The organism is Streptomyces sp. AF1A, from assembly GCF_047340315.1.
Classification (GTDB): domain Bacteria; phylum Actinomycetota; class Actinomycetes; order Streptomycetales; family Streptomycetaceae; genus Streptomyces.
Window position 1 is genome coordinate 1 of sequence record NZ_JBLEBI010000031.1, and the last position, 53,533, is coordinate 53,533.

General features: G+C 70.2%; 47 protein-coding genes and 1 pseudogene. 29 read left to right on the forward strand and 19 right to left on the reverse strand.

The features are described 5' to 3' along the window. A partial coding sequence (locus tag ACLU3S_RS12520) for an aminotransferase class I/II-fold pyridoxal phosphate-dependent enzyme (RefSeq protein WP_413951855.1) occupies nucleotides 1-896 on the forward strand: 896 nt, incomplete at its 5' end. Here ACLU3S_RS12520 and ACLU3S_RS12525 read toward each other — a convergent pair. Further along, a complete protein-coding gene (locus tag ACLU3S_RS12525) occupies nucleotides 784-1,722 on the reverse strand; it encodes a hypothetical protein (protein ID WP_413951856.1) in 939 nt (312 codons plus the stop codon). The two genes, ACLU3S_RS12520 and ACLU3S_RS12525, sit on opposite strands and share 113 nt — an antisense overlap. A 298-nt stretch (nucleotides 1,723-2,020) precedes the next feature. Then, on the reverse strand, nucleotides 2,021-2,503 hold the full coding sequence (locus tag ACLU3S_RS12530) for a hypothetical protein (RefSeq protein ID WP_413951857.1): 483 nt from the start codon (nucleotides 2,501-2,503) through the stop codon (nucleotides 2,021-2,023). Between the two features lie 143 nt (nucleotides 2,504-2,646). On the opposite strand from ACLU3S_RS12530, the gene ACLU3S_RS12535 reads away from it, so the two are divergent. After that, on the forward strand, nucleotides 2,647-3,828 hold the full coding sequence (locus ACLU3S_RS12535; protein ID WP_413951858.1) for a PP2C family protein-serine/threonine phosphatase: 1,182 nt from the start codon (nucleotides 2,647-2,649) through the stop codon (nucleotides 3,826-3,828). An 85-nt stretch (nucleotides 3,829-3,913) separates the two neighbouring features. After that, a complete protein-coding gene (locus ACLU3S_RS12540) occupies nucleotides 3,914-5,149 on the forward strand; it encodes a hypothetical protein (protein ID WP_413951859.1) in 1,236 nt (411 codons plus the stop codon). 15 nt (nucleotides 5,150-5,164) lie between these two features. Here ACLU3S_RS12540 and ACLU3S_RS12545 read toward each other — a convergent pair whose 3' ends face one another. After that, a complete protein-coding gene (locus ACLU3S_RS12545) occupies nucleotides 5,165-6,406 on the reverse strand; it encodes an amidohydrolase (protein WP_413951860.1) in 1,242 nt (413 codons plus the stop codon). A 74-nt stretch (nucleotides 6,407-6,480) separates the two neighbouring features. On the opposite strand from ACLU3S_RS12545, the gene ACLU3S_RS12550 reads away from it, so the two are divergent. Together ACLU3S_RS12550 and ACLU3S_RS12555 are read left to right on the forward strand one after the other, a co-directional pair. Further along, nucleotides 6,481-7,359 (forward strand): helix-turn-helix domain-containing protein, encoded by an 879-nt coding sequence (locus ACLU3S_RS12550; protein WP_413951861.1) that lies wholly within the window; start codon nucleotides 6,481-6,483, stop codon nucleotides 7,357-7,359. A 10-nt stretch (nucleotides 7,360-7,369) separates the two neighbouring features. Then, complete coding sequence (locus ACLU3S_RS12555; RefSeq protein ID WP_413951862.1) at nucleotides 7,370-7,486, forward strand: DUF397 domain-containing protein; 117 nt, start codon at nucleotides 7,370-7,372, stop codon at nucleotides 7,484-7,486. A 64-nt stretch (nucleotides 7,487-7,550) separates the two neighbouring features. Here ACLU3S_RS12555 and ACLU3S_RS12560 read toward each other — a convergent pair whose 3' ends face one another. Beyond that, a complete protein-coding gene (locus ACLU3S_RS12560; protein ID WP_413951863.1) occupies nucleotides 7,551-11,600 on the reverse strand; it encodes a hypothetical protein in 4,050 nt (1,349 codons plus the stop codon). 512 nt (nucleotides 11,601-12,112) lie between these two features. On the opposite strand from ACLU3S_RS12560, the gene ACLU3S_RS12565 reads away from it, so the two are divergent. Then, nucleotides 12,113-19,093, forward strand: coding sequence for an HYD1 signature containing ADP-ribosyltransferase family protein (locus tag ACLU3S_RS12565; protein WP_413951864.1), 6,981 nt, complete (start codon nucleotides 12,113-12,115; stop codon nucleotides 19,091-19,093). A gap of 2 nt (nucleotides 19,094-19,095) precedes the next feature. Continuing rightward, nucleotides 19,096-19,377, forward strand: coding sequence for a DUF6881 domain-containing protein (locus ACLU3S_RS12570; RefSeq protein ID WP_413951865.1), 282 nt, complete (start codon nucleotides 19,096-19,098; stop codon nucleotides 19,375-19,377). Nucleotides 19,378-19,509: 132 nt separating this feature from the next. Here ACLU3S_RS12570 and ACLU3S_RS12575 read toward each other — a convergent pair whose 3' ends face one another. The 7 genes from ACLU3S_RS12575 to ACLU3S_RS12605 all read right to left on the reverse strand — a co-directional run bounded on the left by ACLU3S_RS12575 (nucleotide 19,510) and on the right by ACLU3S_RS12605 (nucleotide 25,384). Next, nucleotides 19,510-20,793: a tyrosine-type recombinase/integrase gene (locus ACLU3S_RS12575; RefSeq protein WP_413951866.1), complete on the reverse strand. Its 1,284-nt coding sequence runs from the start codon at nucleotides 20,791-20,793 to the stop codon at nucleotides 19,510-19,512. Continuing rightward, a complete protein-coding gene (locus tag ACLU3S_RS12580; RefSeq protein ID WP_413951867.1) occupies nucleotides 20,793-21,020 on the reverse strand; it encodes a helix-turn-helix domain-containing protein in 228 nt (75 codons plus the stop codon). The genes ACLU3S_RS12575 and ACLU3S_RS12580 overlap by 1 nt, the downstream gene beginning before the upstream one ends. Beyond that, nucleotides 21,020-22,465, reverse strand: coding sequence for a replication initiator (locus ACLU3S_RS12585; protein WP_413951868.1), 1,446 nt, complete (start codon nucleotides 22,463-22,465; stop codon nucleotides 21,020-21,022). Before ACLU3S_RS12585 ends, ACLU3S_RS12580 begins: the two co-directional genes overlap by 1 nt. A gap of 148 nt (nucleotides 22,466-22,613) precedes the next feature. After that, the gene (locus tag ACLU3S_RS12590; RefSeq protein WP_413951869.1) at nucleotides 22,614-23,381 is read right to left on the reverse strand and encodes a DUF2637 domain-containing protein; all 768 of its coding nucleotides are present in this window, start codon (nucleotides 23,379-23,381) and stop codon (nucleotides 22,614-22,616) included. 41 nt (nucleotides 23,382-23,422) lie between these two features. Next, nucleotides 23,423-24,841, reverse strand: coding sequence for an FtsK/SpoIIIE domain-containing protein (locus tag ACLU3S_RS12595; protein ID WP_413951870.1), 1,419 nt, complete (start codon nucleotides 24,839-24,841; stop codon nucleotides 23,423-23,425). A 1-nt stretch (nucleotide 24,842) separates the two neighbouring features. Further along, nucleotides 24,843-25,034 (reverse strand): hypothetical protein, encoded by a 192-nt coding sequence (locus ACLU3S_RS12600; RefSeq protein WP_413951871.1) that lies wholly within the window; start codon nucleotides 25,032-25,034, stop codon nucleotides 24,843-24,845. Next, nucleotides 25,031-25,384, reverse strand: a complete 354-nt coding sequence (locus ACLU3S_RS12605) for a hypothetical protein (RefSeq protein ID WP_004000841.1) — start codon at nucleotides 25,382-25,384, stop codon at nucleotides 25,031-25,033. Before ACLU3S_RS12605 ends, ACLU3S_RS12600 begins: the two co-directional genes overlap by 4 nt. Nucleotides 25,385-25,554: 170 nt before the next feature. Between ACLU3S_RS12605 and ACLU3S_RS12610 the strand changes: the two genes are divergently transcribed. The 7 genes from ACLU3S_RS12610 (at nucleotide 25,555) to ACLU3S_RS12640 (ending at nucleotide 31,192) form a co-directional block, all read left to right on the forward strand. After that, the gene (locus ACLU3S_RS12610) at nucleotides 25,555-26,421 is read left to right on the forward strand and encodes a GntR family transcriptional regulator (protein WP_413951872.1); all 867 of its coding nucleotides are present in this window, start codon (nucleotides 25,555-25,557) and stop codon (nucleotides 26,419-26,421) included. Nucleotides 26,422-27,007: 586 nt separating this feature from the next. Further along, nucleotides 27,008-28,255 (forward strand): helix-turn-helix domain-containing protein, encoded by a 1,248-nt coding sequence (locus tag ACLU3S_RS12615; protein ID WP_413951873.1) that lies wholly within the window; start codon nucleotides 27,008-27,010, stop codon nucleotides 28,253-28,255. A gap of 127 nt (nucleotides 28,256-28,382) precedes the next feature. Continuing rightward, nucleotides 28,383-28,754 (forward strand): hypothetical protein, encoded by a 372-nt coding sequence (locus tag ACLU3S_RS12620; RefSeq protein WP_413951874.1) that lies wholly within the window; start codon nucleotides 28,383-28,385, stop codon nucleotides 28,752-28,754. Then, a complete protein-coding gene (locus ACLU3S_RS12625) occupies nucleotides 28,747-29,013 on the forward strand; it encodes a hypothetical protein (RefSeq protein ID WP_413951875.1) in 267 nt (88 codons plus the stop codon). Before ACLU3S_RS12620 ends, ACLU3S_RS12625 begins: the two co-directional genes overlap by 8 nt. A 247-nt stretch (nucleotides 29,014-29,260) precedes the next feature. Next, nucleotides 29,261-29,524 carry a hypothetical protein gene (locus tag ACLU3S_RS12630; RefSeq protein WP_413951876.1) on the forward strand — a complete coding sequence of 88 codons (264 nt, stop codon included), beginning with the start codon at nucleotides 29,261-29,263 and terminating at the stop codon, nucleotides 29,522-29,524. Then, on the forward strand, nucleotides 29,514-29,852 hold the full coding sequence (locus ACLU3S_RS12635) for a hypothetical protein (RefSeq protein WP_413951877.1): 339 nt from the start codon (nucleotides 29,514-29,516) through the stop codon (nucleotides 29,850-29,852). The genes ACLU3S_RS12630 and ACLU3S_RS12635 overlap by 11 nt, the downstream gene beginning before the upstream one ends. Before the next feature lie 56 nt (nucleotides 29,853-29,908). Then, entirely contained in the window at nucleotides 29,909-31,192 is a 1,284-nt protein-coding gene (locus tag ACLU3S_RS12640; RefSeq protein ID WP_413951878.1) for an IS701 family transposase, read from the forward strand. Nucleotides 31,193-31,512: 320 nt separating this feature from the next. On the opposite strand, the gene ACLU3S_RS12645 is transcribed toward ACLU3S_RS12640, so the two are convergent. Continuing rightward, complete coding sequence (locus ACLU3S_RS12645) at nucleotides 31,513-32,574, reverse strand: tyrosine-type recombinase/integrase (RefSeq protein WP_413951879.1); 1,062 nt, start codon at nucleotides 32,572-32,574, stop codon at nucleotides 31,513-31,515. Nucleotides 32,575-32,931: 357 nt separating this feature from the next. Next, nucleotides 32,932-34,272 (reverse strand): tetratricopeptide repeat protein, encoded by a 1,341-nt coding sequence (locus ACLU3S_RS12650; RefSeq protein ID WP_413951880.1) that lies wholly within the window; start codon nucleotides 34,270-34,272, stop codon nucleotides 32,932-32,934. Nucleotides 34,273-34,421: 149 nt separating this feature from the next. Here ACLU3S_RS12650 and ACLU3S_RS12655 point away from each other — a divergent pair, with 149 nt between their 5' ends. The 5 genes from ACLU3S_RS12655 to ACLU3S_RS12675 all read left to right on the forward strand — a co-directional run bounded on the left by ACLU3S_RS12655 (nucleotide 34,422) and on the right by ACLU3S_RS12675 (nucleotide 38,172). Further along, nucleotides 34,422-34,649: a hypothetical protein gene (locus ACLU3S_RS12655; RefSeq protein WP_413951881.1), complete on the forward strand. Its 228-nt coding sequence runs from the start codon at nucleotides 34,422-34,424 to the stop codon at nucleotides 34,647-34,649. A 481-nt stretch (nucleotides 34,650-35,130) separates the two neighbouring features. Next, the gene (locus ACLU3S_RS12660) at nucleotides 35,131-36,594 is read left to right on the forward strand and encodes an asparagine synthase-related protein (protein ID WP_413951882.1); all 1,464 of its coding nucleotides are present in this window, start codon (nucleotides 35,131-35,133) and stop codon (nucleotides 36,592-36,594) included. Then, nucleotides 36,591-37,337, forward strand: coding sequence for a class I SAM-dependent methyltransferase (locus ACLU3S_RS12665; RefSeq protein ID WP_413951883.1), 747 nt, complete (start codon nucleotides 36,591-36,593; stop codon nucleotides 37,335-37,337). The genes ACLU3S_RS12660 and ACLU3S_RS12665 overlap by 4 nt, the downstream gene beginning before the upstream one ends. A gap of 167 nt (nucleotides 37,338-37,504) precedes the next feature. Then, nucleotides 37,505-37,912: a hypothetical protein gene (locus ACLU3S_RS12670; RefSeq protein ID WP_413951884.1), complete on the forward strand. Its 408-nt coding sequence runs from the start codon at nucleotides 37,505-37,507 to the stop codon at nucleotides 37,910-37,912. Next, nucleotides 37,912-38,172, forward strand: a complete 261-nt coding sequence (locus ACLU3S_RS12675; protein ID WP_413951885.1) for a hypothetical protein — start codon at nucleotides 37,912-37,914, stop codon at nucleotides 38,170-38,172. The genes ACLU3S_RS12670 and ACLU3S_RS12675 overlap by 1 nt, the downstream gene beginning before the upstream one ends. Before the next feature lie 21 nt (nucleotides 38,173-38,193). Here ACLU3S_RS12675 and ACLU3S_RS12680 read toward each other — a convergent pair whose 3' ends face one another. Next, on the reverse strand, nucleotides 38,194-38,583 hold the full coding sequence (locus ACLU3S_RS12680; RefSeq protein ID WP_413951886.1) for a tyrosine-type recombinase/integrase: 390 nt from the start codon (nucleotides 38,581-38,583) through the stop codon (nucleotides 38,194-38,196). Here ACLU3S_RS12680 and ACLU3S_RS12685 point away from each other — a divergent pair. The 3 genes and pseudogenes from ACLU3S_RS12685 to ACLU3S_RS12695 all read left to right on the forward strand — a co-directional run. Further along, nucleotides 38,519-39,048: pseudogene (locus ACLU3S_RS12685) on the forward strand (site-specific integrase); the annotation flags it as partial. The gene ACLU3S_RS12680 and the pseudogene ACLU3S_RS12685 overlap by 65 nt on opposite strands. 28 nt (nucleotides 39,049-39,076) lie before the next feature. Continuing rightward, the gene (locus tag ACLU3S_RS12690; protein WP_413951898.1) at nucleotides 39,077-39,676 is read left to right on the forward strand and encodes a polymorphic toxin-type HINT domain-containing protein; all 600 of its coding nucleotides are present in this window, start codon (nucleotides 39,077-39,079) and stop codon (nucleotides 39,674-39,676) included. Between the two features lie 53 nt (nucleotides 39,677-39,729). Then, nucleotides 39,730-40,494 (forward strand): barstar family protein, encoded by a 765-nt coding sequence (locus ACLU3S_RS12695; RefSeq protein WP_413951887.1) that lies wholly within the window; start codon nucleotides 39,730-39,732, stop codon nucleotides 40,492-40,494. Nucleotides 40,495-40,594: 100 nt separating this feature from the next. On the opposite strand, the gene ACLU3S_RS12700 is transcribed toward ACLU3S_RS12695, so the two are convergent. Together ACLU3S_RS12700 and ACLU3S_RS12705 are read right to left on the reverse strand one after the other, a co-directional pair. Continuing rightward, complete coding sequence (locus ACLU3S_RS12700; protein WP_413951888.1) at nucleotides 40,595-40,813, reverse strand: hypothetical protein; 219 nt, start codon at nucleotides 40,811-40,813, stop codon at nucleotides 40,595-40,597. Nucleotides 40,814-40,977: 164 nt separating this feature from the next. Continuing rightward, a complete protein-coding gene (locus ACLU3S_RS12705; protein WP_413951889.1) occupies nucleotides 40,978-41,151 on the reverse strand; it encodes a hypothetical protein in 174 nt (57 codons plus the stop codon). Nucleotides 41,152-41,264: 113 nt separating this feature from the next. Here ACLU3S_RS12705 and ACLU3S_RS12710 point away from each other — a divergent pair, with 113 nt between their 5' ends. Further along, nucleotides 41,265-42,608, forward strand: coding sequence for a tetratricopeptide repeat protein (locus tag ACLU3S_RS12710; protein ID WP_413951890.1), 1,344 nt, complete (start codon nucleotides 41,265-41,267; stop codon nucleotides 42,606-42,608). Nucleotides 42,609-42,912: 304 nt separating this feature from the next. Here ACLU3S_RS12710 and ACLU3S_RS12715 read toward each other — a convergent pair whose 3' ends face one another. Continuing rightward, on the reverse strand, nucleotides 42,913-43,698 hold the full coding sequence (locus ACLU3S_RS12715; RefSeq protein ID WP_413951891.1) for a hypothetical protein: 786 nt from the start codon (nucleotides 43,696-43,698) through the stop codon (nucleotides 42,913-42,915). Between the two features lie 356 nt (nucleotides 43,699-44,054). On the opposite strand from ACLU3S_RS12715, the gene thrS reads away from it, so the two are divergent. Both thrS and ACLU3S_RS12725 read left to right on the forward strand, forming a co-directional pair. Next, nucleotides 44,055-45,293, forward strand: a complete 1,239-nt coding sequence (gene thrS / locus ACLU3S_RS12720; protein WP_413951899.1) for a threonine--tRNA ligase — start codon at nucleotides 44,055-44,057, stop codon at nucleotides 45,291-45,293. Between the two features lie 52 nt (nucleotides 45,294-45,345). Continuing rightward, nucleotides 45,346-46,314 carry a nucleoside hydrolase gene (locus ACLU3S_RS12725; RefSeq protein ID WP_413951892.1) on the forward strand — a complete coding sequence of 323 codons (969 nt, stop codon included), beginning with the start codon at nucleotides 45,346-45,348 and terminating at the stop codon, nucleotides 46,312-46,314. Between the two features lie 64 nt (nucleotides 46,315-46,378). On the opposite strand, the gene ACLU3S_RS12730 is transcribed toward ACLU3S_RS12725, so the two are convergent. Next, a complete protein-coding gene (locus ACLU3S_RS12730; RefSeq protein WP_413951900.1) occupies nucleotides 46,379-47,098 on the reverse strand; it encodes a DUF4142 domain-containing protein in 720 nt (239 codons plus the stop codon). 383 nt (nucleotides 47,099-47,481) lie between these two features. Between ACLU3S_RS12730 and ACLU3S_RS12735 the strand changes: the two genes are divergently transcribed. The 3 genes from ACLU3S_RS12735 (at nucleotide 47,482) to ACLU3S_RS12745 (ending at nucleotide 50,012) form a co-directional block, all read left to right on the forward strand. Further along, on the forward strand, nucleotides 47,482-48,189 hold the full coding sequence (locus ACLU3S_RS12735; protein ID WP_413951893.1) for a DUF4328 domain-containing protein: 708 nt from the start codon (nucleotides 47,482-47,484) through the stop codon (nucleotides 48,187-48,189). Between the two features lie 55 nt (nucleotides 48,190-48,244). Beyond that, nucleotides 48,245-48,922, forward strand: coding sequence for an SDR family NAD(P)-dependent oxidoreductase (locus ACLU3S_RS12740; protein WP_413951894.1), 678 nt, complete (start codon nucleotides 48,245-48,247; stop codon nucleotides 48,920-48,922). Nucleotides 48,923-49,058: 136 nt separating this feature from the next. Further along, entirely contained in the window at nucleotides 49,059-50,012 is a 954-nt protein-coding gene (locus ACLU3S_RS12745) for an MIP/aquaporin family protein (RefSeq protein WP_413951895.1), read from the forward strand. A 176-nt stretch (nucleotides 50,013-50,188) separates the two neighbouring features. Here the strand turns inward: ACLU3S_RS12745 and ACLU3S_RS12750 are convergent, their stop codons facing one another. Continuing rightward, nucleotides 50,189-51,256, reverse strand: coding sequence for a PucR family transcriptional regulator (locus ACLU3S_RS12750; RefSeq protein ID WP_413951896.1), 1,068 nt, complete (start codon nucleotides 51,254-51,256; stop codon nucleotides 50,189-50,191). A gap of 232 nt (nucleotides 51,257-51,488) precedes the next feature. On the opposite strand from ACLU3S_RS12750, the gene ACLU3S_RS12755 reads away from it, so the two are divergent. Then, nucleotides 51,489-53,533: flotillin family protein (locus ACLU3S_RS12755; RefSeq protein WP_413951897.1), on the forward strand; the 2,045-nt coding region annotated here is incomplete at its 3' end.

Consider the following 53,533-nt stretch of genomic DNA (forward strand, 5'->3'; position numbering starts at 1 on the left):
CCGGCAACGCCCGTCAGGCGATCGCCGCCACGCTGGCCTCCCTGGTGCGGCCCGGCGGCCGGGTCGGCGTGGAGCCGCTGACGTATCCGCTGGTCAAGCAGATCGCGGCCCGTCTCGGGCTGGTCCTCGTGCCGCTCGCCACGGACGAGGAGGGGCCCCGGCCCGAGTCCGTCGCCGCCGCCCACCGCACCGCGCCCCTGTCCGCCCTCTACCTCCAGCCGACCCTGCACAACCCGACCGCGCGGACGGCGTCCGCCGCCCGGCGGGCCGAGCTGGCGGACGTCGTCCACAGGTTGGGGACACCGGTCGTCGAGGACCGGATCTGGGCCTTCCTGCACCCGAGCGGCGCCCCTCCGCTCGCGGCGCTCGCACCAGGTCTGGTCCATGCGGTGGACGGGCTGTCCAAGAGGGTCGCGCCCGGCCTCACCGTCGGCTTCGTGGCCGTTCCGGAGGGGCGCACCGAGGCGGTGGCGCGGGCGATCCGCTCCGGCGGGTGGAGCGCGGGCGGCTTCGCGCTGGAGGCGGCCGTGCGGTGGCTCGCCGACGGCACCGTGGACCGGCTGGTGGCCGCCAAGCGGCGGGACGCGGCGCGCCGCCAGCGGCTGGTCGCCGAGAAGCTGGCCGGCTTCGCCGTACGGTCCGACCCGGCCGCCTACTTCGCCTGGTGGGAGCTGCCCGCGCCGTGGCGCGCGGACACCTTCACGGCCGCGGCGCGGGCGCACGGAATCGCGGTCACGCCGGGCACGGCGTTCTCGGTCGGACCCGGCCGCACCCCGGACGCGGTCAGACTCGGGCTCGCGTCGGCGCCTGAGCCGGAGCTGGCGCGGGCCCTGGCGACCCTCGCCGCCGTCGCGCGGGGCGGCCCAGCCGCAGGCGGCGGGTCAGCCAGACGGTGAGGGCCACCGTGAGGCCCAGGCCGAGCAGCAGCCAGGAGACGGTGCGCAGGGGGCCGGTGAGGGCGTCGTAGACGGCGCCTGCGGCCGGGTGGGGAACGTCGGCGGGCAGGTCGGCGAGGGTCAGGCTGCGTCCGGCCGCCACCGCCAGCCCGAGCAGCGCGCCGCCCAGGGCGGCGCCCAGCGCGGTCGCCGTGACCGCACGGCGGCGGCGCACGGCCAGGGTGATTCCGGCGAGGGCGAAGGCCGCCGCCGCGACCGGGAGCCAGAATCCGGCGACTTCGAGCACGTGGAACCCCTTTCGGAGCGAGGCCAGGTCGTCGGCCGGCAGCACGGCGACGGCGGTGTGCTCCACCGGGATGCGTGCGGCCAGCGGTATGTGGTCCTCGGCGAGCTGTCGCTTGACCTGGGCGGTCACCGGGGCGAAGTCCACGGTGACCGGCTCTTCGGCCGCCTCCTTGCGGTCGTCGCGCAGTGCCTGCAGCACCGCGTCGTGGGTGACCCGGTTGCCGGCGTTCCACGCCAGCCGGAACGCCTGGGTCTGGGTGAAGGAGCGCACGGCGTCGTGCACGAACGAGCGGACGGAGCCGCGCAGCGGGCGCACGTCCACGAGGTGGCGGTCCACCTCGCGCAGGATGTCGTCGCCGACGGTGTCCGCGACGGCTTCCCGCACGTCGGGGTCGGAGGCGAGCGGGGCCATCGTGGTGACGTACCGGCTCGTGTCGGTGAGCCCGTACGCCGCCCAGGCCGCCAGTGCTCCGAAGGGCAGGAGGAGACAGGAGAGGGTGATCAGTACGGCCGACAGGGCGCTCCTGAGACGTGTGGGCACCCTTCCAGGCAAGGGCCCGCAGGGCGGGGGCGCGAGCCGGGCGATGCCATTCGGGGGACGGGGCGCCGGGAGGCGGCCCGGAGCGGACGGGTGTTTCCTGGTACGGGGAGTGCGTGGGCCCCGGCCCCACCGGCCGCGGCCCACGCACCGCGTCCCGGTGCGCCGCCTCCCCGCCGCCCGTCGGATCAGTGGATGCCGCGTGTGCCGTCGGTGTCAGTGGATGCGGCGTGTGCCGTCGTGGTCAGTGGATGCGGCTTCTGCCGTTCGGGATCAGCGGCTGCGGCGTCACCGGTCGGGATCAGCGGATGCGCCGTCCGAACGCGTCCTCGTGCGTGTAGTAGCGGTAGAAGAACACCGTGAAGGTGCCGGCCGAGATCAGGAGCGCGACCAGTACGGCCCGCCGGATCGAGGTGACGCTCTGGATGTAGAGGAAGCCGAACGCGCAGCCGACGAACGCCGACCACAGCAGCGCGTGCACCTCCCGTATCATCCGGGGGCCCAGCACCAGCAGGGTCATGGACAGCACCGCGAACACCAGTGCGCTGGCGAAGCCGAGCAGCAGGTTCCAGCCGGTGATGGGGCCGCCGAAGCGGTTGTTCGCCGCGACCCAGTAGCCGTAGACCAGGCCGAGCAGGACGGGGACCGCCACCCGGCAGATCCGGTGGGTGCGGGCGTCGAAGACGTCGGGCGTGCGGCCGCGGCGCGCGGAGGTGCCGGCCTCCACCTCGGGTGCCGGTCCGCGCCGGGGCAGTCCGCCGGACGCCGGTGCCGCGTGAGCCATGAGAGCACTCCTCTCTCTCCGCCCCCGCCTACAAGAGCACACCTGGGGGCACGGCCTGGCAAGTCGGCCGGGAGCGTGACGCCCGCCCGGATGCGGGCCGATCTCTCCCGTGTTTCGCTGAGGGGCATGGAGGACCGGCCGCCGTGACGGAGAAGGAGTACCGACGGCGCCCGCAGCCGCTGCGGATCCGCGGGTGGAGCATCGCCTGGCTCCCGCCGCTGCTGCTGCTCGCCGGGATCGTGCTGCTGGACGTCAACACCTCCGAGGAGTTCCGGATCACCTCCTGGTTCGTCCTCGTCCCCGGCATCGCCGCCGCGATCTGCGGGGTGTGGACGACGGCCGGCTACGGTGTGCTGTCGCTGCTCACGTACATCGCCGTCGACGGCGCCTGGCCCGGCCAGTACCAGGCCGGCACGGCCGACTTCGTCCTGGTGGCCCTCGGCGGCCTCCTCGCCTCCCTGGCCTCGGCGGCGCGGGTGCGGCGCGAGCGGCAGATGCTGCACATCCGGGACATCGCCGAGACCACCCGGCGCACCGTGCTGCGCCCGCTGCCGACGCAGTGGGCCGACCTGGAACACGCGGGCGTGTACCTCGCCGCCGACGTGGACGCCCGGGTCGGCGGCGACTTCTACGACATCCAGCCCAGTCCTTACGGCACCCGCGTGCTCGTCGGGGATGTGCAGGGCAAGGGCCTGGGCGCCGTGGAGACGGCCGCCGCGCTGCTCGGCACCTTCCGGGAGGCCGGCTACCACGAGAGCGATCTGGCGACCGTCGCCGACCGCCTGGAGACCCGCATGGTCCGCCACCGCGTCCACACCACCGCGATCGGCCGCGACGACGCCGACCGCTTCGCCACCGCCGTGCTGATCGCCTTCCCCCGCGATGCCCCCGACGTGGTCGAAGTCGTCAACTTCGGCCACGAGGCGCCGCTCGCGGTCGGCCCCCGCGGAGTGCGCGAGCTGCCCTGCGGCGACGGGCTGCCGCTCGGCCTCGCCGACCTCGGCGGCGGTCTGCCACCGGTGCGCCGGGTGCCGTTCGCCCTCGACGAGACCGTGCTGCTGGTCACCGACGGCGTGAGCGAGGCGCGCGACGCCCACGGGGACTTCTACCCGGTGGCCGAGGACGTGGCCCGCGCGGTCGCCGCCGACCCGCGCCGCATCCAGCCGCACCGCCTGGTCCGATGGGTGCGCGACGGTGTGCTGCGGCACAGCGGCGGCCGGATCGCGGACGACACCACCGTGTTCGCGGTCCGGCGGATCGGGGTGCAGCGGCAGCCGGCACGGGTGGCGGGCGAGACATCCGAACCGGGAGGTTCGCGGTCCTGAGGAGCGGATGCGCGGCCGCAGCGGCTACGGTGCTGGCGGGAGCGCGGATCCGCGGGGGGTCCGCGGCTCGACAGGGGGAGGGACGATGCCCGGAACCGTGCTGCTGCTCGCGGCCTCGCCGCTGGGCCGGGGACGCCTGGTGGACGCGGCCGGTGTGCTGCCGGTGCTGGCCGCCGTCGCCCCCGTCGTGCTGTCCGGCACCGACACCGCCAACGTCGTCGAGCTCGCGGACCCGGTCGAGCCGCAGGCCGTGCTCACCCGGCTGCGGGCCGCCGCGGCCGCGCCCGGCCCGCTCACCGTGTACGTCACCGGCCAGCTGCACCTGGACCGCCGCCAGCGGCTGCCGCATCTCGCGCTGGCGCGCACCACCGCGGCCACCGTCCGCTACACCGCGCTGCCCTGGCACTGGATCCGCGAGGAACTGCGGCTGCGCCCGGCCGGGCAGACCGCCCTCGTGGTCGACCTGCACGCAGACGCGGAGGTGTGGCGGCAGCTGGCCGAGCGGCCGCTCGACTCGGGCCGCACCGCCACCGTTCACGGTCGCATCGCACCCCCGCACGGCCGCCGGGGACTCGCCGAGCCGACGTACATGAAGACCGTGGCGACGCTGCTGCGCAGCGGGTACCGGCCGCCGCTGGACGAGCTGCACCGTCAGGCGCTGGCCCGCATCGCCGACGAGGCGGCCACGAACATCCTGCTCGCCCCGCCCACCTGGCCCGTGGTGGATGCGCACACTGCCGTCGGTGCCGCCGTGCGGTCGGGCCGCCCTGGGGAGGCCGAGGCGCTTGCCGCGCCCACTCGGCCCGTGGTGAACGCGCACACTGCCGTCGGTGCCGCCGTGCGGTCGGGCCGGCATGCGGAGGCGGACGCGCTTGTCGCGCCGGTGCGGCCCGTCGCGGATCCGCACACCGCCATCAGCGTCGCCGTGCGGTCGGGCCGGCACGCCGAGGCCGACGCGCTCGCCGCACGCCACGAGGAGTTTGCCGTACGCGCCCAGGGGCCCGCCTCGGAGGACGCGCTGCACTGGGCCGAGGTGCGGGCCGACCTCGCGATGTTCGCCGGGGACCCGGTGCGCAGCTGCCAGGCCTGGCTCCGGGTCGCCGGGGTGCGGCTGGCCGCGGGCCAGGCGCCCGACGCCCCCGCCGTGGAGGCCGCCGTGGACCGCGCCCACCACCAGTGGGGCCGGATCGGGGACGCCGCCCGGGCGCGCGAACTCGGGACCGCACTCACGGAGTTGCGGCTCCGGGTGCCGGGCCGCCGGCGGGGCGCGCTGGAGAACGTCCAGCGGCACCTGCGCGAGCTCCAGGCCGCCGCCCAGTAGAACCGACCGGCCGGCTCAGGCCTCCGCCAGCAGCGCCAGGGCGCCCGAGACCAGCGTGCGCACGCCCGGCGCGACCGTCGACAGGTCGGGCGCGAAGTGCGGGCTGTGGTTGCTCGGCACGGCCGCGAACTTCTCCTGGAGGGTGTCGCCGGGCGCCTGCTCCCACACCTCGCCCGGGGTGGTGGTGACGAACCAGTACGCGTACGGGATCGAGCCGAGCGCCAGCTCGGGGAAGTCCTCGCTGCCCATCGCCGGGCCCGGGTCGAACACCGTGCCCGCGCCGAACACCTCGCCGTGCACGGCGGCGACGGCCGCGTCGGTGCCCGCGTCGTTCACGGTCACCGGGAAGGTGTTGCCGATACTGACGTCGGGCTCGCGCGGGCAGCCGGCGGCCAGGCACTCGCCCCGGGCGACGCGCCGGATCGCGGCCAGCATCCGCTGCCGGACCTCCTCGGACTGGGTGCGCAGGTTCAGCGCGATGCGCGCCTCGTCCGGGATGATGTTGTGCCGGGTGCCCGCCTCGATCCGGCCCACCGTCAGTACGGCGGACTCGCGGGCGGCGACCTCGCGCGACACCACGGTCTGCAGCCGAGTGACCAGGTAGGCGGCGGTGACGACCGGATCCACGGTGGCCTCCGGCCGGGAACCGTGCCCACCCCGCCCGTGCACCACGATGTCCACGTCCGTCGAGGCGGACATGATCAGTCCCGGGACGTGCGGGTACAGCCCCGCCGGGCCGGGCGCGGCATGCTGCCCGAGCAGCACGTCCGGCCGCCCGAACCGCTCGTACAGCCCGTCCGCGACCATCCGGGACGCCCCCTGCCCGGTCTCCTCGGCCGGCTGGCCCACCACCAGCAGCGTCCCCCGCCAGGCGTCCCGCCCCGCGGCCAGCGCCTCGGCGGCCCCGGCCAGCCAGGTGACGTGCAGATCGTGCCCGCAGGCGTGCATCACCCCGTTCGTCTCCGAGGCGTACGACAGCCCGGTGGCCTCCCGCACGGGCAGCGCGTCCATGTCGGCGCGCAGCAACACGGTCGGCCCGTCGCCGGAGCGCAGCCGTCCCACGACCCCGGTGCCGCCGACCCCCTCGACGGTCTCGAACCCGGCGCCCTTCAGCCGCCCGGCCAGCTTCCCCGCGGTGCGGTGCTCGTGCAGCGACAGCTCGGGATGGCGGTGCAGGTCCCGGTAGAGATCCTCCAGCTCCGCGACCGGGAGGTCGGAGGTCAGCTCCAGGGCGGTGCGGGCGGCGGTCGAGGTCATGCCCGCAGGGTAGGCCCCTGGCGGTTTGGCCGACAGCCCCACCTGAGCGCGGTCGTCTCGTTACTCTCGGCTACATGGTGAACGTTCGCGAACTCGATCCGAGTGCCTCGCCGTTGGACTACTTCGGATACGAGCTGCGCAGGAAGCGGGAGGAAGCCGGGCTGACGCAGAAGGAGCTGGGCTCCGTCCTCTTCTGCACCGCCTCCCTCATCGGCCAGATCGAAACCACGCTGAAGGTCCCGACCAGAGAGTTCGCCGAGCGGGCGGACGCGGCACTGATGACCGACGGCGTCTTCACGCGGTTGGTGGGGCTGGTGTTGCGGAGTCAGTTGCCGAGCTGGTTCCAGCCCTACGCGGAGATGGAGGCGAAGGCGGCGTATATCTCGACGTACCAGGCACAGATGGTCTACGGCCTGTTGCAGACCGAGGCGTACGCGCGTGCCGTGCTGGCAACGGGCATGCCGGACAGACTCGATGAACTGGTGGCGGCCCGCATGGAGCGTCAACGTATCCTGGCTCGCGAGCAGCCGCCGTTGACCTGGGTCGTCCTGGACGAGGCAGCCCTTCGCAGACCCGTCGGCAGCCCGGAGATCATGCGGGAGCAACTCGCCCGCCTGCTGAACTTCCGGGATCACAAGTGGGTGCGCATCCAGGTGTTGCCGTTCGAGGCGGGTGAACATGCCAGCCTCATCGGGTCGTTCAACTTCCTGCGCTTCGCCGAACACCCGGACATCGTCTACACCGAGGACCTGATCTCGGGACACATGACGGCCAACCCGGACACCCTCCGGGAGGCGAGCCTTCGTTACGCTCACCTGCAGGCCTCCGCCCTCTCCGTGGAGGACTCGGCGGCTCTGATCACCCGCGTGATGGAGGAACACTATGCGCATACACCCGGACCTGACGAACGTGCGGTGGCGCAAGTCCTCGTACAGCGGCAACACCGGAGGTGACTGCGTCGAGGTGGCCGACCTCCCCACCCTCGTAGCCGTCCGCGACTCCAAGAACCCCGGCCACGGCGCCCTCACCCTCGCGCCGGAGGCGTTCGCGGCGTTCGTGAGGTACGTGACCACGGCATAGCGCCGACAGGACGGCGCCCCCGCGTGGCCGTGGGCCTGCGGGGGCGCCGTGTGCCGCAGTTCGGTCAGTTGTCGGGTCCGAGGGTCGTCAGGTCGATGCCGCCGGCAATGGCGTTGTAGGCGTCGGCGGTGAGGTTGACGTGGTCGCCGGCGTCGTAGTCGTCGGGTGCCGCGTCGGTGTCCAGAATCAGGGGTGCGGGGTCTGCCGTGCTCGTGGCGTCGGGGACGGCCACCGTTGATTCGGCGTCCAGATAGGTGACCGTGGGGGTGCTGTAGTCGGTCTGGTCGGTGATCCAGGTGTTGGTCTCGGTCCGGTCGGTGTCCTTGTCCGTGGTGCAGGGGCTGTAGCCCTGGCAGGGGGTGAGGGTGGTGAGGACGACCTTGATGCCCCACCCGCGCAGTTGATCCAGCAGTTGGCCGTATGCCAGCGCGAGGTCCGTGTCGTCGCTCCCGGCAAGGATGTCCTTCAACCCCTGGTCGACGACCACGGTGGTGACGCCGGGTTCGGCGAGGACGTCTCGGTCCAGCCGTGTCAGCACGGCCGGTCCGCCCTGGGACTGCTCGGTGGCGAGGCGGTTGTTCTCGATGCCGGAGGCGATGACGCCGTAGTCGGGAATGCCCTGGCTGTTGGTTCTCAGCGCGGTGGCGAGGTAGTCGGAGATACGGGGAGTCGTGAGGCCGGGTTTCGTTCCGTCGGCGAAGGGGTCGATGAGGTTGTCGCCGAGTACGGCCACGGTGGGCTGGTTGCCGCTGGTGACGACGTCGATGCCCGTGAGGATGTCCGTGAACTCACCCCACTGCACGCCGGTACCGCTGAAGGCGGTGGTCGCGGTGTCCGCCGTGTGATCGCCCGATCCGACGGCGCTGACCCATTGCGTGGCCGCGGTGGCCCAGCTGTGCTGGACGAGGTAGGGCGTGTCGTTGACGAGGTGCAGGCTGATCAGGACGCGCTTGCTGGGCGTGGCGGCGTAGGCGGTCGGATCGCTGTAGATCTCGCCACCGGCGGGAATGGTCACCGTTTTGCTGCCTCCGTTGAAAGTGAGGTCAGCGGGGGTTCCGGTGGGGGCGGCTCCAGAGGACTGGGTGGCGATGGTGGTGTGGTCGATGGTCAGCGGGGTGCGGCCGAGCGCATTGGACAGCCGGATGCGGACGCTGGAACCGGCCACGCTCGGGTTCGCCGCGATGCGGAAGGTCTGGTTCTTGTAGTCGGTGTTCTCGAAGTTGAACGCGCCCTCGTTGGGAGAGCTCCACGCGCCTGTCCACTGGGCGCCGCCGGGTGCGGTGCCGGTGTCACGGACGGCCATGGCGAAGAGGTGCAGCCCCGGGACGTCCTGCCGGGCGGTGTCGCTGAGGTCCGGCAGGGTGACGGAGCTGATCGAGGCACCCGCCTTGAGAGGGACCGCGAAGGCGTAGATGTTGGTGCTGCGGGTCTCCTGGGTGCCGCTGGTGTGGTTGCGGTGGGGGAGCGTGACGGCGGCCAGGGCGTTGGAGCCGTACACCCAGTCGGGGACGGTCAGGTGGTAGGCCGAGGTGCTGCCGTCGGCGTAGGTGACGGAGCCGTAGGGTCCACCGGCCCTGCAGTCCTCGTACTGCCCGTTGCCCAGGGTGCATTCCGTTCCGCTGACGGAGGTCCCGTCCGGGACGACGGGGCTGGAGTAGTCGTCCTCGGCGCGTTGCGAACTGACGAACCCGTAGGTGGAGAAACCGAGGAAGACGAGGGCACGGCCGCTGCCGCTCATCTGGATCGTCTGGTTGGCGGCCATGACGTTGTCGCCCGAGGAGGCCCCGAAGCTCGGCAGGGTGAACGTGGCGCCGTCCACGGTGATCCTGCCGCCGGGTTGCCAGCCCGCCGCCTTGAGATCCTGCAGTGACATGGTCGCCCCGACGCCGTCGGCGTCGCCCGCTGCCTGGTTGTCATTGTCGGTGACGGCGGTGTTGTCGAACGCGTCCTTGAGGCTGGCATAGGTCTTGCCGGGATGGCCGAGGGCGGTGAAGTGGTACTGCTGCTGGGCGGAGACGTTCCCGGCGGAGTCGACCGCGTAGACGTAGAGCGTGTGTGTCCCCGGGGCGGCGGGGGTGACGGAGATCGTCGCGGTGTTGCCGGAGGCCGTGACGACCTCGGAGCTCGGCGTGCTGGACGTGGGCGGGCTGACGTCCAGGTTGTAGAGGAACTTGGTGGCGCTGTTGGTGCTGAGAGTGAAGTGGCCTGGAGTGCCCGCCGCGGTGATGCCGGCGGAGTCCTCCGGGTAGAGGCCGTCCTTGTCCTGGACCGTCGGCTCTGCCGGGGCGGTGAGGTCGACGGTGAAGTGGCAGGTGGAAGAGGTGGCGCTGGTGTCCTTGCCGTCGCTGGAGGTGACGTTCCAGCCCACCGTGTCACCGGTCTTCAGCCCGCTCATGAACGAGGAGGACAGCTGCTTGGGAGCGTTCTGCCCACTGGCCACGGTGGCACTGGTGGTCGTGGTGGAGGTGCCTCCGTTGACCCAGTACTTGTAGGTCGCCGCCAAGGCGTCCTTGTCGCCGTCGCTGACCACGGCGTTGAGCGTGGGCGGCGTGGTGACCAGTGTCTTGCCGATCACGGGGTAGGGGCTGGAGGTTCCGCAGCCGACCGAGTGCGTGCCGAACTTGGCGGCCAGGCTGCTCGGCTTGCCGGGGATGTGGTTGTACTCGATCGACATGGACGGGTTGTTGGCGAACCGCTTGAAGTAGTTGCCGTCTCCACTGCCTTGCTGGCTGTTGACCAGGGCGAAGGTCCAGTTGGAGTCCTTTGCGGCGGCCTTCTTGGCGATCGTCGAGGTGACGGAGAAGCCGCCGGAGGGCTCGCTGCTGCAGGCGGGACCGAAGCTCTTGCTCGCCAGGTAGCTCGACAGGCTCGGCTTGTTGTTCCAGGTGGTGCCGGAACCGATGGCACCGCTGAGATACAGCTTGACGTCGGAGGAGAGGCTGCAGCTGGCCGAGTAGTTCTCCTTGACGTTCACCGTGGCGGACACGATGTGGGTGCCCCAGACCGAGGATGGGATGCCGAGCTGGAAGTAGGAGCGTTCGGTGCCGATGCACCCGGACCAGCTGTTGTAGCCGACACCGGGGTCGCCGTACTGGGTGGAGTCGTAGTTCTTCGCCGACGGGCAACCCTGCTGCGTCTCGACGTAGTGCTGTTTGCTGCCGGTGGCGTAGTGCGGGTTCCAGCTGGGATCGATGTAGACGGGGTAGTGGGTGGCGGGATCTGCAAGCAGCTTCTGGTCGGGCGTCAGGGACAGCGTGTTCCCGCTGACGTCATCCGCGACATGGGCGACCTGGGCTCCGATGCCCGGTCCGGACGCACCGCCGTCCGTGTCGGCGGGCGCTGAGCCGACCGTGTCGTGGGACGTAGCAGCCAGTTGGGTGGTGGTACCGCCGGTGGAGGAGTCCCACATCAGGGGCTGAGGGGCACTGAACATCACCTGCCCCTCCGGCGTGGCGGCCTGCAGGTTGTCGTGGCCGTCGTCGGAGACGGTCACTCCCGTGGCACGCGTGGTCAGTTTCAGCGTCGCCAGGGCGGGATCGACGGCCGCCTCGGCCGTCTTGACGACGATCAGCTCGGAGAACCCACCGAGGGTGTTCGCCGTCAGCTGGAGATCCACGTCCTTGAGAACGCCGGGATAGGTGATCGTGGCACCGGAGACGATCGGTCTGGGCAGCGCCTGGGGCCAGGAGAAGTCGAGTTGCGCCTTGCCGCTCGCCATGGACACCAGCGGCGTGGTGCCGCCGCCGGAGAAGGACAGAGGCTCCGCGGATGCCTTGGGGCTGTAGCTGCCGTCGTCGTTCTGCTGCAGGGTGGCGTCGACGGGTGTCCACGCGTCGTCCTTGCGGACACGCTCGGGCAGCAGGTTGGTTGTCCAGGTTACGGTGCCCGACGGGTTGGCCTGGACGGTGGCGGTCTCGGTGGTCAGCGCTGCCACCTGCACTGGACTGCCGGTGGCTGCGGCCTTGCTCTGAGCGGCTGCCAGTTCCGCCTGCTGGTCCTTGGTCAGACCTGAGTCGTCCGCCGGACGTGTGGTGCCCAGGGGGCCGTCGGGACGGGACTGGGGCAGGGGCGGCGCCGGCGTGGAGACGGGCGACGTACCACCTCCGTCAGCCATGGCCGGTACGGCGGGCGCCAGAGACAGCGTGACCGCGCAGACGGCGGCCGTGACCACCAGCCGGCCAGGTATTCGCGGTTTCTTTTTGAATGGTCCGTTCGCATGGCGCGGGCGAAAAAGGCCGGACATCTGCCCCCCAGTTTACGTCCGATCAGAAAAGAGCCGATAGGCATCGGGAGGCTACCCGTGAGTGCGCCAAAGAGACAACAGGTGGCTGAAACCTCGCTGCCCTGCCTATCCGCTTGACCAATGCGAATTATGGGTGATTTGCTGCTACTCCGGCCGTTGGCGGCTTTCTTGACCAGTCGCGTAAGTCCATGGACGAATTCAAGCCACATCTGCCCTTTCTTGATTGTTCCAAAGCCCTTTCATGGTGATTCCTATGCATGATCAATACTGTGGAGGCTCTGTGAAAGTCGGCTCCGCCCTGATCGAATATCTCCTCGGCAGTCACGCTGAATTGGGGGGGCGGAGTGCGTCGGAATTCGCCGTGCCGGATTTACGCAAGAGCTATGCGGATACGCAGGGTTCCCGGCTTGTGGATCGCCGTCATCACCGCGCTCGGACTCATGGCGGGTGTCATCGCACCGCAGGCGGCACTCGCCGCGGTCCACCGCCCCGACTACCTGGTGAAACTGAAAAAGGAACACTCGGTCCCGGTGACGCTGGTCAGGGGCAGACATGCCGCAGTACCGCGCATGGCCCGCTGGAACCTCAAGAAGGCGCACACGACCTGGCCCGCGGCGGGCGCCGGCGACGCAGCCGTGCCTGCCCACGGTGCTCAGGCCGAGCGCGCCGGCCATCTGCCGGTCTCTTTGAAGGCATCCAAGGGCAAGCACCGCGCGCCCTCGGGCACCGAGCTGCATGTGCGCATGCCGGGCCAGAAGGCCGCACAGAAGCTCGGGCTGCGCGGCGTGCTCCTCACGGTTCAGCCGGACACCAGGACTGCCGGCGGCAGCGCTCGAATCAGCCTGGACTACTCGGCGTTCAAGGACGCGTACGGCGGTGACTGGTCGGGCCGACTGCACCTGGTGCGGTTGCCGGCCTGTGCGCTGACCACCCCCGACAAGGCCGCGTGCCGTACGCAGGTTCCACTGGCCTCCACCAACGACGCCAAGGGCCGGACCGTCTCCGCCGACCTCGCGCTGCCGGCCCGCGCCAGTACGCAACAAGCCGCTGCGGCCCAGCCGATGGTCCTTGCCGCAGTGGCCGGGGCCTCTGGCGGCGGCGGCAACTACGGGGCGACCTCGCTGGCGCCCTCCGGTCAGTGGTCGGCCGGTGGCTCCAGCGGCGCCTTCGCGTACTCGTACCCCATCACCGTGCCCGACGTCCCCGGCGGTCTGGCTCCGAGCGTTGCCCTGAGCTACAACTCGCAGAGCGTGGACGGGCGCACCTCCTCCACGAACGCCCAGTCCTCCTGGATCGGCGACGGCTGGGACTACTCGCCGGGCTTCGTCGAGCGCAGCTACCCGGCCTGCTCCGACGACGCGGCGAACGGCACGCCGAAAACCTCCGACGAGTGCTGGTCGGACACCGCTCAGACGCTCACCCTCTCGCTGGGCGGCTCGTCCAACACCCTCGTCCACGACGACAAGACCGGCACCTGGCACCCACAGGACGACAACGGCGAAAAGGTCGAGATCAAGACCGACACGGTCAACGACGACAACGACCACGAGTACTTCGTCGTCACCACCGCCGACGGCACCCGGTACTACTTCGGCCTGAACCGGCTGCCCGGCTGGGCCACGGGCAACGCCACCACCAACTCGGTGTTCACCACCCCCGTGTACGGCAACGACACGGGCGAGCCGTGCCACGCCTCCACCTTCGCCGCCTCCTGGTGCCAGCAGGGCTACCGGTGGAACCTCGACTACGTCGTCGACACCCACGGCAACGCCATGAGCTACTGGTACACGCCGGAGACCGGCTACTACGGCCGTGACGACGCCACCACCGCCACCCCTTACACCCGCGGCGGCTACCTCGCCAAGATCCAGTACGGCCAGCTGGCGGGCAAGGTCTACGACTCCACCGCGCCGGCCGCCGCCCAGGTCTTCTTCGACACCTCCGAACGCTGCCTGCCCGACTCCAGCTTCGACTGCGCCTCCTCGAAGATGACGACGGCCAACGCCTCGCACTGGCCCGACGTCCCCGTCGACCAGACCTGTGCCTCGACGGGCAGCTGCGGCAACCACGGGCCGGCCTTCTTCACCACCAAGCGCCTGACCGGCATCCGCACCCAGATCCTGGTGGGCACCGCCTACCAGGACGTCGACGCCTGGTCGCTGACCCACACCTTCCCCGCCACGGGGGACACCACCACGCCGTCCCTGTGGCTGCAGTCCATCACCCACACCGGCAAGGACGGCGGAAGCCTGTCCCTGCCTCCGGTCAGCTTCGCCGGGCAGGCGCTCGCCAACAGGGTCGACGGCCTGGACGGCTACCAGCCGATCACCCGATACCGGTTGACCACCGTGACCACCGAGTCCGGGGAGGTGATCACCGTCAACTATTCGGGTCCCCAGTGCCACCGGCAGGGCACCACGGTGCTGCCGTCCAGCGAGGACAACAACACCTACCGCTGTTACCCGTCGTACTGGACCCCGCCGGGGCAGACCTCCCCCCAACTGGACTGGTTCAACAAGTTCGTCGTCAACTCGGTGACCACACAGGACCCGACCGCACACGGCCTGCCCGTCCAGACCTCCTACGCGTACATCGGCGACCCGGCCTGGCACTTCAACGACGACCCGCTCACGCAGGCCAAGTACCGCACCTGGAACCAGTGGCGCGGCTACGGCACGGTGGAGACGCGAACCGGCACCTCGCCGGAGAGGATCACGCTGTCGCGGCAGACGTACTTCCGCGGCATGGATGGCGACAAGACCTCCTCCGGCACACGCAGCGTCACCCTCAACGACCGCGCCGGCGACGACCCCCAGAAGGACTCGGACTGGCTGGCGGGCCAGCCTTTCGAGACCGAGGGGTACAACGGGGACGGCGGCGCCCTGCTGTCCGACGAGATCTCCGATCCCTGGAGCTCACCGGCCACCGCGACGCAGTCGCGTACGAAGGCGGGCCTGGACGCCCTGGTCGCCCGCCGCGTCAACATCCAGCGCAGCCGTGCCATCACCACCAAGGCGGACGGTACCCAGCGCACCACCGAGACCGACTACACCATCGACGAAGCCACTGGCCTGCCGAAGGCGGTCGACGACCGCGGTGACACCTCCACCACCGCGGACGACAAGTGCACCCGTACCTGGTACGCCCAGGATGCCTCGGGCAACACCCTGCCCGCCCCGCGCAGGGTCCAGCAGGTCGCCGTCTCGTGCTCCGCCACGCCGAAGTACCCGGACGACCTGATCAGTGACGACCTGACCTTCTTCGACAACTCCACCGACAACACCGCGCCTCCCACCAAGGGCGACGTGACCATGGTGCAGAAGGCCGACTCGGTCGACAGCGACGGCACGGTGCACTACATCACCGCGCTGAAGAACACCTACGACTCCTACGGCCGCGAACTCACCGCGACCGACGCGGACAACCGCACCACCACCACGACCTACACCCCTGCCACCGGCGCCGCACCGACCTCCATCAAGGTCACCCAGCCCAAGGTCACCGGCCAGAGCGCGGGCTTCAGCACGACGACCACCCTGGATCCGGCGCGTGGCCTGGACCTGAAGACCACGGACGCGGCGGGCTACTCGACCACCAGCAGCTACGACCCGCTGGGCCGGCTCACCGCGGTGTGGGAGCCGGGCTTTTCGACCAGCAACAACCCCAACACCAAGTACAGCTACGACCTCGATCCGAAGGTGCCGTCGACGGTCACCACGCAGACCCTGCTCGACAACAACGCCTACCGCACCTCCATCTCGATCTACGACGCGATGCTGCGCCCGCGGGAGACGCAGACGTCGACGGCGGACGGCGGCCGGGTCATCACCGACACGGTCTACGACAGCCACGGCTGGGCCGTGAGCAGCTCCGACCCCTACTACAACAGCGGTGCCCCCTCCGGCACGCTGGTGGCCGCGCCCGACAACGAGACCCCCTCCCAGACCGCCACCGTCTACGACGGCGCCGGTCGTCCGACCGCTTCGATCGCCTACCACTTCGCATCGGAGACCTGGCGCACGACCACCGCCTATCCCGGCTCCGACCGCGTGGACGTCACACCGCCGGACGGTGACACACCCACCACCACGTACACCGACGCACGCGGCCAGACGGTCAAGCTGCTGCGCTACCACGGCAGCACCCCCACCGGGGCCGCGGACACCGTCACCTACAGCTACGACGCCGCCGGCCACCAGATCGGGCAGGACGACGGCCGCGGCCACACCTGGAGCAGCCACTACGACCTGCTGGGCCGCCGCACGTCGCAGACCGACCCCGACACGGGCTCGTCCAGCTCCACCTACGACAACGCGGGTCAGCTGCTGACCACCACGGACAACCGCGGCAAGACCATCAGCTACGCGTACGACGAGATGGGCCGCAAGACGGCCGAGTACGACACCACCGGCGGTGTCGACCCCGCGCCTGGCAACGAACTGGCCGCCTGGACCTACGACACGCTGAAAAAGGGCAAGCCCACCTCGTCCACCCGGTACGTCGGCGGCACCAGCGGCACCGCGTACACCAGCAAGGTGCTCGGCTACGACAGCCACGGCTGGGTGCAGGCCACCGAGCTGGTCGTGCCCTCGTCCGAGGGTGCGCTGGCCGGTACCTACATCCATCAGAACAGGTACAACCTCACCGGCACACTCAAGTCGTACACCGACCAGGACCCGACCACCGTCGCGCTGCCCGAGGAGACGGTCTCCTACACCTACGACGCCTACGACCGCCCCATCGGCGTGGGAGGCGACACCAACGGCTGGGCGTACGTCAGCGGCCTGACCTACACGGAGTTCGACGAGCCGCAGCAGTACACCTACGGCACGTCGGGCAACTTCGCTCAGCAGACCCTCAGTTACGACGACCAGACCCACCGTCTGCTCGGCTCCACCACCGTCACCCAGTCCGGCCACGCGATCGCCGACCAGACCCAGTACGCCTACCAGCCCTCCGGCAACGTCACCAAGATCTCCGACAAGCTGGAGACCGGCCAGACCGACACCCAGTGCTTCAGCTACGACTGGGCGCAGCGCCTGAAGGCGGCCTGGACGGCCACCGACGACTGCGCCGCCACGCCTGCGCCGGGCGGCTCGTCCACCGTGGGCGGGCCGAACCCGTACTGGCAGAGCTGGACCTACGACGACACCGGCGCGCGTCAGACCCAGGTCGACCACGATCCTTCCGGCGACACGTCCCACGACACCACCGCCACCTACACCCCGTTCACCGCGGGCAAGGGCCCGGCGCATGCCGTCGCCCAGGTCGACAAGGTCACCCCCGGCGATCCGACCGCCAGTACCACCAACACCTACACCTACGACGAGGACGGCAACGTCCTGACCCGCACCACGCGCGCGGGTACCGACACGTTCACGTACGACGACGAGGGCAAGCTCGCCGACCTGTCCTCGACGGGCAGCGCCGGCGACACCAAGTACCTCTACGACGCCGACGGCAGTCTGCTGATCCGCCGCAGTCCTGATGGCACCACTCTCTACACGGGTGACGAGGAGCTCACCGTCAAGAAGGGCGCCTCCAGCGCCGACGGTGTGCGCTACATCTCCCTCGCGGGCGAAACCGTGGCCACCCATTCCTCCGACGGCCACTTCACCTACCTGATCCCGGACCGCCAGGGCACCGGAACCCTGGCCATCGACGCCCAGACCCAGGCCGTCACCCGCCGCCAGTACAAGCCGTTCGGCGAGGAACGCGACCAGACAGGCGCCTGGACCGCAGGCCAGCGCGGATACGTCGGCGGTACCCAGGACGACAACACCGGCCTGACCAACCTCGGCGCCCGCGAATACGACCCGTCCATCGGCCGCTTCCTGGCCCCAGATCCCCTGCTGGACACCGGCGACCCGCAGTCCTGGAACGCCTACGACTACGCCGACGACACCCCCGTCACCAGCTCTGATCCCTCCGGCCTGTGCATGGCAGACCAGTGCGGCGTCGGCTACCCCATCGGCGGGACCGGCACCAGCAAGAGCAACCCGAAGCGCTACGTCGACACGGGCCCGGTCGACCCCGGCGGCTCGAATCCGGTCTACTGCCACCACGGCAACTGCACCGACGGTCACCGCCTCGGGCAGGGTGAGGGAGCCAACGGCGGCAACGGCAACACCCAGAAGGACCAGCAGGCCGAAGCCCGCGCAGCGGCACGGGCCAAGGCCACCGCGGATGCGGCAGTCGCCGCCGCGAAGAAGCAGGCATCCGGCCTCAAGAACCGCATCCTCAGCCTGGTGGCCGACGTCATCGGCCTCACCGACGCCTACAACTGCTTCACCAAGGGCGACGTCATGGGCTGCGTCAACACCGCCCTGACCGCCGTCCCCTGGGGCAAGGTCTTCAAGGCCATCAAGGTCGGTATCGAGGCCTTCAAGGTCTGGCGCGCTCTTGACCGCGCCTACACCGCGGTCAAGGACGCCGAGGAAGCGGCAAAGATCGCCGACGGCGTCCTCGACACCGAACGCGCACTGGCGGAGGCCAGAGAAGCCGAGAGCGCCGGCACGGAAGCCATCGGCTGCAGCGTGCACAGCTTCGTCCCCGGCACGGCGGTACGCCTGGCCGACGGCTCATCCAAACCGATCGGCCACATCAAGACGGGCGACACCGTCCTCGCGACCGATCCCCAGACCGGCGTCACCGCACCGGAAAAGGTCCAGAACGTCATCGTCACCAAGACGGACCGCGACTTCACGACCCTCACCCTGGACACCACCCCGGTCCGCGGCCCGCCCCACACCCGCAAGCACCACGCCCACACCCTCACCACGACCTGGCACCACCCCTTCTGGGACGCCGGCCACCACCGCTGGACCGACGCCCACGACCTCACCCCCGGCACCAGGCTCCGCCAGCCCGACGGCACGACGGTCCTCGTCAGCGCGGTCCACAACTTCCACCAGCACAGGACGACGTACGACCTCACCGTCGGGAACCTGCATACGTACTATGTGCTGGCGGGTGCCACGCCGGTACTCGTGCATAACTGTGGTGAGGCCGCGGAGGCTGCCTCTGAGGGGCCGCAAAGTCTCTACCACTACACGAATGAAGCGGGGCACGACGGAATTATTTCGAGTGGCGAGATGAGACCTTCCCTGAAGGCGAACAATCCGAAGGATGCTCGCTATGGAGATGGCCAGTACCTGACGGACATCAAGCCCGGGACGAAGACACTTGGACAGCTCTCAGCAGCTTTCTTGCGGGTCCCCTGGGCTGGACGTAAGTTCACTCACTACATCGAAATCGACGTCAGAGGGCTAGACGTAGTGGAAGGAAGGCCAGGAGTGTTCGTGATCCCAAACAGCGGGTCACTCGATCTAACCGGCCGCATCCTTAGCTCTGGAAGGAACTAGAGGTGAGGTACGTCAAGGTCGCATGGGTTCACGACTTCGCTGATGATCCTGTGCTCTATCTCAGCGAGCTCGGCGACGACGGGTATGAAACTCGGAAGGTACAGTTCTATCGGGACGGTCGATCCGAATGGGCGGACGAGAGTTTCGAAACTGCAACTGTCGGCCTCTCGGAAATCCCTTTCCCGCCGCTGGAGGAAATTTCCAGTCAACCGGAATTCACTGCCCAAGTGATTACTCCGGAAGAGTTCGAGCGCGCATGGAACGAGGCGCACGCGAACTTCTGACGCGCCGCTGATTTTGTCTTGTGGCGCGCCAGAGCGTAAGAAGCGCTTCCATTCTGGCGGTGAAAGAAGCTCGGGGCCCTGCTGACTTCCAGCAGGGCCCCGAGTCGTTTGACGGCAACGCTGACGGCAACGTCAGCGGACGACGGCTGCGGCGGGTGGGTCGTCGTGGTCGCCATCGGTCGACCTGAGGGCGTTGCCGAGGGTGTCGATGGCCTGGCGCTGGAGGCGGAGCCTTACGTGGGCGTAGACGCCGGCGGTGACGCCGATGTGGGCGTGGCCGAGGAGTTCCTTGATGACGACGAGGTCCACGCCCTGCTCCAGGAGCAGGGTCGCGGTCGAGTGCCGGAGGTCGTGGAAGCGGATCGTCCGGAGTCCTGCTCTTTGGAGGATGCGGCGGAAGCGGCGGGTGAGGTTGGTGGGGTCAAGGGGGTTCCCGGTGAGGGTGGTGAAGACGAGGCCGTTGTCCGTCCAGCCCGTTCCTGCGGCCTGGCGCTCGTCCTGCTGGTGTTCCTGGTGGCTCTTGAGCGAGTGGATGCACTCGGTGGGGAGGACGATGCGGCGTTCGGAAGCGCGGGTCTTGGTGTGCAGGGTGGTCAGGCCCCTGGTACGGGTGCGCTGGAGAGAGCGGTGGATGCTGGCCGTGCCGCCGTCGAGGTCGAGGTCTTCCCAGCACAGGCCGAGGAGTTCGCCCTTGCGGAGACCGGTGCGCAGGGCGAGTTCGAACAGCGCGTGGAGCCGGTCGCTGCTGGCGATGTGGAGGAACTGCCGGGCTTCGCTCGCGGTGAAGGGCGGGAACCGCCGGGGGCGGGGCGCGGGGGTCTTGACGTTCCGGGCGACATTGCGGGGCAGGTCGTCTTCGCGGACGGCGTGCTCCAGGGCGGACTTGAGGACCGAGTGGACGTAGGTCACGGTCAGCGGCGACAGACGCTTGTCGCAGCACTGGCCGATGGCGCAGCAGGAGCGCCGGTCGGCGTCCCGCGCCTGTGTACAGCACTGGCAGGTGGTGCGGAGGTGGTCGAGGAAGGTGCGTACGTCGCGGGCGGTGAGCCGAGCGAGCTTCTTCGCGCCGAGGGCGGGGATGAGGTGGAGGCGGATGCAGGCGGCGTAGCGGGTGTGGGTGTTCTCGCGGACTTGGTGGACGGCGACGCCGTTCAGCCAGTACGTCAGGTACGCGCTGACGGTGCTGTCGGCTGCCGCGACAGGCAGGCCGAGGTTGCTGGCGGCGGTTTTCTCGGTGAGCTTGGCGAGGGCTTCCTTGCGGGTTGTGCCGTAGACGCGGACGCGCTTGCGGGTGTTGCCGGGGGCGAGGACATACCCGGCAGCTTCCCAGCGGCCGTCCTTGCGCTGATAGACGGTTCCGTCGCCATTGGCGCGGGAGCGGGTGCGGCGGGATTGAGCGAGGCGCGGAGTGGTCATCAGGCGGCGGCTTCCTGTTCGAGGCGGGTACGGATGAAGTCGGTGAGGGCGTGGGCGGGGATGCGGCGGGCGCGGCCGAGGGTGATTGAGGCGAGCTGGCCGCTTCGGAGCAGGTCGTAGACGGCGGAGCGGCCGAGCTGGAGGCGGACCATGACCTGGGGAACCGTCAGCAGTTCCGGCGCTGGGACCGCCTCCGCACGGAGGACGATGGACGGGGGCGAGGCCATCAGCAGCCCCCTTCTGCCGCGAACTGCCGTTCAAGTTCTCTGCGGTGCCAGACGTGGGCGGCGAGCAGTGCCGCCCCGGGGCTGTAACCGGAGCCGAGGTAGGACCACTGACCGACGACGAGCGTGGTGGTCGGGTCGGGCTGGGGCAGACCGGCGTGGGCGTGGGCCCGCTCGGTGCGCCAGGCGCGGCGGGCGGCGCGCAGCGCGCCGAGAGTGGTGGAGTATCGGCGGGACTTGGTGGAGAAGTGACCGCGGAAGCCGAGCATGTGCGCCCACTTCCAGAGCTTGAGGGCGGCGAACTCTGGCAGCTTGCCCAGCTCCCAGCAGGTGCGGATCATCTGCCGCACGTGCCGGGCGACGGCGAGTCGGCGCAGCGGGCGGGACTGTCCGGTGCCGTCGCAGGCGGTGCAGGGGAGCGGGGTTCCGTGAGGGAGGACGGTGGCGCCTCGCCCCTGGCAGGGACGGCAGCACAGGGAGCGGTCGAGTGCGCCGGAGGCGTCGGCGGACTTGGTGGCGTACTTGGCCACGTAGGCGGCCACGGCCTGGTCGGTGAATTCGGCGTCGGTGCCGAAGGACGTGATCTCGCTTACGTCGAGCTGTTCGCCCCAGCCGAGTTCGCGTTCCCCGACCGCATCCGACGCGACTGTGACGCGGGCCCGGGCGGCGGCGGCGCGTACGGCGTCGGTGAGCACGGTGACGGTGGCGTCCGGCGGCGGGGGCTTGCTGGTGCCGTCCGGGCCGTCGAGCCGGATGACGGCGTGGAAGTGGACCAGGCCGCGCTGCTGGTACTCGGCGACCTTGGCGAAGGAGACCCGCAGGACCGCGTGGGCGGCTTTCTGGGTCAAGCCGAGCCGGGCGGCGAGCTCGCGGCGCAGGTACGTGGTGAAGCGGGCCCACAAGGCTCCGGCGTGGGCGTTGAACAGGACCGCGCCCGCGTAGTCGTACGCCTGCGGGTTCAGCGGCGTGCCGAGCAGGGGGTCGGTGGGTTTGTGGAGTTTGCGGCAGCGGCAGGGGCGGATGTCGCCGCCGGGGGTGGTGGGGCGGTTGTGGACGGGGCCGTAGGACGGCGGGGTGAGGGTGACGAAGACGCGGGGGTGGGTGCGGACGGTGTCGGGGACGTTCTTGCCGCCGGAGAGTCCGGCGCGGATGAGGTGGTAGGTGTCGGCGGCGTAGAGGCGGGAGCAGGCCGGGCAGCGGGAGGCGCGGCGGTTCCCGCACGCGGTGAGCAGGCTGCCCGTGGGCTCCTCGGACGTGGTGTAGGAGCGCAGCACCTCGCCGGTCGTGGTGTCGACGGTGGCGGTGCGGCCGGTCAGGCGGACGGGTTCGGTGCAGCCCCCGAGACGTTCGATCTGCTGCTGTGCTCGCTCGAAGTCGGGGTGGTTGACAAGGCGGAGCAGGTCCCGCACGGCGGGGCTTGCCACGTGGCGCAGGTCCAGGGTGACCATTCGGGGCGTGTCCCTTCTGTCGGGGTGGCCCCGAGCAGCAACCGGCCATGGATGTGGGCGTGTTGGTGCTGCTCGGGGCATGGCGAACCAGGCCCATCGGGTGGGCGTGGTTTCAGGGAGAGGTGATCCGGCTGGTTGCCGGGGTGGCTCAGAGCTGAGCGAGGGCGGCGGTGGCCACCGGCAGGGCGACGCCCATGCGGGTTGCGAGCTGGGCGGCGGTGACCGGTGTTCCGTGCTCGGCGTGGTGGGCGTCCGCGATGCGCCGGGCCGCGCTCAGCAGGGCGGCGGGCAGGGCCGGGCGGGAGCCGGTGGCAGGCGTCTTGGCGAGGGCCGGGGCGGGGGCGGAGTCGGGCACCTCGATCACGGGAGGCACTTCGGCCGGAGGCGGCGCAGGTGTCGCGGCGGGGACCGGCTCAGGGGCCGGGGCCGCCGTCTCGGGAGCGGGCGCGGAGGTGGGCACCGGCTCAGCGATGGGCGCGGGGGCGGGGGTATCTGTGTTGGCGTCCTCCAGGTGTGCGGCGGTGTGGAAGTGGGCGAGGAAGGCGGGGCCGACGTGGCCCCAGCCCAGGAGCAGGAGCGGGGCGACGGTATCCAGACAGGCCCGGCCGTAGCGTCCGCTCAGCAGTGGCTCGGTGGTGTTCAGCGCGAGGGCGAGCAGCCCGCACAGGTGCAGCAGCCGGGTGCCGGCCTTCAACTCCGCCTTGTGCACGCCGCGCAGGGCCAGGAACCGCAGAGCGACCAGGAGCCCGACGACGGACAGGTCCACCATGGGGGCGATCAGCGGCGCGATCGGGCGCGGGACGCCGAGCCGCAGGGCGAGCGCCCAGACGTTACCGAAGGAGAAGACGAAGGCCAGGACCGCGATCACGGCCATCACCACGGTCACGGTGCGCCGGGTGAACCGTTCCTCCGCCATGCGGGGAACCTCCTCTCTCAGGACGTGCGGGTCGGGGGTGTTCAGGGCTTGGCCAGGGAGACGGCCGGGCCGTCCGGTCCTTCGTCGTCGCCGGGGTCCGTGTGGCCGGTGGTGTCGAGGAGGGCGTCCAGGCACAGGACGGGGTCGGCGGTCAGGTGGGAGGTGGCTTCCGCGATGCGGGCTGCGTCGGCGTCGGAGACGTACGGGGTGCGGATGCGGGTGAAGCCGGGGCGGCCCTGCATCGCCATCACCGCGACCCCGACATAGGCGGGGTCCTGCAAGGTGACCGGGCTGGCGTCGGGCCAGTTGCGGATGTCGTCACCGAGTGCGGCCACCGCGGCTTCCACGGTCTTCTGCGCGAACGACAGCCCGACCGGACACACGTCGCGGATGAAGGTCGGGATGGCATCCCCGGTGGTCTTCTGGCTGATCAGGATCACCAGGATGCCGACGCTGCGGCCCTTCTTGACCAGGTCCTCCACCAGCCGGGCGTTCTCCGCCGTCAGTGCGGCCAAACGTTTCGTCTCGGCGTCGCTGCCCTTGTACTCGCGGAAGAACGTGTGCGCCTCATCGATGAGCACCACCGTGAGCGGCCACAGCCGCGAGGGGCCGACGTGCCACATGTTCTTCACGCCCAGCACGTCACGGATCACCGAAGACCGCCGCCGGCGCAGCGCCACCAGGCGCTTGAACAGCGCGTTGGCCTCGTCCAGGTCGTCACCGCAGAACGCGAACATCCGCTTGACCAGGTCCGCGTAGTCGCCCTCTGAGGCCCGCGACACCTTCCCGTCGAAGCCCACGATCTGCACGGCCGCCGACGGCGCGAGGTCACAGACGAACTTGTTCACCGCCGAGGTCTTGCCCGCACCAGGCGTGCCGGCCACGGTCACCCCCGGCACATTCGCCAAGGACACGCACACCGGCGCCGCGTACTCGTCCACCCCCAGCTCCCAGCGCGACACCTCCTCCGGCGGGCGGCCGGTGGGACGGTGCTCGGTCGGCGTGGTCAACGGGTCGGAGCGCACGCCCCGGATCACCACCCGACCGGGCCCGTCCGGCAGCACGGAGACCCGCGTGCACCGCCAGGCGTCGGCCAGGAACCGCGACGCCTTCTGGTACTCCTCCAGTCCGACCTGCGGCAGCGTCCTGGCCCGCACGATCACGCCGAACCGGTCGGGCTTGACCTTGATCCTGGAAGTCAGCACCCGAGGCGCGGGGGCAGGGCCGTCCTTCTGTGCGGTGATCTGCGTCAGCAGGCCCGGGGTCTTGTCGGTGACCGTCAGCCCGGCCATCCGCGCGAGGCGCACCCACCCCCAGCGAACCCGCACGGCCTGCCGCATGCTGACCCGCGTGCCCCGGTCGGCACGGACATAGCGCACCATGGCCCACAGCAGCCACGCTCCCGCCAGCACGGCCACGATCAGCAGCACCTGCGGCGCGCGGTCGGTCAGATCCTCCATGTCAGTCCCCCTCGGTCTCGGATATCAGGCGGAGCACGTCGGCCAGGTCCAGCCCGGCCGCGTCCGCCGGGGTCAGGCCGAGCCGGGCGAGCACCGCGCCGGAGGCGGCGAACGTCGCCTTGCCCTCGGTGCCCGCCAAGGGGCGCAGCGCGTGCAGACTCCGCTGCGGCCCCTGACTGTCGGGGCCGGTCACTGGGCCGCCTCCGCCGCGACCAGTTCCAGGCGGGTGGCGCGGTAGGCGACGCCGTCGGAGAGCTGACCGTTGAAGATCCGCGCCCACGGGGTGGCGAACAGCTCCACAGGCCGGACCATCACGCCCGGCTTCAGCCCGGCCGCGAGGCCCGTCTCCGGGACCGTGATCTTCAGGACCTCGGCCCGGCCGTCCTCCATGAGCATCACGGTCACCGTGTACAGCGACGCGCCGGTCTCCCGGTCGGTGGCGACCTCCCCGGTCTGCTGGTCCTTGATCTTCAGCACCGGCTCGGTGCCCGCAATGCACACCGCCGACGGCAGCAGAGCAACACGGATTCGAGACATGGCCATGCCATCACATCCTCATCATTCGAGATGGAGCCGCTTGATCGACTCGACACGACCATAACCGCACGCCCGCTACACCCGCAACACTCGATTCGTATCGATACACCTGTGCGTCTCGGACGCAGGGGTGGCCGGGTATGCCGTGGGTGCCGGTCCGCCGCTACCCTCGTGTCATGACGCTGCCCCTGGACCAGGACCCCCGGCCGCCCTACGTGCAGGCCGCCGACGTCCTACGCGCCGCCATCCGTGACGGCGAGCTGCGTCCGGGCGAGCGACTGCCCTCCGCACGCGAGCTGCAACGGCGCTTCGGAATCGCGAGTTCGACGGTCCAGAACGCCCTGCGCCTGCTCAAAGAGGAGGGGCTGATCTACTCCGTCCTGGGGCGGGGCAGCTACGTGCGCGCCCACGACGGCGAGCCCGAGCCAGAAGAGGAAGAGGCCGCCGCCAGCGAGTCTGACCCCGCGTACGTCGGACTCGGTGACCTTCGGCGGGGATGGCAGGTGGCACCCACCGACGACCCCCGCCCCCCGTACGTGCAGACCGCGGACGCACTCCGCAAGCAGATCCAGGACGGCCGGCTCGCACCAGGTGCCAAGCTCCCCTCCGCCCGCGAGCTGCAAGAACAGTTCGGCATCGCCAACTCCACCGCGCAGAACGCCCTGCGGCTACTCAAGGACGAGGGGCTGATCTACTCGGTCCAGGGCCGGGGCGTGTTCGTCCGCCAGCTCAGCCCGCACGACCAGTTCCTCAAGCGCTACCACGAGATGCTTGACAAGTCTGCGGCCCAGCGCCGCGCGGACGAAGAGGCCGTACGCCTCAGCGGCAAGACCGACGATGAAGTCGCCGCCGAACTGGAGGCCGCCGAGGAACGCTTCGCGAAGGCCAGCGTCGAATTCGAAGCCGCCACAGCCCACAGGGACGCGATGCGAGCCGTCATGGAGCAACGCAAGCGCCTCAGCGGCAACTACACCCCCGAGGAGAAGGCCGCCAAGGCCAAACTCCTGCGCGACAGACTTGCCGAAGGCCGACGCCGACGCTGACCCCGAACCACGCCACGGCGTGGCAGCACGGGGACGACTCCCGGAGAGCTGTTCAGAATTTCTTTACTTGATCAAGGCGGCCCGCTGACGCGGGCCGCGCGCGCTCCGGCCCGGTGGGGCCGCCGCCCGCTCCTGTCTCCGCCCCGCTGGCGACGGCCCCGCCGGTCCGGGCGCGCAACAGCTCGGACAGCGAAGCCTTCTGGGGCTCTGCCCCAGACCCCGGCCCTCTCTCCGAGGGGGGAGGGGGCCGAGTGCGGGCGCGGCGTCGTCGTGGTGTGCGGTCGGGGTGCGGGAGGGGTCCCTCGTCGCCCGGTCACCAGAGGCGTACCAGGAACCCCCGGGGGCCGCCAAGGCCGAGCGCACGCGTCACGGGGTGAGCCTTGGCGGCCCCCGGGGAACCCTGGTCCGGCGAAGCTGCCCGACCGACGAGGGACCCCTCCCGCTCAGGCCGGCTCTGCCGGAGGCCCGGCCCCGCGCTGCCTGATGCGTCGCTCGGGGTGGGCGATCGCCCCGGGCGGGTATCTGCCGGATAGCCATCGGTTGACGCGCCCGTCCGGCGTACCGTGGCGCTGGAGGTGTGAACGGGATGACTACGGAACTGGCCGACAACGTCCGCAAGTACCGGCGCCGCGCCGGGATGAGTCAGGAGGAACTGGCCCACGCCGCAGGCGTGTCACCGGGCACAGTGCGCAAGGTGGAACAGGGCGGAACGGTCCGCATGGAGACGCTGCACACCCTCGCCCGCGCCCTGGGAGTGACCACCGCTGCGCTGATGGCGTCGGACGCGCCGGAGCCCATAGGGCGGGCCGAGGAGCCGAACCGTCTCAACCTGATCCAGCTTCGTGCCGTGCTCACCCCAGCAGTCGGGCTCGTGGACCAGGCCGCCGAAGTCGCAGGCGAGGAACCAAACCTCCGTACCTTCAGCCGGGCGGTGCGAGACGCGCGGGAGCTGTACTTCTCCGACAGCTACAAGAGCGTCGCCGCCCAGCTTCCCGGCCTGCTACGCGATGCCTCCCTGGCCGTGGCCTACTACGACAACGGTGACGAGCACCAGCAGGCCCTGCTTGCCCGGGCCGAGGCGCTGCGGCTGGCCGGCACGTACCTCACGCAGGTGAGGCAGTACGACATCGCGTACGCGGCCCTGAGCGGCGCCATCGCGGACGCCAAGCAGAGCGGAGACATGCTCGCGGCAGGCTCAGGCGTCGGCGGCATGTGCTGGCTGTTGGTACGTCAGGGCCGACTGGACGAGGCGGAGCGGATCGCCGTCCAGAGCATGGACGCGGTCGAGCCGAAGATCACCGGGGCCGAGCCGGACCACTACGCGGTGTGGGGCGGGCTTGCCATGGAGGCCGCAGCCGCAGCCGCCCGGAACAACCGCCCGGACGAAGCCAAGGAGTACCGCAAGGCGGCGCGGGTGGCGGCAACCGCCGTCGGCACCGCGCACCGCAACGTTTCCCGGCACTGGTCCGTCTTCGGGCCTGTCACCGCCGCCCTGAAGGCGCTCGAAGACTCCATGGTCGTCGGGGACGCCCGTGCGGTCGTGCGGAAAGCCGACGAGGAAGAAGCGCTGTCACCGAGGGCGTGGAAGCGCCTGGGCAGGCCCAGTACGAACGACGGGAACCGCTTCACCCTCGACGTCGCGCGAGCCCACACGCGTACCGGAGACCTATCCGCGGCGATGGACGAACTGACCCGGGTCCGAGCCGCCGCCCCCGAGTGGCTCAGGCACCAGAACTCGGCTGCCGAGACCATGCAGGAGATCTTGACCAAGCGGAAGCGCACCCTGACGACGGAGATGCGGGACATGGCCGCCTACCTCGACGTTGTCGGATAGCCACCACGCAGCGTGGTAGTTCACCGACTCGGTGTCGCAAACTGCCGTGCCACTCACGTGGAGTGACGACGAGTCAGGCATCTACGGTCGCCGTGTCTCTATCAGCGACCCGACCGGGGGTGCAACGGTGAACAGGCCCAGAAGCGACGCGGACCGCATGCGGCGCAGGGAACTGTACGACGCGGCAACGGGGCTGGTCGGCCCCCGCTTACTTCCATGGACCACCCCGGACGGGAACCCCTGCTATCTCAGCACCGACGGCAGGGGCTACCTGTCCACGCTCGCCGACGGCATCGAAGCCGTCCAGCTCGGCATGGGCGAAGAGCTGCTGGAACACGCCCGTGAAGTCCTGGCCCCCGGTGCGCGAGCACTGTCGGCCACCGAGTACCGCTGGCTCGCCTCACGGCTGGCCGAGGCCCTTACCGACGCTCTCCGGGTGGCCGAATCGCGCGGGCAGCGCATCCCGGACCCGCAGGAAGAGGCGGCCGACCATGCCTGACACCGGCACGCCGGCCCGGAAGCGCTACCGCTTCCGCGAGTACCACGTGACCGCCGTCGTGGACCCCATGGCCCTGCCCACCTTCGAGGCCGTCTGCGTCACCGGCGAAGACCACGACTGCGGCGCCACCTCCGGCGAAGTGCACACCGAGGACGACCTGACCCGCTGGATTGCCGAACACTGCGCCGAGACCGGCCACGACTTCTACCACCGCACCAGCCGAGCCACCCTCCGAGCCGAGCCCGGCGCATGGCAGTAGCAGGCCCTCCCGCCACGCCCGCCGCCCGTGCCCCCTGACGGCAGTAGCGACGGCAACACCCACGGATTTCCCCGCACAACCACGGACTCCAGCGGAACGCAAAACCCGCGCTGACCAGCAAATAAGCAGGTAGAGGCGTGCCGCGTAGCACACGTACTATGTGCTGGCGGGGGAGACTCCGGTCCTCGTTCATAACTCCAACGGCTGCCTCACAATGTCCTCTGTTATTAGCGAGGATTCGGCGCTGGTGAAGGCCGCGCAGCAGGCGGGGAAGAACCAGAAGGTTCAGGCTGACCTGGACAGTCTGTTCCAGCAGCTGTCACGCGGAAATATGAATCCGGGCCTCGGGAGTAAGGCGTTGGCCGGAACGGATGTCACCTACGCGCGAGGAAGGAACGGCGGTCGCCTGTTCTTCCGGAACGTTGACGGAGGGATTCAGATCGTTGGGAAGTCCGATAAGGCGAACGAGTCCAAGGTGATTGCGAGGCTGAATCAGCTCTATGGCCAGTGACCCTCTCTACCGCGTAGAGAACCAGCAGTTCAGCGCGCTCTTCATGTTGGGCGCGGAGGACGATAAGGAAACCGTTGAGAATGTTGACGCGGAACTCAGCCTCCCGGATGGGACGCGGTGGGGCGCCACGTTCATGACGCTGCGCGCGATCGAGCAAGTGATGGATCGATGGAAGGAGACTGGGGAATGCTCCGGCGGGGCATATTTTCAGTGTCCCGATCTCGTGATCATTCCGAAGGGAGGTCTGGCTGCGATGCTGGATTCCTTCAAGGGGATTATCGATTCAGGTGGACCTGAAGGAGTTTTGCAGTTCCTGGGCGAAAGCTAGCTCGTACTACAGCCTCAGATCTTGTGACTGCTGATCGTTGATGTCGTTGTCTGGTCATGCTGGTTGATGTGGCGCCGGAGCACGTGGAGGGGTGGGCGGAGGAACTGGCCTCGCTCATCGCGGGGTTGGGGCATCTGTTCGCGCGGCCGGAGCCGCGGGAGGTGTTCGCGGACCTGATCGAGGGGCTGCTATCGGATCTCGGTCGCAAAAACGGATGGACGATAGCCGAACGGGCCGGGCATGCGACTCCGCACCGGATCCAGAAGTTCCTCGGGGAGGCGTCCTGGGACGCGGACGCGCTGCTGGCGGAGGTCCAGGACTACATCGCTCGCGAACTGGGCGACGGGCAGGCGACGCTGGTGCTGGACGACACCCAGGTGCAGAAGAAGGGGACGCGGTCGGTGGGAGTGGCCCGGCAGCACTGCGGGGTCACCGGGGATGTGCGCAACTGCCAGGTCATGGTGATGCTCACCTACGCCGCCGGGGACGGGCACACCTTCTACGACCGGCGCCTGTACCTCCCCAAGGCCTGGACCGGTGATCCGGAGCGCTGCCGACAGGTGGGAGTGCCGGACGGGACCGCCTTTGCCACCAAGCCGCAGCTGGGCATTGCGATGCTCACCACGGCGCTGGAACGCTCCCTGCCGTTCGCCTGGGTGGCAGCCGACGCCGACTACGGCAAGGACCCGGCCCTGCGGGACTTCCTGCACGAGCGCTTGCTGCCGTATGTGCTGGCCGCGCCGGTCACGCTGCCGCTGGCCGGCCCGCCCGGCAAGCCGGACCTGGGTGCCCCGCAGGTCACGTGCGCCGGGGACCTGCTGCACTACGCGATCAGCCGTGACCAGTGGGAGCGACGCAGCCAGGGCGAGGGCTCCAAGGGGCAGCGGTACTACGACTGGACCTGGTTCGAAGTGACCCTGCCCGGCCAGGCTCCCGCCGACGGCTTCGCCCACCACCTGCTCATTCGCCGCTCCACCGGCAAGAAGCAGCTCGCGGGCGGTCGCGTGGACTTCGAGTACGCCTACTTCCTCGTCCACCACCCCCGCGACGCCGCGTTGCCGGAGGCCGTGCGCCACGCCGGAGTGCGCTGGAAGATCGAAGAGAACAACGAGACCGCGAAACAGATCACCGGCCTGGGCCAGTACCAGGTCCGGCGCTGGAACTCCTGGCACCGCCACGTCACCTGCGCGATGCTCGCCCTGGCCTTCCTCACCGTCCAACGTGCCCACCACCCCGATCCCGAACTGGACGCCGCACCGCAAGAGCCGGCCGGACAGGAGCACGAACCGGGAAAAGCCCAGCAGCCTCAGGAAGGGAGCGCCTGCCGCTCATCCGCCTGACCATCCCAGCCATGGCCACTGTGCTCGCCGCGACAGCCTTGACCACCCACCACCAACCCGAGCACCACCTGCGGCAACACCACTGGCGAGCCGTCCACCAAACCCGCGCCACCATCAGCCATTACCGGCGACGTGGCGACCCCCTCCCCACCCGCCTCCGGCCCTGGCACCACCGAGCCGCACACAACCGATCACATCACCAAGATCTGAGGCTGTAGTACTCGCCCGTAGGCGCTGTCGCGAAGTGAGACAGGATGCCCCTTTCCCGATTGGCGGAGAAAGGGGCATCCTGGTTTTTGACGGCAACGCTGACGGCAACGTCAGCGGACGATGGCTGCGGTGGGCGGGTCGTCGTTGCCGTCGTCGGCCCGGCTGAGGGCGTTGCCGAGGGTGTCGATCGCTTGGCGCTGGAGGCGGAGCCTTACGTGGGCGTAGACGCCGGCGGTGACGCCGATGTGGGCGTGGCCGAGGAGTTCCTTGATCACGACGAGGTCGACACCCTGTTCCAGGAGCAGGGTCGCGGTCGAGTGCCGAAGGTCGTGGAAGCGGATCGTCCGGAGTCCTGCTCTTTGGAGGAGGCGGCGGAAACGGCGGGTGAGGTTGGTGGGGTCGAGGGGATTGCCGGTGGGGGTGGTGAAGACGAGGCCGTTGTCCGTCCAGCCCGTTCCTGCGGCCTGGCGCTCGCCCTGCTGGTGTTCCTGGTGGCTCTTGAGTGAGTGGATGCACTCGGTGGGGAGGACGATGCGGCGTTCGGAAGCGCGGGTCTTGGTGTGCAGGGTGGTCAGGCCCCTGGTACGGGTGCGCTGGAGAGAGCGGTGGATGCTGGCCGTGCCGCCGTCGAGGTCGAGGTCTTCCCAGCGCAGGCCGAGGAGTTCGCCCTTGCGGAGGCCGGTGCGCAGGGCGAGTTCGAACAGCGCGTGGAGCCGGTCGCTGCTGGCGATGTGGAGGAACTGCCGGGCCTCGCTCGCGGTGAAGGGCGGGAACCGCCGGGGGCGGGGTGCCGGGGTCTTGATGTTGCGGGCGACGTTGCGGGGCAGGTCGTCTTCGCGGACGGCGTGTTTCAGGGCGGACTTGAGGACCGAGTGGACGTAGGTCACGGTCAGTGGGGAGAGCCGCTTGTCGCAGCACTGGCCGATGGCGCAGCACTGCCGCCGGGCCGTGTCCCTTCCCTGGGCGCAGCACTGGCAGGTGGCGCGGAGTCCGTCGAGAAAGGCGCGGACGTCGCGGGCGGTGAGCCGGGCAAGCTTCTTGGCCCCGACGCCGGGGATGAGGTGGAGGCGGACGCAGGCGGCGTAAGGGCGTCCCGCTTGCGCGGGGCGCCGCGCGCCGGCGGCCGGTGGCCGCCGCCCGCTCCTGTCTGCCGCCCCGCTGGCGACGCCCACCGGCCACTTGGCGCGCAGTGGCAGGCAAGCGAGCCGAATCCGATCCCGGAAGCAGCCGCATCGGCCTGCAGCGGCGCCGCCAGGCCGACTCCGCCGAACGCCGCACAGCACCACGTCAGACCGCGGCAGCCGAAAGCCGCGATCGTCGAGGGGTGCGGTCACAGGCGAGGCCACAGATCGAGCAGCCCAGCCCGCTGCCACACGGCCACGCAGGAGCAGGGCGGATGCCGTGACGGAAGGAAGCGGCGTGGTTGAGGACGGTGCGGGGTTGCTGGAAGCACACGTGGCGGGTGCTCTCTCGGCGCACCCGCCGTCGTAGCTGACTTTCTGTGGCTGAGGTTGAAGGCGCGACGGGGATCAGGCGACCAGCGAGGGTGGCGCGATCGTCCGTGCTCGGTCGTACAGATCGCGCGCCGTCGCGTTCTTCAGATGGGGGCGCAGGAGACCGAGCATCGCCTTCACGCGGTCGTCTGCGCGGCCGGACTGCACCTTGGGGTAGTCGTCGAGGGCCTGGTGCCAGGTGGCGCAGGCCGCTTCCAGGTGGCCGAGTTCCAGCTGTCGCTCTGCCAAAAGGCCACGACGGTATACCCGCGTGCGCTGGTACACGCTGGGGCGGAGCCGGTCCGCTTGCTGCATGGCTTCGACGGCTCCGGCCTTGTCACCGAGTTCGTAACGTACCTGGCTGACGTGGTAGTTGAGCGAAGAGGGGTCATACGAGCCGAACGCCTTTCCGCGTGACTCGGCACGGTCCATGGCCGCCTCGGCCTCCCGGATGTAGCGAAGCGCGCCCGCACGGTCGCCGGTCTGCGCGGCGGCGTGTGCCTGCTGGCCGACGAGGAAGGCCAGCATCCGGGGTCCGGCTTTCGGGGAGGCGGCGGCAGCGGCGTCGGCCAGATCCATGGCCTTTGCCCCATGGCGGAGGTCGACTGCCTGGACGCTCATGCCCCGCAGGGTGGTGCAGTATGTCAGGTGGTCCTCGGCAGCCCCCGCCAGCTCCAGGGCCTTGACGTAGTAGCGCTGCGCGAGACCGTGCAGCCCTTCGTCCACGGCCATGTAGCCAGTCAGGTAGAGCAGGTCCGAGGCGGCGGACAGCATCGCCTTGCGTACGTCCTCGGGTGCGTCGGCGCGCAGGTGGGAGGCCACGGTGTTGACCATGAACGAGGCCGCCATGGGGCGTGCGTGACGGCCGCCGAACTCGTCGTCCAGTTCCGAGACACGCTCGGTCATGGCGATGACCATGTCCACTTCGTTCATGCCGATGCGTGCTGTGCGGCCGGACTGAATGGCATCGGCACGCCCGACTACATCAGGCCAGCCGGGAATGGTGACGGCCACGGAGAACAGGCCGGCCCCCAGGACGCTGCGGCGGGACGGGTCCATATCCAGCCTCCCCAGGTCGATCACCCCTTCCACGGTATCCGCAGCCGCGGAGGAGCGATCGTGTGGAACGGGCAGCCCGGCCTCGGCATGGGTGACGGGGCGGCCGAGGCGGCGGGAGAGAGCTTCGAGGATGCATGCGCGCACCGCACCGCGAGGGACGGTGCCGCCCAGCCAGTGGCTCACCGCCGACTCGTCGTAGCGCAGAGGGATGCCGGTCTCCGTACCGACGCGGTTCACCGCCCGTGCGAACTGCCGGTGAGTCCAACGGCTCTCGGCGAGCATGCGCCCGAGCGCCACGTTCGGTTCACGCTTGGCCATGCCCTCAACTCCCCGTGACCTTGCGAACTTTCAAGGCTTTCAAGTCCTGGTGCTGCGGCAACGGTACCGCTGAGCGTGGTCGTGCGGTTGCGTAGAGACAGCAGGCAACGGCGAGTCCTCGCCGCAGCCGTCGTCTGAAGGGCTGAGGGATGAGAAGCGAAGCACGGGCCCGTCTGGCCCGGATGACCGAGGAACGGGGCATGGACGGGGTGTTGAGGATCAACACCTACGAGGGCGCGGACCTGCCGCCGGGTTCGAACCGGTTCTCGCCGTGTCTCTGCCCGCAGCACCGCAGTGCCACGCCCGGGTACGGCGCGGAGAAGCTGAGCGTCGCAGTACGCGAAGCCAACCAGCGCAGCCGCGGAGAGCGGCTGTGAACCGGTTAGCCGCAGTCGTCGGCCGCTACGCCGGACCGCTCCTGATCACCACCATCTCGGGATCGGTCGGCTTCGTCCTGGGCGTCGCCGCCGCATCCACCCCCACCTGACTCCTCCCCGTCACGCATCCAGGCTCCCCACCTGTGACGAGGGAGGGCCCGCCGCCGGAAGCGGTGGGCACCCCGCCCGGCTGCCTTCTTCGCAAGGGTCCGGCAGCCGGACGGGTCCAACTCCGCAGCATCCGCCGCGGAGTCCACTGAAAACCGTAAGGGAGAAAACGATGAACGTGGACGAGCTGTTCACCGGCGACCTGATCACCGGCGTCCCGGCCGTCGAAGCCGTGCTGCTCGACAAGATGCCGGGCGGCGGCGACAACAACGGCGACCACTGCAACAAGTGATCCAGGGCTGACGCCAGGCGGGGCGGGCCGTGCGCGGCCCCGCCCCGCCGCACGACATCGGAAGGGGACTACATGTTGTCGATGCGTCTGCACCTGGCCGATCTCCAGGAGCCCAGGTGGAGGTCAGAGGGCGGCCGTTGGATCAACGGCAAGAGCTGGATCGAGCCCGCGAACGTGTCCACGTTGGTCATGGAGGTCAACGACGACCAAGCGCCGCGCGTACGGGTCCGCGTGAAGGAGTGTAAGCGAGACGAGGCCGACTTCGTCGAACTAACCATGGAGCCCGGACAAGCCCGACTGGCGGCGGGTGTCTTCGGTACAGCCCCGCTCTATCTGACAGAGAAGGCCGGCGAACTGCACGCTTCGTGGGACCTGACACTGCTGCGACCGCATCTGCGGGCCGACCGTCTGGTGGCGCGTGTCGTCGCCCGCACGCTGACGAGGCAGCACCGCTACACGTCCGAGACGCTCTTCCAAGGCGTCTACCGCCTCACCGAACGAGCAGCGGCCACGTTCACCCCTTCGGGACTCAGCATCCACTACCCCGACCCCGCCGAACACGTACTTGAGCCACGTACGCTGCGGCCCGGCGTTGAACCACTCGCCGCTCTGGACGAGTTGCTGACCGACGTAATCCGCCAGGCGCCGACGGCAACCGGATGCGTGGGCGTTGAGCTGTCCGGCGGAGCGGACTCCGGGAACGTCGCCCTGGCCGTGAAAGCAGCTCGCTTCCCCCAGGCGTACAGCTTCGGCCTGCTGGTGGGAGGGAACACTGGCAGGCAGCAGCGCGAGCGGCGTCGGGCCCTTGTGGAGCACTGCGGCTTCAGCGACACGGCCACCCCCGCCATACAGCACCCACCCTTCTGCCCCGGAGGCGTGCGCGCTCTGTGCAAGCCGCACGACCCGGCGGGAGCCTTCTACCAGGAGGCGTTCGATGTCGTGCGCGAGCAGGCAGCCGCCCGGTGGTGCGAGGTCATGTTCACCGGCAGCGGCGGCGACGAGATCAACGCCCACCACTCCAGGACACAGGCCGAACTGCCGACACCCGAACCCGTACCGTGGCTCGGAGTCAAGGCAGCCCGAGCACTCGCCGAGGTGAACGAGTATCTGGCACCCATCCCGGTACTGCCCGTACCGACCCTGATGGCGTTCGGGATGCACAACCCCGGATTCCTCCGGGCCGGAATATGGCCGGTGAGTCCGCTCGCACACCCGCGGATCGTGCGGTTCATGGAGCAGCTACCGCACGAGCACAAGCGCGGCAAGGCGTTGTTCCGCGAGCGGATCCGGCGGGCCGGGCTGCCAGAGTGGGTGGCGGCGCCGACCGAACCGGAGAACTTCCTGGCCGTCTTGGAGAAGGGTTTACGTTCCTACGGCTTGCCGGTCTTGGACGACATGCTGAAGGAGTCCATCCTGGTGGACCTCGGCTACGTTGACGGCAAGGCTCTCGCCAAGGCGGGGAGGAACGCCGACTCCGCGCCGGTCGTCCCCGATCTGCTGTGCGATGTGCTCGCCCTGGAGGTCGGACTGCAAAGCCTCATGTGACCAGCCCCGACACCGAAGCGGAGCACGTGGAAGCCACCAACCTCCTGTACCGCGATCCGGCACTCTACGACGTGGTCCAGTCCGATAGCACGAGCGCCGGAATGTGCCAGACCCTGATCGAGCTGCACCGGCCGGACGCCCGGACCCTGGTCGACTTCGGATGCGGTACCGGCCGCGACCTGGAGATCCTCGCCAAGCGCTTCGAGTGCATCGGCGTGGACCTCCAGCCCGGCATGGTCGACTACGCCCACCAGGCCCGGCCCGGGCTGGACATCCGCACCGGTGACATGCGCACCGCACGACTCGGCAGCCGCATGGACGTGGTGACGTGCATGGGCAACAGCCTCGCCTACGTGCACGACAACGAGGCGATCAGCCAGGTCTTCGCCACCTTCGCCGCCCACGCCCGGCCAGGAACGCTGCTCGTGCTGTGTTCCCCCGTCGCCCCGATCACCCGGACCGAGCCGACCACCGCCACGGTCGAGATCCCGACGGGACCCGCGACCGTCACCATCCGCCACACGTGGGACCTGCGGACCCAGATCAACACCATGCACCGGCACTGGATGCTCCCCTCGGGCGACGAGGCCCGAGACGAGATCCGCAGGCGCGTCCTGTTCCCCCAGGAGCTCGAACGCTACGCCCAGGCCGCCGGCTTCGAGGTCCTGGACATGCTCGACGGCACAGGGACAGGGCTCACCGGCCCCACCGCATACACGGTGGCCCGACAAACTCCGCGGTGACCGGCGGAGCGAGAAAAGGCACCAGCACCGCCGCCCGACTCCTGACGGCAGTAGCGACGGCAACAGCCACGGACTTCCCCGCACAACCACGGACGTCAGCGGAACGCAAAAACCGCGCTGACCAGCGAAGAAGCAGGTAGAGGGGTACCGCGTAGCACACGTACTATGTGCTCGCGGGGACCACGCCGGTACTCGTTCACAACTGCGACGGCGACGTTCATTGGGTAAATGAGAACGCCGATATGAGTTCCGCTGCGCGGGCTTACGATGCGGGGGCAACGGACTCAAGAGCTGGTGTAGCTCCGGCGCTCCAGTACTACAAGGCTGGCGGGAAAAGCCTGGCTCAGATCAAGTTTGACGGTTTCGACGCGGTGAACGGAGTGATGATTGACCGGAAGGTCAGTGTCACGACCTTCAACAAGACATACCGGCAGGCCATGAACCAGTCTCTAGCGCTTGAACAGAACGGTTATACGGGTAGGCGGGAGGTCCCCACCGAAGCCGAGGCTGCACGGGCCCGAAGGGTTCTCGGTAGCCTCCTGATCACCAACATCCGAGTGAGGGTCGTGCCCTGATGGACGTCAACAAGGTCTTGGTTCGCGCATTCGTAAGTGTCGTCGTCTCGATCGATCTGACGGACGATGAAGATATCGATCCCGATATTGCAACGGACATCCTCGAACCCGCTGCCGCCCTCTTCCGTGAGCTTTCGGAAGAGGGGCGTCGGGAGGTTGTCTCGCTGATTATTGAGTGCTCTGAGCAGGAAGAGAACCCGGAGCGTCGGGCAGCTATTCTCGGGCTCCCAGAAGCCATCGGCCTTCTCGACGAAGAATGATCCGGGGAAAATTCTCCCGAATCAGCGCTGAGAACGCATGAAGCCCCCCGGAATATCCGGGGAGGGCTTCATGGCGTTGTGACGGCAGTAGTTGACGGCAACGTCAGCGGACGACGGTGGTGCATGACGGTAATTCGTCACCGTCAGCGCTGGCTGTTTCGGCGATCGCTGGGCTGTCGAGCGCGGTCCCAAGGGAATTGATGGTGTCGCGCTGGAAGCGGAGTCGGACGTGGGCGTAGACGTGACTGTGACGCCGATGTGGGCGTGGCCGAGGAGTTCTTTGATCACGACGAGTTCGACCCCCTGCTCCAGGAGCAGGGTGGCACTGGAGTGGCGGAGGCCGTGGAAGCGGATGCGGCAGAGGCTCTCCGCCGGCAAGGACGTCCGCACCTGGCTCAACCGGCTCCGCACGACCTGCCAGTGCTGCGTATACGGGGCGTGATGAGCCCCGTTGCTGCGCCGTCGGATCATGCTGCTCTCTCCGCGCTCAAATTCGCCCTGGAGCACGCCGTCCGCGAGGAGGAGATCCCGCGCTACGTCGCCCGCAACGTCCGCACGCACACCCCGGTCCCGACGCTTCACCGCCGACGAAGCCGGCCATTTCCTCACAGCCGCGGGCGGACACCGGCTGCACGCCCCTGTCCGAACTCGCCCTCCACACCGGACTCCGCAAAGGCGAACTCCTCGGCCTCCGCTGAGAAGACCTCGGGGAAGACCTCGACCTCGACCGCGGCACGGTCGCCGTCCGCCCCACCTTGCGGCGCACCAGCACGGACGGGCTGACTCACCACGCCGCCTACCAAGACCCGGGCCTTCGAGCGCCGCATCGCCCTCCCCGGCCGCTGCCGACAGTCGCCGCAACGTCATCGTCACCAAGACGGACCGCGACTTCACGACCCTCACCCTGGACACCACCCCGGTCCGCGGCCCGCCCCACACCCGCAAGCACCACGCCCACACCCTCACCACGACCTGGCACCACCCCTTCTGGGACGCCGGCCACCACCGCTGGACCGACGCCCACGACCTCACCCCCGGCACCAGGCTCCGCCAGCCCGACGGCACGACGGTCCTCGTCAGCGCGGTCCACAACTTCCACCAGCACAGGACGACGTACGACCTCACCGTCGGGAACCTGCATACGTACTATGTGCTGGCCGGGGCCACGCCGGTACTCGTTCACAACAGCAACGGCTGCCCCACCGGGAGGTTGTCGGATCCCCTACCCAGGGGGATGAACAACAAGATCGCTTCAGCCTACGACGACGTGAGGGCAGGGCGGATTCCTTCGCACGACACCTATTCAGGGCGTGAACATCCGTGGTGGGCAGGATCTAAGGAATACCGCGTGCCTGGTAGGCCGGAAACCGACAGGATCCTGGAGAAGGAGTTGCCCAACGGCTCAAGGTGTACGGTTGGACATCCACGCATTACACGAAGATTCAACGCTTCAGCGCACCCCACTTCCCTGACTCGGGGTGGAATTAGTAGCCTTATTCGTTAAATGGCGCGGTGACACTTCAGTGTCACCGCGCCAGCTCCGGTTGGGGGTCAAGTATGGCTGGTGAATTGTCTATGGTGATTGAGGCGGATTTCCCGCTGTACGTGGTGGTCGATGAGGAGTCCGGAGACGTACTCGTCGCGGCCGAAGAGGTGGAGGGATTTTTTGTCGATCCGGAGGAGGAGACGCCGGAAGTAGTATTCCTGAGGGCTCATGAGGTTGCCAGGGGTAGGCGAAGGGCTGAAGACGCAGTACTGGAGATTGTTAATCGTCGACGGGAAAAGATCGGCGAGTACTTCGTCGGCCGGGTTGTGCTCGGCGATGTCGGAGCAGAATCGTCAGACGGCAAAATTTCGAGTGTTCCGTATCGATTCTTTGGCAATCGCTGCGAGTATCCCGGGGCTGCAAAAATCTGGCGACGCTGGGCATTGGACGTCGCAATGGAGAAGGGGGAATGGCTTCGATGGCCAACGAGTCATCACAGTGCCTGGCTCCGTGTTGTCCAGAATGCTTGGTTTACCTCGAATCACAGGGCCGCCCGCTATGGAGTCGATGACGTCGTACATTTGGATGGCGCTCAAATCTCCACGAAGTCGGGATTCTTCTGCGCATTGGGCGAGGCGGTTAATGGTCCTGGTGGGTACTTTGGGTCAAATCTTGATGCTCTGGCGGACTGCATTTCTTCGAGTTTCGGAGAGGGGCCTCCGGTGAAGATTGTTTGGCGAGATTTTCGGGTGTCCCAGGAGTTGCTGGATCGCGCCTTTGTGGACTCAGTAATGGAGGTTATGCGTGAATTTAACGTGGATGTCGCCATTTGTTGACTTCTGTTTGTCGTGAATGTGCGCAAGTAAATTTGAAGCCCCGTCGGGTGGTTCCTGGCGGGGCTTCTGCGGCGGGTGACGGCAGTAGTTGACGGCAACGTCAGTGGACGAGGGCGGTGCAGGGTGGCGGCTCGTCGCCGTCGGAGCTGACCGTCTTGGTGGTCTCCCGGCTGCCGAGCGCGGTACTGAGAGTGTCGATGGCGTCGCGCTGGAGGCGGAGACGGACGTGGGCGTAGACGGTGACGCCGATGTGGGCGCGGCCGAGGAGGTCCTTGATCACGTCGTGGAAGCGGATGCGGCGGAGGCTCTCCGCCGGCAAGGACGTCCGCACCTGGCTCAACCAGCTCCGCACGACCTGCCAGTGCCGCGTGCGCGGCATCGATACGAGGCGTGATGAGACCCGTTGCTGCGCCGGCGGAGCATGTTGCTCCAAGCTGCTCTCTCCGCGCTCAGAACCGCCGATTTCTGAGGCCGCGTCCGCCCTCAGCGCTGGGGCGCCGCCCCCGGTGTGGAGACCTGCGTGGACGCGGGGGGCGTCGACGCCCGGGCCGGGCCGGCGTTCGCCGCCAGGAGCAGGGCCGCCGTGGCGATGACGGCGGCGGCGACGGCCCTTCGTGTGGTGGAGTGTCCGTAGGAGGCGGATGTACGTCCGAGCACGGTGACCTCGCAACACGACAGCGGCGTATTAAGCAGGTTTAATGCGCCGTTTAACCTAGGGGTGTTGGAGCCGAACGGCAAGAGGGCCCAAGGGAGTTGGAGGTGGCGGGGTGATGCGGGAACGGGACGATCCCGAGGTCATCGGGCGTCGGGTGCAGCAGTTGCGCGGTGAGCGGGGATTGACGCAACGTCAACTTGCGGAACCGGCCTACACGCCGGCCTACATCTCCACGGTGGAGGCGGGGCGGGTGCGCGCCTCCGACGAGGCGCTGGAGCACATCGCGCAGCGGCTCGGGGTCGCGTTCGAGGAGCTGGCCGTCGGGCGGCCCGCTCACCTCGCCACCGACCTGCGGCTGCGGCTCACCGAGGCCCAGCGCGTCCTCGCCGACGGCCGGGCGGAGGAGGCGGCCGAGCAGTACGGGGCGCTGCTCGCGGAGGCGCAGACCCACGGGCTGGCGTCCGAACAGGCCGGCGCTCTGCTGGGGCTGGGGGACTGCGCCCTGGAGACGGGCGAGTTGGGCAAGGCGCGCGAGTGCTTCGAGCGGGCCGAGGAGCGGCTGGCCGGCGAGTCGCTGGCGGCGCGCGTGCCGGCCGTACGGGGCCGTGCCGTCGCGCACTACCTGGCGGGCGAGCTGCGGTACGCCGTCTACCTGCTGGAGTCCGCCCTCGACGAGCTGAACCGCGGCGGCCTGCACGACCCCGACGCGCTGCTGCTCCTGTACGCCAGCGTCATCGGCCCGTACATGGACATGGGCGCCCACGCCCGCGCCGCCCAGGCCGCCGAGTTCGCCCTCGCCCTCGCCCCGCAGGCCGGCGACCCCGCGCTGATCGCCCGGATGCACCGGTCGGTGGCCCGTACCCTGCTCGCCGAGGGCCGGGTCGCGGAGGCCGACGCCTCCCTGGCCAAGGCGGCCGAGCTGTACCGCCAGCTGCGGCTGCGCACCGAGCTGGCCAACTGCCACTGGATGCGCGGCTACGTCCACGCCCAGAACGGCGAATGGGAGGGCGCGGAGCGGGAGTTGCGGCAGGCCCTGGCCATGCTGTCGGAGACCCGGGCCGCCCTCTACCGCAGTCAGGCCGCCGTCGAGCTCGCCGACGTCCTCCATCGCCGCGGCAAGTCCGGCGAGGCCGCCGAGCTGCTGGAAGGCGTGCTCGGGGACTTCTCCTCGGAGCGCGGCGCCGTGCACGCCGCCGCCGCGCACCGCCTCCTCGGCATCATCGCCGAGGACGCCCGCGACACCGAGGCCGCCGAGGAGCACTACGTCCGCGCCCTGAGCCTCCTGGAGCGTGCGGGCGCCGCCGGCGACCTGGCCGACCTGTGCCGGCTGCTGGGCGACCTGCTGCGCCGCACGGGCCGTATCGAGGCCGCCCTCGACGCGTACCGCACCGGGCTCGGCCACCGCACCACGCCGGGAACCACGACCCTGGGCCCGGCCCCCGCCCAGCCGCCGCTCTGAGCCGCCCCGCGCGTCCGCGCCCGCGCCTCACCCCGTGCCCGCCGAGTCGCTGCGGTGGGCCGGGTCCGGGTCTCGTGCCGCCCCGCCGCTGCCGTGCGGCCAGGTCCTCCTGTTTTCTTTCCCGCCGGGGCGATGGAGCCGCCGCTGTGAGGGCGGGTTCCGTGTTCTGTGCGTGGGCTCGGCCGGTCGCTGCGGTGAGGCCGGGTGCTGCTTTGCTCCGGGTCCGCCGAGCCACCGCCGGGACGCTGGGTCCTGCTACTCCCGCCGGCCCCGAAGAGCTACCGCCCAAAGACCCGGTCACGCGTCACACCTGGGCGCGGCCCAGTTTGCGGATGTCGGCCAGGCGCAGCGCGCCGACCTGGACGGCCGCCTGGGTGGCGTCGTTCGGGACGTCGCCGAGGCCGCCGTTGGTGAGGGCGAAGGAGTCCTGGCCGACCCGGACGGCGGCCACGTCCAGCGAGAGCGTGACGTCCTGGCCGTCGGTCGTCGTGGTGGCGAGGGTGACGTGCAGGCCCTGGCGGGCGTTCCCGACCTCAGGCAGCGAGGCGTCGGAGACCTGCACGTCCTCCACCGCCCCCTGCTCCGTGGTGGCCGTGAACCGCGCGCACTGCGCGGGCATCGTCTTCAGCCAGGCCAGCGCGGCGTCCACGTCCGCGGGGCGGCGGGCGCCGATCTGGAAGCGGAGCTGGGCGTCGGTGTCGGCGTCGTCCAGGCCGACCGCGACGCGGGGCGGGCCGCCGAGCAGTTCGTCGGTGTACAGGGCGTCCAGCAGCCGCTGGCACTGCCCGGCCGAGGTGGTCGCCTTCAGCAGCCCGTCCCGCCAGGTGGCCGCGCCGCGCGTCTCGGTCCAGGGGGCGCCGAGGTCGTTCTGGGTGACGAGCGCGGCCTGCGCCTGCTCGTCGGTGAGCCCGGTGGCGTCGCTCCGCCCGGAGGATCTGGGCGTCGGGCTCGGCCGGTCGATCGTGGGGAGGGGCTGCGGTGCGGTCGCCGGCTGCTTCAGGGTGAGGGCCGCGCAGGCGCCGAGGCCGAGGAGGCCGGCGCCGATGAGGCACAGGGTGAGGCGGCCGTGCGGGCGTATCTCGAGATTCATCGGGGTGCCTCCTGGACGGCGGGCCGGTCCTGTGCCTGCCTCCACGGCATCACCGGCCCGGCGGGCCCACCAGCGCGACGGGCCGTCCGGGTGAGGGATCACCCCTGATCAGGGGCGTGGGGAAAACCCGTGGCCCCACCCGCGCACCGCTGCTACCGTCCGGTGGCATGAAGCGCGCCCAGCAGTGCCCGTCCAGCACGACGACGCCGGAGACCGTCCCGGCGCGCTGACACCCGACCTGTCCGAAGCCCCGGGGCGAACGCCCCGGGGCTTCTGGCGTGTCACCGGGCGTTCGCCTCCCCTCGCGAGGAGGAGACCCCATGAACGACTCCGAGAACGAGCCCGTGCACGACCCCATGAACGAACGCGTGCACGACCGGCTGCCCGACCACCGCAGGCTCGGCCGCGCCCTCGACCTGTTCGACACCGACCCGCTGATGGGCGCCGGCCTGCCGTACTGGCTGCCGGACGGGGCCGTCGTACGGCACACCCTGGAGGAGTACATCCGCGAGGCCGAACGCCGGGCCGGGTATCGGCACGTGTACTCCCCCGCGCTCGGCAAACGGGAGCTGTACGAGATCTCCGGGCACTGGGACCACTACAGCGACGACATGTACCCGCCGATGCGGCTCGGGGAGGAGCAGGTCGTGCTGCGGCCCAGCCTCTGCCCGCACCACGCCCTGATCTACCGCTCCCGCTCCCACAGCTACCGCGAACTGCCCCTGCGCATCGCCGAGCTGGGCACCATGCACCGCGCCGAGCTGTCCGGCGTCCTGGGCGGCCTGACCCGGGTGCGGGCCATCCAGCTCAACGACGCCCACATCTTCTGCACCCTCGACCAGGCGGTGGACGAGGCCCGCGCCGCCCTGGAGCTGATATCCCGCGCCTACGCCGACCTCGGCATCGAGGCCGTGCGCCACCGCCTCTCCCTGCCCGGCGCGGGCGGCAAGTACGTCGCCGACCCCGCGCTGTGGCGCCGGGCCACCGCACTGCTCCGGGAGGTCCTGGACGCCTCCGGCGTGGAGTACGAGGAGGCGGTGGGCGAGGCCGCCTTCTACGGGCCCAAGATCGACGTGCAGATCGCGGACCCCGCGGGCCGCGAGTCCACCCTGTCCACCGTCCAGATCGACTTCCACCAGCCCGCCCGCTTCGACCTGCACTACATCGGCGCCGACGGGGCGCGGCACCGCCCGGTGATGGTGCACCGCAGCGTCATCGGCAGCGTGGAGCGGGCCGTGGCCCACCTCGTCGAGGCGCACGGCGGGGCCTTCCCGCCCTGGCTGGCGCCGGTCCAGCTGGTCGTGCTGCCGGTCGCCGAGGAGCAGGCCGGCCAGGCGGCGGCCGTCGTCGAGGCGGCCCTCGCGCGGGGCCTGCGCGCCGAGCTCGCCGGGCCCGGGCAGGGCACCCTGGGCGCCCGGATCCGCGCCGCGCGCCTGGTGCCGTACCAGGCGGTGATCGGCGCGAGGGAAGCCGGGGCGGGGCGGGCCGCCGTACGGCTGCGGGACGGGCGGCGGCCCGGTGAGCTGCCGGTGCCGGAGCTGCTGTCCCGGATCGCGGAACGGGTGTCGGCGCGGGGCACCGCGCTGTGGGCCTGACCCGGACCAGGACCCTAGGGTTCGAGGGTCGGACGCGACGAAGGAGCCCGCTGTGACCGGTCAGCCCATCCCCGTGATCATCGACTGCGACACCGGCGTCGACGACGCCCTGGCCCTGCTGCTCGCCGTGCGCCACCCCGGCCTCGACCTCAGGGCGGTGACCTGTGTCGCCGGGAACACCGACGTCGACGGGGTGGTCCGCAACACCCTGACCGTGCTGGAGCAGGCGGGTGCCCCGGACATCCCGGTGGGCCGGGGCGCCGAGCGCCCGCTGATCGAGCCGGCCCGCCCGGCCCGGCACGTGCACGGCCTGGACGGCATGGGCGACCTGGGCCTGCCCGCGCCGAACCGCGCCCCCGCCCCCGTGGACGCGGTGACCCTCCTGCGCCGCGAGATCCTGGCCTCGCCCCGCCCGGTGACGCTGATCCCCACCGCCCCGCTGACGAACATCGCGCTACTGCTGCGGACCCACCCGGAGGTGACCCGCAACATCGAGCGGATCGTCTTCATGGGCGGCGCGGTCGCCACCGGGAACGCGACCCCGGTCGCCGAGTTCAACGTCTGGCACGACCCGGAGGCGGCGGCGATCCTGCTCACCGCCGGGGTGCCGATCACGATGTACGGGCTGGACGTCTTCCAGCGGGTGGTGGTGCCCGCCGCGGCCGTCCACCGGCTGCGCACGAGCGGTGAGCCCGGCACCCGCCTGGCCGGCGAGCTCCTCGCCCACCGCCCGGCCGCCCAGGGCGAGCCCCCGCAGGCGGAGGAGGCGGGCGGTCTCGGGGACGCGGGCGCGGTGTGCGCGGTCGCCGACCCGGGCGGCATCACCACCCGGGTGCTGCCGGTCGAGGTCTGCCTCGCCCCCGGCCCCACCCGCGGCCAGACCGTCGTGGACCGCCGCCCCCGGCCCGGCGAGTCCGAGATCCACGAGGGGCGGCGGGAACAGCCGCTCGTGGACGTCGCGTTGGAGGTGGACGTGGACCGGTACGTGAAGCTCTACCTGGAGACGGTGACACGTCCCTGAGGCACGTGACGCTTCAACACCGGGCGTCCCCCGCCGATGTCCCCGACCTCACCGGGCCACACACCTAGCCCACGGTCGGGCTCGGGCTCGGGGTCGCACCGCCGCCGCCCGTGATGCCGCTGAGGTCCAGCGGCGAGGACGTGGGGTGCGGCGGCGGTGTCAGCACCACCTCCGGCTGGCCTGCGGGCGGGGGCGGCGGGGTCAGGGCGCTGTTGGGCAGCTTCGGCGGGGTGGTCTGCTGGAAGAGCGTCTGGTCGAAGTCGACCAGGCCGGTCTTCTCCATCACCGTGATGTGGTCGAGCACGGTGTCGTTGGCCTGGTCGGCGAGCGCGCGCACCAGCGAGTTCTTGGTCGTGGAGCGGATCTTCGCGATGGTGTTGAAGATCGAGCCGTGTGTCATCCGCAGGATGTTCGCGAAGTCGACGTCGAACTGCTTGCCGCTGTCCGCCTTCAACTGGCTGACGAAGCCCTGCTGCTGAGGGCTCGCCACGTTGGGCAGGGTGATGTTCAGCATGGGCGCGATCTTGCGGCAGCTCGCGTCCAGCGCGGCGTGCCCGTCGATCAGGTGCTTGCTGGCCGTGAGGACACCCGGCGTGGTCCCCTTCTGCAGGCCCATCTGGCCCACCGGGTACTCCCACAGGCCGGCCGCCCGCACCTTCACGACGAAGTCCCGGTCCCCCTCGGTGAGCGGCCCCCACTGGGTGTTGGCGATGACGCGGTCCTGCGCGGTGGTGACCTTGTTCAGACCGAGCATGCTCGGATAGGCGAGCGCCACCAGGGTCATGGCCATGGCACCGCCCACGAAGAGGGTTCCCGTCGCGTTCCGCGAAAAGCGCACCGTGTCTCCTGCCCGGTCGTGGATCCCGCCCACAGGTCGGCGTGGGCGTTCGGACGCACAGGAGTACGGACGAGAAAGCGATCCTTCTCTGCGGCTCGGGTAAAAACTGCGCAGGGCGCCAACCAGCCGGTCCGCGCCGGTGTCTTGACATCCGTGGCGAACGGTTGGCGAAACGTTGACCCGTGCTCGGGAGCGGCTGTTTCGGCGGCACGCTGGAGGAGAAGCGCATGACGGCGGTGTTCTTCTGGATGGCCTGACACCTGGATGGCCTGAAACCGGCGCCCCGGCGACCGGTGACAACGAGGGTCACCCTGCCGGAGGATGGCCCGGTGATCGAACAGACAGATCAGCCGGCCGCCCGCCCTCCCCGGTTCAGGTCGGTGGGGGTGCCGGGTCGACTGGCCGCCGGGGGGCTGCTGCTGGCGGGGCTCGGCCAGGTCGCCCGGGCGGTGTGGGAGGTGCGGCTGGCGTTGGCCGGGGAGCCGGCCGCGGGGCCGCCGGACCAGGGCAACGGGGTGCACCGGCCGCTCGACGCGCTGGAGGAGTCGTACCACGTCGTCACCTCCGTCGGGAACGGCCTCGTCGCCCTCTGCGCGGCCCTGTTCATCGGGTGGCTGTGGCGGGTGTGGGACAACGGGCGCGCGCTGTCGGGGCGACGGCCCAAGTACGCCGGTGTCTGGGTGTACCTGGGGTGGGTCGTGCCCCTGGCCAACCTGTGGGTTCCGCGCGGCATCGTCGCCGACGCCTTCCGGAGCACCGCGCCGGGGCGCAGGCTGCCCGTCTCCGTCAATGTGTGGTGGGGACTGTGGGTGGCCGGGTTGATCAGCGGGGTGGGGCTCTTCTACGGCGAGTCCACCGACGAGACCATCGCCCGCGCGTACACCGGCGTGTGGCCGTTGCTCCTGTCCGACGCGGTCGTCGTGGGCGCCGCCGTCGCCGGGGCCGTCGCGGTGCGCACCGTCACCGCCGTACAGCTGCGGAGACTGCGGGAGGCGGCGGGCCCGGAGGACCCCGTGAGCGCACCGGCCGGGCTCTGAGGGCTACGGCCGGCGGAGGCCCTCCGGGTGCGGGATCCGGGGTCGTGGGGTACGGATGGTGGGCGTGGGTGTCATCGCGATCGTGGGTGCCGGGCCGGGGCTCGGGGCCGCCGTCGCGCGCCGGTTCGGGCGCGAGGGGTTCGACGTCGCCCTTCTCGCGCGCGACCGGAACCGGTTGGACCTGCTGGTGCGGGAGCTGGGCGAGGCCGGGGTCACCGCGCGCGGGTTCCCCGCCGACGTGCGCAGGCCGGAGGAGCTGGCCCGGGCACTCGGCGAGGCCGGGCGGGAGCTGGGGACCGTGGAGGTGCTGCAGTACAGCCCGGTGCCGCACCGGGACTTCATGCGGCCCGTGCTCGACACCGGGCACCGGGACCTCGTGGGGCCGATCGAGTTCTCGGTGTACGGGCCCGTGGCCGCCGTTCAGCAGGTGCTGCCGGGGATGCGCAGACTCGGGCGCGGAACCATTCTGCTGGTCAACGGCGGGACCGCCGTCGTGCCCCACACCGAGCGGGCCGGGACTTCCGTCGCCTTCGCCGCCGAGAGCGCGTACGGGCATCTGCTGCACGAACGCCTCGCGGGCGAGGGCATCCACGTGGCGCAGTTGGTGATTCCGGGCGCCATCACGCCGGGGCATGCCCGCAAGGACCCGGACGTGCTCGCCGAGAAGCTGTGGACCATGCACCGGGAGCGGCGCGGGTTCCGGCACTACGCCGACGACCTCGACAGTCGATGACGGCCGATGAGGGCTGCCCAGGATGGGCCCGGTCGGTCCGGGGCCGGACCGGCGGCAGGCCGCTCACACTGCGTGAAGAGCATTTCTGGGCCAATATGGTGATGTTGGCCGTATCGCTCTCTACAAGGGGGCCTCCATGGCTGTGGCAATCCCGCCGCTCATCGGAACCTCCCGGCTGCGGAGCCGGGGCGGACTGCTGGGCGAGTGTCTGGCGGAGTTCCTCGGGACTATGGTCCTCATCCTCTTCGGCTGCGGCTCGGTCGCGATGGCGGTCGCCGCGCTGCCCGGCTCGGGCCGTGCCGCGACACCCACCACGATCTTCCTCGCCGCCGGCGACTGGCTGCTGATCGTCTGGGGCTGGGCGATGGCCGTCGTCTTCGGCGTCTACGTGGCCGGCGGGGTCAGCGGCGCCCACATCAACCCGGCGGTGACGCTGGCGATGGCCGTGCGCCGCGGTTTCCCCTGGGTCAAGGTGCTGCCGTACTGGTTCGCGCAGGTGGTCGGCGCGCTCACCGGTGCCGCGCTGGTCTACGCGGTCTATCACCAGGCCATCAACGCGTTCGACGCCGCCTCCAAGCCGCCGAAGGTGAACGGGCACACGAACGCGACCTTCTCCATCTTCGCGACCTTCCCCGCGCAGTACTACCACGGCAGTCTCTGGGGCCCGCTGGTCGACCAGATCGTGGGCACGGCGCTTCTGCTCATGCTGATCGCCGCGATCCTCGACCTGCGCAACCAGGCCGTCAAGGCCAACCTCGCGCCGCTGGTCATCGGCTTCGTCGTCGCCGCCATCGGCTTGTCCTACGGCGCGAACGCGGGCTACGCCATCAACCCGGCCCGCGACTTCGGGCCGCGCCTGTTCACCTACGCGGCGGGCTGGGGCAGTCTGGCGTTCCCGGGGAGCCTGACCGGCTCGTTCAGTGCCTATTGGTGGATCCCGATCGTCGGGCCGCTGATCGGTGGGGTGATCGGAATCCTGGTGTACGACCTGTTCGTCGGCGACGTGCTCGTCGTACGCGGGGAGCTGGCCGAGCTGCCCGAGCCGGGCCGGACCCGGCCCGTGAAGTCGGCCGAGGAGGAGGACCTCTAGGGTCTTTGAGCGGCTTTCAGGACCCTTCCAGGCCCTTGCCCTTGTCCGGTCGGGCTCCCCAGCCGCCGTTGCCCGTGCGCCCGCACGGCGGGCCGAGGACGCGTCTCCTCCAGGGCGGCCGGCGCCCGGCGCCCGGGCGTGCAGAAAAGGGTGCCGGGGTCCGCCCAAGTCGCGGTTCACAGCGGCCGGTTCGGCCAGTCCAGCAGACGCGCTCCGATCACCGCCGTCTGGAGCATGTAGCGGTGCGCCGGGTCGGCCGGGTTCGCCCCGGTGAGGTGGTGGATGCGGTCCAGGCGGTAGGTGAGCGCACGGACGCTCAGGGAGAGCCGGCGGGCGGCCTCGGCGGCCACGCACCCGGCGTCGAAGTACGCGGTGAGCGTCTCCAGCAGCGGCCCGGCCCCGCCCCGGGCCGAGGTCAGCGGGCCGAGCGTGTGCCGCACCAGGTCGGCCATGGCCTGCCGGTCGCGGGCGAGCACCGGGTAGACGAGCAGGTCGGCGGCGCGCAGCACCGGCCCCTCCAGCTCCAGCCGGTCCGCCATCTCCAGCGCGGCCAGGGCCTCTTCGTACGACTGCACGACCCCGCCGGGCCCGGGCTGCGGGCGGCCGATCGCGATCCGGCCGCCGTCGGTGGCCGCGTGCGCCTGCTTCGCGAAATAGGTGAGGATCTCGTCGCTGTCGCCGGGCGCGATGCACAGCAGCCGGCCGTTCTTGGTGGTGAGCAGAATGCTGTGGGAGTCGAACCGGGCGAGGACGGCGGCCTCCACCCGGCGGGCGACCGGCCCGCCCTCGGCGTAGCCCTGGGCGCCCTCGGCGACCGCGACCGCGTGCGCCTGGGACAGCCGCAGGCCGAAGCGCTCGGCATGCTCGGCGAGCCGGCCCAGGTCGCTGCGGCCGTAGAGCAGGTCGTCGATGAACTCGCGGCGGGCCGCCTCCTCCCGGCGCACGGTGAGCCGTTGGGCGCGCTCGTAGCCGTCGGCGAACGCGTCGATCGCCTGCTCCACGGCGGCGAGGGCCGCCAGTGTGCCCTCCGTCGTGCCGGGGCCGGCCGGCCAGGCGGCGCGGGCCGCGGCCACATGGGCGACGACGAGGGCGCGCAGGCCGTGACCGGCCTCGGCGGCCCGTTCCCCGAAGGCGCGGCGGGCCTTCAGCTCCTCCCGGCTCAGGCGCCGGCCGGTGGTCGCGACCTCGGCCAGGGTCCGTGCGAAGCCGTCGAGATAGCGCTCGGGAATGTCGTGCTCCGCCACCCTGCCCCGTTCCCCCGTGCATCCTGACGCCGCGCTGACGTCTTCTTGACGTGTGTCCGGCACGCAGACAGTAATGAACACTGCCGGAAACCGGCAATGCGCAGGCGGGCGCACCGGCCGCACCATCCTCTGCGGGGAGCACTACGGGGGTTTCCGGTGCGGGGCACCGGCAGTTGCGCCGCACCGGAACGCCGGGGGCTCCTACTCACCGTCTGACACAAGGACGTATGCCATGGAAGCCCTCGGCGTGCTGGTCGCCGCCTGCCTGTTCCTCGCCGTCCTGGCGCTGCTCGCGTTCTCCCGGCTGTACCGGAAGGTGGACCAGAGCCAGGCCCTGATCGTGTCGAAGACGCGGCGGGTCGACGTGTCCTTCACCGGGCAGGTCGTGCTGCCGATCCTGCACAAGGCCGAGGTCATGGACATCTCGGTGAAGACGATCGAGATCAGCCGCTCCGGCCGGGACGGGCTGATCTGCCGGGACAACATCCGCGCCGACATCCGGATCCTGTTCTTCGTGAAGGTCAACAAGACCGTCCAGGACGTCATCAAGGTCGCCCAGTCCGTCGGCACCGAGCGCGCCAGCCACCAGGACACGCTGCAGGAGCTGTTCCACGCGAAGTTCTCCGAGGCGCTGAAGACCGTCGGCAAGCAGATGGACTTCACCGACCTCTACACCAAGCGCGAGGAACTGCGGTACCACATCATCGAGTTGATCGGCGTCGACCTCAACGGCTACCACCTCGAGGACGCCGCGATCGACTACCTGGAGCAGACCCCGCTCACCCAGCTCGACCCGGCCAACGTCCTCGACGCCCAGGGCATCCGCAAGATCACCGAGCTGACGGCGATCGAGCACGTGCGCACCAACGAGGCCAAGCGCACGGAGCAGAAGGAGATCACCCGGCAGGACGTCGACGCCCGCGAGGCCATCCTGGAGCTGGAGCGCCGGCAGGCGGACGCCGAGATCAAGCAGAGGCGGGAGATCGAGACCTCCCGCGCCCGCGAGGAGGCCGAGACCGCCCGCGTGGTGGAGGAGGAGCGGCTGCGCGCGCAGGGCGCCTTCCTGCGCACCGAGGAACAGCTGGGCGTGCAGCGGGAGAACCAGGCCCGGGAGATCGCCGTCGCCGCGAAGAACCGCGAGCGGGTCATCGCCGTCGAGAACGAGCGCATCGAGAAGGACCGGCTGCTCGAGGTCATCGCCCGGGAACGGGAGACCCAGCTGACCCGGATCTCCGCCGAGAAGGAGGTCGAGGCGGAGAAGCGGGACATCGCCGAGGTCATCCGGGAGCGGGTCGCGGTGGACCGCACGGTCGCCGAACAGGAGGAGTCCATCAAGAAGCTGCGCATGGTGGAGGAGGCCGAGCGCGAGCGGCAGGCGCTCGTCATCGCCGCCGAGGCGGAGGCGCAGGAGAAGCTGGTCAAGGACATCAAGGCCGCCGAGGCAGCGGAGCAGGCGGCCACACACCGCGCCGCCGAGGAACTCACCCTCGCCGAGGCCCGGTTGAAGACCGCCGACCTCGACGCGCGGGCGAAGCTGCGGACGGCCGAGGGCGTCCAGGCGGAGGCCGCCGCCGAGGGGCTTGCCGCCGTCCAGGTCCGCGAGAAGGAGGCCGAGGTCACCGTGAAGGCCGGCCGCGCGGAGGCGGAGGCCACCGAGGCGCGGCTCAGGGCCGAGGCGGAGGGCGCGCGGGCCAAGGGCCTGGCCGATGCGGAGGGCGCCAAGGCGAAGGCGCTCGCCGAGGCCACCGCCATCGGGGAGAAGCTGAAGGCCGAGGCCGCCGGCCTGACCGAGAAGGCCGCCGCGATGGCCGCCCTGGACGAGGCGTCCCGCGGGCACGAGGAGTACCGGCTGCGGCTCCAGGCGGAGAAGGAGATCCGGCTGGCCGGCCTGGAGACGCAGCGGCAGGTCGCCCAGGCGCAGGCCACGGTCCTCGCCACCGGCCTGGAGAACGCCGACATCGACATCGTCGGCGGGGAGTCCGTCTTCTTCGACCGGCTGGTGTCCGCGGTGTCGCTCGGCAAGGGGGTGGACGGTTTCGTCGACAACTCCCGTACCGCGCAGGCGCTCACCAGGCCCTGGCTGGACGGTACGGGCAGCTTCACCGACGACCTCTCCCGACTCCTCGGCTCCCTCGGGTCGGCGGACGTGCGGAACCTGACGGTCTCGGCGCTGCTGATGAAGCAGATCAAGGGCGGCGGCCCGCAGGCGGGCCGGCTCCAGGAACTCCTCGACCGCGCGAGTGAACTGGGCCTCGCCGACACGCCGGTGACCGCCCT

Excerpts from the sequence above, each read along its gene's own strand:
- ACLU3S_RS12580 (WP_413951867.1), bottom strand. The coding sequence starts at position 21,020 with ATGGCCTCGCCCCCGTCCATCGTCCTCCGTGCGGAGGCGGTCCCAGCG.
- ACLU3S_RS12730 (WP_413951900.1), bottom strand. The coding sequence starts at position 47,098 with ATGACCCTGGTGGCGCTCGCCTATCCGAGCATGCTCGGTCTGAACAAG.
- ACLU3S_RS12565 (WP_413951864.1), top strand. The coding sequence starts at position 12,113 with ATGCGGATACGCAGGGTTCCCGGCTTGTGGATCGCCGTCATCACCGCG.
- ACLU3S_RS12530 (WP_413951857.1), bottom strand. The coding sequence starts at position 2,503 with ATGGCTCACGCGGCACCGGCGTCCGGCGGACTGCCCCGGCGCGGACCG.
- ACLU3S_RS12640 (WP_413951878.1), top strand. The coding sequence starts at position 29,909 with ATGCTGGTTGATGTGGCGCCGGAGCACGTGGAGGGGTGGGCGGAGGAA.
- ACLU3S_RS12660 (WP_413951882.1), top strand. The coding sequence starts at position 35,131 with ATGCGTCTGCACCTGGCCGATCTCCAGGAGCCCAGGTGGAGGTCAGAG.
- ACLU3S_RS12715 (WP_413951891.1), bottom strand. The coding sequence starts at position 43,698 with ATGAATCTCGAGATACGCCCGCACGGCCGCCTCACCCTGTGCCTCATC.
- ACLU3S_RS12610 (WP_413951872.1), top strand. The coding sequence starts at position 25,555 with ATGACGCTGCCCCTGGACCAGGACCCCCGGCCGCCCTACGTGCAGGCC.
- ACLU3S_RS12625 (WP_413951875.1), top strand. The coding sequence starts at position 28,747 with ATGCCTGACACCGGCACGCCGGCCCGGAAGCGCTACCGCTTCCGCGAG.
- ACLU3S_RS12635 (WP_413951877.1), top strand. The coding sequence starts at position 29,514 with ATGGCCAGTGACCCTCTCTACCGCGTAGAGAACCAGCAGTTCAGCGCG.
- ACLU3S_RS12740 (WP_413951894.1), top strand. The coding sequence starts at position 48,245 with ATGGTGGGCGTGGGTGTCATCGCGATCGTGGGTGCCGGGCCGGGGCTC.
- ACLU3S_RS12550 (WP_413951861.1), top strand. The coding sequence starts at position 6,481 with ATGGTGAACGTTCGCGAACTCGATCCGAGTGCCTCGCCGTTGGACTAC.
- ACLU3S_RS12650 (WP_413951880.1), bottom strand. The coding sequence starts at position 34,272 with ATGGCCAAGCGTGAACCGAACGTGGCGCTCGGGCGCATGCTCGCCGAG.
- ACLU3S_RS12595 (WP_413951870.1), bottom strand. The coding sequence starts at position 24,841 with ATGGAGGATCTGACCGACCGCGCGCCGCAGGTGCTGCTGATCGTGGCC.
- ACLU3S_RS12545 (WP_413951860.1), bottom strand. The coding sequence starts at position 6,406 with ATGACCTCGACCGCCGCCCGCACCGCCCTGGAGCTGACCTCCGACCTC.
- ACLU3S_RS12585 (WP_413951868.1), bottom strand. The coding sequence starts at position 22,465 with ATGGTCACCCTGGACCTGCGCCACGTGGCAAGCCCCGCCGTGCGGGAC.
- ACLU3S_RS12615 (WP_413951873.1), top strand. The coding sequence starts at position 27,008 with ATGACTACGGAACTGGCCGACAACGTCCGCAAGTACCGGCGCCGCGCC.
- ACLU3S_RS12605 (WP_004000841.1), bottom strand. The coding sequence starts at position 25,384 with ATGGCCATGTCTCGAATCCGTGTTGCTCTGCTGCCGTCGGCGGTGTGC.
- ACLU3S_RS12695 (WP_413951887.1), top strand. The coding sequence starts at position 39,730 with ATGGCTGGTGAATTGTCTATGGTGATTGAGGCGGATTTCCCGCTGTAC.
- ACLU3S_RS12745 (WP_413951895.1), top strand. The coding sequence starts at position 49,059 with ATGGCTGTGGCAATCCCGCCGCTCATCGGAACCTCCCGGCTGCGGAGC.
- ACLU3S_RS12540 (WP_413951859.1), top strand. The coding sequence starts at position 3,914 with ATGCCCGGAACCGTGCTGCTGCTCGCGGCCTCGCCGCTGGGCCGGGGA.
- ACLU3S_RS12710 (WP_413951890.1), top strand. The coding sequence starts at position 41,265 with ATGCGGGAACGGGACGATCCCGAGGTCATCGGGCGTCGGGTGCAGCAG.
- ACLU3S_RS12590 (WP_413951869.1), bottom strand. The coding sequence starts at position 23,381 with ATGGCGGAGGAACGGTTCACCCGGCGCACCGTGACCGTGGTGATGGCC.
- ACLU3S_RS12655 (WP_413951881.1), top strand. The coding sequence starts at position 34,422 with ATGAGAAGCGAAGCACGGGCCCGTCTGGCCCGGATGACCGAGGAACGG.
- ACLU3S_RS12675 (WP_413951885.1), top strand. The coding sequence starts at position 37,912 with ATGGACGTCAACAAGGTCTTGGTTCGCGCATTCGTAAGTGTCGTCGTC.
- ACLU3S_RS12560 (WP_413951863.1), bottom strand. The coding sequence starts at position 11,600 with ATGGCTGACGGAGGTGGTACGTCGCCCGTCTCCACGCCGGCGCCGCCC.
- ACLU3S_RS12575 (WP_413951866.1), bottom strand. The coding sequence starts at position 20,793 with ATGACCACTCCGCGCCTCGCTCAATCCCGCCGCACCCGCTCCCGCGCC.
- thrS (WP_413951899.1), top strand. The coding sequence starts at position 44,055 with ATGAACGAACGCGTGCACGACCGGCTGCCCGACCACCGCAGGCTCGGC.